Here is a 51,971-nt window from a genome sequence, read left to right on the forward strand (position 1 = left end):
GTACCGGCGCACATGCAGGGCGAACCCGGCCGGGGCGACCAGCCCGAGCGGATAGTCCCAGGCCTTGTCCCTGGCCATCGCCTCCCATTCCCACAGCATGTCTGCCGACGTAGTGTCGCGAAGTTTGTCGGCACCCATCACCAGCGCGACATCGAAAGCGCCTGACGCCACCGCAAATAACGCGTTCCGTACCGCGTCGTTGCCGGTGGCGCAGGAGTTCTCGATGCGGGTGACGGGAAGGTCGGGCAATCCGAGTGTGTCGGCAAGTATCCCGGCCGGGAACCCGTCGGCGGTGCCCATCGAGCCGTACCAGGCGGCCTGCAGGTCGAACTTGTCCAGGCCCTTGTCGATGCTGCGTACGCAGTCGGCGAAGGCCAGTGGCAGTAGATCTTTGAGCCCGAGCGCAAAATGCTCTCCGAAGGTGGTCATCCCCGCACCGACAACGGCGACACGTCTCACGACCTGCCCCCGATGACGCCGCGGACTCGCTCGAACGACACCGGACATGGGCATCGAGGTTTGCTGAAATCGCGCACACACGTCGCGCGATCGTCTGTCCGAGCCCACCTGTGACTCATGCCGCGACCTCGTCCGGCGAAAAGGCGTAGCCATAGTCCGGCACGCCGGAGCGCATCGCGACGCGGCGCAGCGCCATCCGACCGCGGGCACCGATGTCGACGGTGCCGGGCTCCACGCCGGTCACCTTGGCCAGCGCCCGCACCCCGACGCCGTCCAGTTCGACGATCACCAGCGAATAGGGCGTCCGCAGCCCAGGCACGGGCACATGCACCGTCACCTCCGTGTACACGGTTCCGGTACGCGGCAACGGCACCAAGGCGTACTCGGTGGACAACGTGCCGTCCCTGGCGACCCGGAAGCGCGGCGGGAAGTCCAGTTCGTCGCTTCCGGTGAAGGTTCCAGCTTCCCAACGCACCTTCGCCTCGAAGGCTCGCTCATAGGCGGCCAAAGAGATCGGGATGTCGCTGCCCTTCACATAGGTGTACGTCGGCACCGGGCGGGCGTGCGTTTCACGCCGGTGCACGGCGGCCGCACCACCGCTCACGGTCAGGCCCGACAGGATCGCCTGCTCGACAGCGACCAGCGCCCCGGTCCGGCCCGCCTCGGCCATCCCGGCGAGCGCGAAGAAGCAGGCGCTGGCGCCCACGGTCGGCATCTGCGGCGGGCCGGGCAGGCACAGTTCGAGGGCACGGTCGTGGCTCACCCCGGCCACTGCCACCGGCGTGTCCAACCACGCCGCCTCCAACGAGGCGATCAACCCACGCTCGTGCACCAGCCGCGGATCCCCGTAGTCCTGCACGTCACCGGCTTCGGTACGAATACGCACCGGCAGACTGCGGGCCACCCGCGCGGCGGTGCGGACCCGCAGCCCGAGTTCACCCGTCACCAGGGCGGCAGCCCCGGCCGGGTCGAGGTCCACGCCGATGATCAGCGTCCGTGGTCGCGCCGAGCTCACCGCGTCGGCGGCGGCCGGTGCGCCACCGAGCCTTTCGTCGACCTCAAGCTCGGGGTCCAGGCCGAGCCCGGCCAGCAGCACTGCGGCGTTGCTGCTCTCCACCAGCGGCAGGTTCCGGCTCACCACCACCACCCGCTCGACGGCCGCGGCCGATTCGAGCGCGGCCCGCCCCGCCTCGACCGCCATGGTGATGGCGTCCTCATCATCGCCGGCGACCCGCTGCCAGGGTGTGCCCCAGCACGGCAGGTAGGTGCCGATGGCCGAAACGTAGGGCATGGGCTGTGTGACTACCTCTCTGGGAAGCCGTCAGGTGACGGCGCCTGCGGTCTTCAGCTCGATGATGCGATCCCAGTCGAGACCCATTTCGAGCAGGATCTCCTCGGTCTGCGCCGCGAATTCGGGAGCCGGACCGCTCACCGGAGCGGTCACATCGAATTGCACCGGGTTGGCGACGAGTTCGAGATCGCCTGCCTGGACCAGGTATTCATTGGCCCGGATCTGTGCATCCTGGGCGGCTTGCAGGGTGTCCTGGACGGGGGCCCACGGCCCTGCCAGGGTCGAGAACCGCTCACTCCATTCCGGCAGCGTGCGCTTCTGCATGGCGGCGGTGAGTATCTCGTTGGCCGCTGCGGTGTTCTCGGCGATCGATTCGGCCGTGGCGAAGCGCGGGTCGTCGATCAGGTCCTTGAGGTCCATGTGCTCACAGACATCGGCCCAGAACTTCGTCGGTTGCATCATCACGAAAGAGATGTAGCGGTCGTCGGCGGTCGGGTAGAGCCCGACGAGCGGGTTGAACGGCGAACCCTGCGTCCCCGGTGGGACCGCCTCCATGCGCTCGTTGAGGTGGTTGGTCAGTGCGACGGTGTGCCCCATCGACCACAGTCCGCTTCCGAGCAGCGAGACGTCCACGACGGACGGCTCTCCGGTGCGCTCCCGCTTCACCAGGGCCGCCGCAACGCCGCCGGCCAGGTTCGTGCCGGAGATAGTGTCGCCGTATGCCGGACCGGGGGGACCGATCATGCCCGGCGTGCCCGGCGGGGTGATCGTCGCGGCGGTGCCTGCCCGGCACCAGAATGCCGTCATGTCGTACCCGCCCCTGCCTGCTTCCTCACCGCGCGGACCCAGCGCGCTGCCCCGCGCATAGATGATGGATGGGTTTACCGCACGGATGTCCTCGACATCGATACCGAACTTGGCTCGATGGCCGGGCAGGAAACTGGTCAGGAACACATCGGCTCGCTTGGCCAGTTCCAGCAGTACCTCCCGCCCCTCGGGGACCGACATATCCAGCCCGACACTGCGTTTGAGCCGATTGGCGTGCTCGATGTTCGGATTCGGATCGCCGTCGACGCGCAATCGGCCGGTCTGGCGCAACCCGCGCTGGGGGTCACCGGTGACGGCGTGCTCGACCTTGACGACGTCGGCGCCCCATTCTGCGAGCACCGCGCCGGCCGACGGCACGAAACCGTACATCGCGACTTCGAGGACCCGGATTCCATCGAGTGGCTTGGACATTATGCGGTCACCTCGCAGGCTCGGTCCCCGAATGGGACTGCATTTTTCGCTCCGCAAGCTCCGCTCATGCGCCCACCACCGGAACGGCGAAGGTCTTGGCCTCCAGGAACTCCTCGAGTCCGGCCGTGCCCATCTCGCGGCCGATACCGGACTGCTTGAACCCGCCGAAGGGGGCGTCGGGGCTGAAGTAGTTGCCGCCGTTGATCGAAAAGGTGCCGGTCCTGATCCGGCGGGCCACCGCGAGGGCGCGATCTTGGCTGCCGAACACCGCACCGGACAGGCCGTAGATGGAGTTGTTGGCGATCCGCACCGCGTCGTCGTCATCGTCGTACGCGATCACCGCAAGAACGGGACCGAAGACCTCTTCCTGAGCGATCTCGCTGTCCGGGTCCACCCCGGTCAGCAGTGTCGGGGTGTAGAAGTAGCCCGGCCCCTTCTTCTCGCCACCGGTGACCAGCGTCGCCCCGGCCGCCACGGCGCGCTGCACCATGGCGTCGACCTTGTCGCGTTGCCGCTCGCTGATGAGCGGTCCCATGTACGTGCCCGGCTCGTTGGGGTCGCCGTAGCGGACATGCCCGAAGTTGGTCTTGACCAGTTCCACGATCTCGTCATGGTGGCTGCGCGGCACCAACAGCCGGGAGGTCAGCGCGCAGCCCTGTCCGGCGTGGGTGACCATGCTGAACGCGGAGAACAGCGCCGCCGTCCCGAAGTCGGCATCATCGAGAACGATCGCCGCGGACTTGCCGCCGAGCTCAAGGAACACCTTCTTCAAGGTGCCGCTTGCCGCTGCCATGATCGCGCGTCCGGTCGGCGTCGACCCGGTGAAGGTCACCATGTCGACATCCGGGTTGGTGGTCAGTACCGCGCCGACCCGGGGTTCGGCACCGCTGATGACGTTGACGACGCCGGCCGGGATGTCCGTGTGGGCGGCGATCAACTCACCGAGGGCAAGGGTGATCAGCGGGGTGTCCGGCGCGGCCTTGAGGACGACCGTGCACCCGGCGGCCAGGGCAGGCGCCAGTTTGGCCAGTGCCAACTGATTTGGATAGTTGTAGGCGATGATTGCCGCCACCACGCCTGCGGCCTCCTTCTCGACCCAGCGATGGTGCTGCATCCCGCGACTCTCGACGTTGCCGAGGTCCTGGGTGAAGGGATAGTCGCGCAACAGGTTGAGGTAGTACTCGACGATCGCGATGGGTTGGTCGAGCTGAGCACCCTGGGTGAGCGCGGGTGTGGCCCCGACCTCGGCAATGGTCAGCGCCGCCAACTCGTCACGGTTTTCGACGAGCGCGGCGTGGAACTGTTCGAGGCAGCGGATACGCAGTGCGACATCGGTCGCCCAGCCCGACGTGTCGAAGGCCCGCCGGGCTGCAGCGACAGCCGCTTCCGCATCGGCCACGGAGGCGTCGGGGGCGTGTCCGAGCACCTGACCGGTTGCCGGGTTGACGGATGCGAACGTACTGCGGGTCTCGACCAACTCTCCGTCGATCAGCATCCGTTTGGCGGTGATCGTGGCCATCTCGGACATTCGACTCCTCACTGTGATGGAAATTTCATTCTCATCGAACGCGAATACTACATCCGAAGTATGAGAACGCAATAAAGCCTAGCCACGCTAGTCGAACGCACCCGACAGCCACCGATGCTCGATTGCGCGTGCGGACATTCGAGACTCCGAGTCTTGCTATGGGCACCCGACCGAGAGTAGCGTTCTCATAATCGGAAGGCTGATTCTTAGGAGGCTCGCAGGTGAAGAATGCTGTCGTGACCGGTGGCGGGTCGGGTATCGGGCAGGCCATCGCCGACCGACTGCGCGCCGACGGCTACCACGTCGCCATCCTGGATCTGAGCCCATCGGACACACCGAACGCGTTCGTCGCCGACGTGACCGACCGGGCTGCCGTGGATACCGCGCTGGAGGCCATCCGGGCCCAGCTCGGTCCCGTCACGATCCTGGTCAACGCCGCCGGCCTGGACAGCTTCCGCAAGTTCACCGACACCTCGTTCGAACAGTGGCAGCGTGTCATCGACGTGAACCTCAACGGCACCTTCCACTGCATCCAGGCCGTGCTGCCCGGCATGGTCGAGGCCGGCTGGGGTCGGATCGTGAACATCTCGTCGTCCAGCACGCATTCGGGCCAGCCGTTCATGGCGCCTTACGTCGCGGCCAAGTCGGCGGTCAACGGCCTGACCAAATCGCTGGCACTGGAGTACGGCCCGATGGGTATCACCGTCAACGCCGTACCCCCCGGTTTCATCGACACCCCGATGCTGCGCAAGGCCGAAGACCGGGGCTTCCTCGGCGACACCGCCAAGCAGATCGAGCAGACCCCGGTGCGCCGGATGGGCAGACCCGAGGACATCGCAGCGGCCTGTGCCTTCTTCATCTCCGAGGAGGCCGGCTACATCACCGGACAGATCCTGGGCGTCAACGGCGGCCGGAACACCTGAAAGCGAGAGGGCTATTCATGGGTACGACAGCAAGCAGCGCAGGCCGGGTTGCCGGGAAGGTCGCTTTCATCACCGGCGCTGCCCGCGGCCAGGGCCGCAGCCACGCGATCCGGCTCGCCGAAGAGGGCGCTGACATCATCGCCGTCGACATCTGCAGGAACTACGACACCGTCGGCTACCCGATGGCCACCGCCGAGGATCTCGAGGAGACCAAGAACTACGTCGAGAAGACCGGTCGCCGCATCGTCACCGCCCAAGCCGATGTGCGCAGCGAGACCGAGCTTCGGACGGCGCTGGACGCCGGGCTGGCCGAATTGGGCAAGGTCGACATCGTCGTCGCGCAGGCCGGTATCGCCGCAATGAAGGGCCAGCCGGGGATGCAGGCATGGACCGACGGCATCAACACCAACTTCGTCGGCACAATCAATGCCATCCAGGTCGCGCTACCGCACCTGAACGAGGGCGCTTCCATCATCGCGACGGCCTCGGCGGCGGCCCTGATGGACGCACACAACAAACCCAATCCGGGCAACGATCCCGGCGGCATGGGCTACATGGTCAGCAAGCGGCTGATCTCGGAGTACGTGCACTACCTGGCCACCGAGCTGGCCGTGCGGGGCATCCGCGCCAATGTGGTCCATCCGACCAACTGCAATACCGACATGCTGCAGAGCGAGCCGATGTACCGCTCGTTCCGTCCGGACCTGGAGAACCCGACCCGCGCCGACGCCGAGCCGGTGTTCAGCGTGCAACAGGCCATGAAGGTCAACTACATCGAACCCGAGGACATCAGCAACGCCGTGTTGTGGCTGGCCTCGGACGAATCCCGGTTCGTCACCGGTATGCAGCTGCGGGTCGACGCCGGTGGCTACCTCAAGTGGTACGACTACCACGTCTGATGCTTTCAGCAGAGAACCGAAAGGGGCTGATCCAGTGAAGGTTTCGGTTGACGGAAGTCGCTGCCAGGGCCACACCCTGTGCGCGATGATCGCGCCCGACGCGTTCGAACTCGACGATGTCGACGGGCATGCCTCACCCGCCTCGGATGTGGTGCCCGCCGACCAGGAGGACGCGGTCCGCGAGGCCGTCCACTCCTGTCCGGAGCAGGCCATCATCATCGAATGACGCTGCCGCCCAACCCGACAACGCCATGAAAAATGGGCCACGAAGAAAGCAAGCAATGACCATCGATGACATCTCGGCCGACGAGGACCGCAAGAAGAACACCTACCACTTCGACCGGCACACCCCGGAATATCGGCTGCAATTCGAGAAGATCACCGAGGAGATGCAGTCCAAGTGCCCGCTGGCGTGGACCGACGTCTACGACGGGCACTGGGTTGCCGCCGACAGTAAGCATGTCTTCGAGCTCGCCCGCTGCCCGGCGGTGTCGAACCATCACGACATCTCCGGTGAGACGCCGTTCAAGGGCATCACCATCCCGAAGGCCAGCCGTGCCACCGTGGTGCGCGGCGGCATCCTGGAGATGGACGAGCCCGAGCACAGCGCCTATCGGGGCGCGCTGAACCCCTACCTGTCCCCCGCCGCGATCAAACGCTGGGAACCGTTCGTCGACGAGATCACCCGCGCCGCACTCGACGAACACATCGAGTCGGGCAGCATCGACTTCGTCGACCACCTGGCCAACGTGGTGCCCGCGGTGTTCACGCTGGCCATGATGGGCCTGGATCTCAAAAAGTGGCAGGTTTACAGCGAGCCCACCCACGCTTCGGTCTATACCCCCGAGCACGCCCCGGAACGCGAGAAGATCAACGAGCAGCACCGTGAGATGGGCATCGACATCATCACCAACATGATGGAGATCCGTGAGAATCCACGACCGGGCCTGGTCAACGCCATGTTGCAGCTGCGCATCGACGGCGAGCCGGCGCCCGACATGGAGATCCTCGGCAACCTGGGCCTGGTCATCGGTGGTGGATTCGACACCACCACCGCGTTGACCGCACACGCCCTGGAGTGGCTCGGGGAACATCCCGACGAGCGCGAGCGGCTCTCCCGCGACCGCGACACGCTGCTGAACCCGGCCACCGAGGAGTTCCTGCGCTTTTTCACCCCCGCTCCGGGCGATGGCAGGACCTTTGCCGAGGATGTCGAGGTCGAGGGACAGCAGTTCAAGCAGTACGAGCGGCTGTGGCTGTCCTGGGCGATGGCCAACCGCGACCCCGCGGTCTTCGACCAGCCCAACGAGCTGATCATGGACCGGAAGGGCAACCGGCACTTCAGCTTCGGGATCGGAGTGCACCGCTGCGTCGGTTCCAACGTGGCCCGCACGGTGTTCAAGTCCATGCTGACCGCCGTGCTGGACCGGATGCCGGATTACGTGTGCGACCCCGAGGGCACCGTGCACTACGACACCATCGGGGTGATCCAGGGCATGCGCAACCTGCCCGCGACCTTCACCCCGGGCAAGCGGCAGGGCCCCGGCCTGGACGAGACGCTGGACAACCTGCAGCGCATCTGCAACGAGCAGGAGCTGGCCCGGCCGATCACCGAGCGTAAGGAAAAGGCCGTCATCGACTGGAAGTGACCCGCCGCCGCCCCCACCGACGGCGGGAATGAGCTGCCGTTTTGGCAGCGTTGCTGCCGGGTAAAGGACTTGCATGGATCAACGGCGATCCTGTTAGCCTTTTGATCACAAAGATGTGTAACAAATCAGATGCCCTCCACGACAAGGAGGATGTCGCCCGAATCAGTCGGGTGGGGAAAGGTATAAACCACATGCTCAAGGTGTCGCGCACGAAGCTGGCCGTCGTGATCGGCGGGATCGCAGTAGCGCTGCCGATGTCGGCCGGGATCGCCTCTGCCCAGCCCGACCTCAGCAATGTCGTCAACACGACCTGCACGTATGACCAGGTGATGGCCGCGATGAACGCCCAGCAGCCCGACCTGGCCGCCCAGTTCAACGCTCAGCCCATGGCTCTCGGGATGCTGCGGACCTTCCTGTCCTCCGGTCCCGCCGAGCGGCAGAACACGGTCAACCAGATCGCCGCCTACCCGGGCGCTGCGAGCTACCTGGGTGCCGTGCAGAACCTGGCGGGTACCTGCAACAACTACTGACCCGCAGAACATGAGAACGTCCCGCCCTCCGGTCCGGAGGGCGGGACGTTTTCTGTATGACGTCGTCTTGCGCGGTGACCTGGTTTCAGCCGCATCGGTGTGTGCTGCGTCTCGGCTGAAGCCGGGTAGCCCGCGACGACGAGATACCTACCTGGGTTCAGCCGACTCGGATGAACGCGCGCTTCGGCTGAACCCAGGTAGGGCCGCCGCGCGACCTCAGCCGCGCGGCAGGCCGAGCACCTGCTGGGCGATGATGTTGCGCTGGATCTCCGATGTGCCACCGGCGATGGTGCCCGAGAAGCTGCGGGCGTACCGCTCGAACCAGCTCGCGTAGTAGTGGTCCAGATTCATGTGCGCGTACGGACCGCTGAACGACGGATGGATCAACCCCTCGGCGCCGGCGGCGACGAGCGCATTGTTCGATGCCCGCAACTCGGCCTCGGCGCCGAGCAGCTTGGGCACCGACACCGACGCGACGTCGACCTCACCGCGGGCGGCCTTCGCCAGCCCGACCGATCCGAGCAGCCGTAGTGCCTGGTAGTCCATGATGGTGCTGGCAAGCTGATCGCGTTCCAGCGGAGTGGACGGGGTGAAGTCGCCGATGGAGTTGGCGATCCGGTCGGCGAAGCCCAGCCACATCATGGTGCGCTCGTGTCCGAGGGAGCCGTTGGCCACCTTCCAGCCGCCGTTGAGCGGCCCGACGAGGTTCTCGGCGGGCACCCGGACATCGGCGAAGAAGACCTCGTTGAAATCCTTGTTGCCCTCGCCGCAGATGTCGGCGAACGGTCGGCACACCACGCCCTCGATGTCGGTCGGGATGATCAGGACGCTGATTCCCTTGTGCTTGGGCGCATCCGGATCGGTGCGTACGAACGTCAGCAGCCAGTCGGCATCGTGGGCACCGGAGGTCCACACCTTCTGTCCGTTCACCACGAAATCGTCACCGTCACGAACTGCCTTGGTGCGCAACGAGGCCAGGTCCGATCCGGCACTGGGCTCACTCATGCCCAGCGATGCGGTCTTCTCACCGCGCAGCACCGGGACCGCCCACTTCTGCTTCTGCTCCTCGCTGCCGAACGAGATCAGCGACGCGGCAATGATGTTGACGCCCTGGGGGTTGAAGCTGTGGTAGATCCGGCGACGGCACAGTTCTTCCAAATGCACGTAGGTCTGCAACACCGTGGCGTTGCGGCCGCCGAATTCGGGGGGCTGAGCGGGCAGCAGCCAGCCGTTGTCGAACAGCAGTCGCTGCCAGTCGCGGGCCCACTGCGGCATGTGCGAGACCGAGCGCGGACGCTCCAACGTCTGCGCTGCGGAGGGCAGATGTTCGTCGAGGAAAGCCGAGAACTCGGCACGGAACTCCTCGACTTCGGGATCAAATTCGAGTTGCATCGAACTCCTCGGCGATGAGAGCGCGGTGTTGCGCGGCGCCGCCGAGCAGAAGCTCGCCGGCCTTGGCGCGTTTCAGCGCGAATTGAAGGTCGTTCTCCCAGGTGAAGCCCATGGCTCCGAAGGTCTGCAGCCCGTGCTGGAACACCAGGGTCTGGCACTCTCCCGCGCTGGCCTTGGCCATGGCAGCGGCGATCCGGCGGCGCGGGTCGTCGGCGGCGATGGTGAGCGCGGCGAAGTAGGACAGCGCCCGCGCCCGCTCGATCGCCACGTACATATCGGTCGCCTTGTGCTGGATCGCCTGGAACGAGCCGATCGGCACACCGAATTGATAGCGGCTCTTGGCGTGATCGAGAGCCAGATCCAACACCCGTTGGCAGGCACCGACCATCGTGATCGCCATGCCCATCAGCGCGATGTGCCGGGCATTCTCGACCAGTGCGCGGGTGTCCGACGGGTCCAGGTCCAACCGGTCGGACTCCTCGACCCGCACGGAATCGAAGCTCACTTCCGCCACGTGCAACACCGGATCGAACACGTCGCGGCGCCGGCGCGCGGCCACGCCCGCATCGATGACGAACACTCCGGCCGGGGCCACCACCGCCAGCCGCTCGGCGCGGTCACCGTCGAGGACGAATTTGGAGGTGCCGTCGAGGACCCAACCGTCGACCGACCAGTTCGCGCTGACACCGTCGTAGACCGCCGCCCCCGCGGTGTGCGGATCGAACCGATCACCGACCAGCGGCGCGAATTGGGACAGCGTGGCCAGGAACGGGGTCGGGTCGGTTGCGCGGCCCAGTTGCTCCAGCACTATCGCGAGTTCGACCGCGTTATCGGGATCGGTCAACTCGGTCCAGCCCGCCTCCAGGTAGGAGCGCCACAGTGGCTCGGCACCGTCATGTTTGCCCTCTGCAATGGAGCGCACCAAGGAAGGCGGGCACTGCTTGTCCACCGCATCGCGCACCGTCTCTTGCCAAAGCCGCTGATCAGCGTCGAACTCCAGAAGCATCCGGCACCTCCCGCCTCTCCCTTGTTCCGTCCGTGCGAGAATACCATTCTCATATTGCGATGCATCATTCTCACCAAGCATCACCGCAGACTTGGGGCCAGTGGGTCACCCCGACAGTCCTTGATCATTGCTACCAGCGGGGATGCGAATCGGACGGCCTGAGAACATTATTCTTGCTATCGAAGAACAACGATCTACACTGATGTCATGAGGGACCTGCCCGACGGTGCCGGCGGTGTTGTGCGCACACCCGTGATCGATACCAGCGTGCACATCTTCGTCGAGTCGAACAAAGACCTGCGCAAGAACTTCCTGCAGGAACCCTTCCGCAGCCGCGGATTCCCGGACTACGAAATGGACTGGTACGGCGCACCCGGTGGCGAATATGCTCCTCGCACCGAAGGTCCCGATGGTCGGTACCCGGGCTCGGACCCCGCGGTCGCCGCGCAGCATCTATTCACCGACCGTGGCGTCGACATCGCGATCCTGCACCCGATGACCCGCGGCATCATGCCCGATCGCCACCTGGGCACCGCACTGGCCGCCGCGCACAACGAGATGATGGTGAGCCGCTGGCTCGAGCATTCCGAGTTCGGCGAGCGCTTCCGCGGCACCGTCCGGGTGAACCCGGACGATATCGCCGGGGCGCTACGTGAGATAGCGAAGTACAAGGACCATCCGCGCGTGGTTCAGCTCGGAATCCCACTGCAGTCCCGTGAGCTCTACGGCAAACCACAATTCTGGCCGCTCTGGGAAGCCGCCGTCGACGCAGGCCTACCGGTGGCCGTGCATTTCGAGGTCGGCTCCGGAGTGATGCTGCCGCCGACCCCGAACGGGCTGACCCGCACCTACGAGCAGTACGTCGGCTTCACCGCATTGAATTTCCTCTATCACCTGATGAACATGATCGCCGAGGGTGTGTTCGAAAACTGGCCGGAGTTGAAGTTCGTGTGGGCCGACGGCGCCGCCGACCTGTTGACCCCGTTCATCTGGCGAATGGATTGTTTCGGTCGGCCCCATCTGGAGCAGACCCCGTGGGCGCCGAAGATGCCCAGCGATTATCTGCCCGGACATGTGTTCTTCGTCGAGGGCAGCCTCGACGGCCCCGGTGACGTCGAATTCGCCGGTGAATGGGCCGGTTTCACCGGAAAAGATGACATGGTGATGTACGGCTCCAGCTATCCACACTGGCAGCTCAACGAACTGAGCGTGCCCGGCGCCTACAGCGCCGAGCAGCGCGACAAGTTGTGCTGGCGCAATGCCGCTGCGCTGTACGGGATCGAAGTCGGGGCAATCGCGAACGAGGAGGCACGCCTATGACCACCACCGCCAATGCCCGGGTGCCCGCCGCCGAACGCATCGGGGTGCGCTGCGTCGACTCCGATGTCCATCCCGCGCCACGCTCCGGCGACCTCGGCCAGTACATCCCGGAGCCGTGGCGCAGCAAGTACTTCGGCACCCATAAGGTCGGCGACCAGATCTACTACGACGCCCCCGACTATGCGCACTCCTACGCGATGCGCCTGGATGCCTTTCCCGATGATGGCGAATTCGCTTGCAGCGATCCCGAACTCGCGTTCAAGCAGCTGATCATGGAGGCCGGTGCGGATATCGCGATCCTGGAGCCTGCCGCGTACCCGGCGCGCATCCCAGAAGCTCAGCACGCGATGTCGGTGGCGCTCAACCACTGGCAGGCCAACCACTGGCTGGACAGCGAGAACAACTGGCACGAGCGATGGCGGGGCTCGATATGCCTGGCGATCGAGGAACCGGAACGCAGCGTCGAGGAGATCGAGAACTGGGCCGATCACCCCTACATGTCCCAGATACTCATCAAGGCCGAACCGCGACCGTCGTGGGGCAACCCCAAGTACGACCCGATCTGGGCCGCCGCGACCAAGCACGACATCCCGGTCAGCTGTCACCTTTCCCGGAGCCACTTCGACGAGTTGCCGATGCCTCCGGTCGGATTGCCCAGCTACAACCACGATTTCATGGTCACCTACTCGCTGCTGGCGGCCAACCAGGTGATGAGCCTGATCTTCGATGGCACTTTCGACCGGCATCCGACGCTGAAGATCGTCTTCGTCGAACACGCCTTCACCTGGATCCTGCCGCTGATGTGGCGGATGGACGCGTTGTACCAGGCCCGCAAGTCCTGGGTGGAGATCAAGCGCAAACCCAGCGAGTACGTGAAGGACCACATCAAGTTCACCACCCAGCCACTGGATTATCCGGAGAACAAGACCGAGTTGACCCGGGCCTTCGAATGGATGGAGTGCGAGAAGATCCTGTTGTTCAGCAGCGACTACCCGCACTGGACCTTCGACGATCCACGCTGGCTGGTCAAGCACCTGCCCGAGCACGCCCGCGAACCAATCATGTTCCGCAACGCGCAGGCCACCTACCGAAATGTGCCGGACACCGTGCCGGCGCTCGAGGGCCAGGTCAGGGTCTTCTGACCGATGGAGCAAGAGAAGACAACCCACCTCGAACCGGGGCAGGCCCCGCGGTTGGCACAGGGGCGTGAACACATCGTCGCCACCGTCGACGAGATCCCGCACGGCGCACACAAACTGGTCCCGATCGGCCGCCACGGCGTCGGGGTGTACAACGTCAACGGCACGTTCTATGCGATCGCCAACTACTGCCCGCATGAGGGTGGCCCGCTGTGTGCCGGCCGTGCGCGCGGACTCAACATCGTCGACGAGAACGTGCCAGGAGATTCGGTCATGGTGCGCGACAAGGAGTTCATCTTCTGCCCTTGGCATCAGTGGGGTTTCGAGTTGGCCACCGGCACCACCGCGGTCAAGCCCGAATGGAGCATCCGCACCTACCCGGTGCGGGTGGTCGGCAACGATGTCCTGGTGCAGGCATGAGTGAAGCTTGCGAACGAATCATGACTCAGAGTGAAGCTTGCGAACGAATCATGGATCTGGAGTGCGGGAACCGAGCCTGCGAGGTAACCGCATGAGTGGGTTGACCCTGGGCCCCGGTGAACAGTCCATCGAGATCAACGGCGGCGATGTCGTCTACGAGATCCTCGGCGATACCGGGGAACTGATCGCACTGACCCCGGGTGGCCGGTTCAGCAAGGACATCCCCGGGTTGCGGCCGCTCGCCGAGGCGCTGGTGGCCGGCGGCTACCGGGTGCTGCTGTGGGACCGACCCAACTGCGGCAAGTCCGCGGTGCAGTTCTACGGCGAGAGTGAATCGCACATGCGCGCCGAGACGCTGCACAGGCTGGTCACGGCGGTACACGACGGCCCGGTCATCGTCCTTGGCGGCTCGGGCGGGGCCCGCGACTCGATGCTCACCGCGATGCTGTACCCGGAGGTCGTCCGGAAACTGGTGGTGTGGAACATCGTCGGGGGTGTCTACGGATCCTTTGTGCTTGGCGGGCATTACGTGGTCCCCAGCATCCTCGCCGTCCGCGGCCTCGGCACCGAGGGGCTGCTGAACGTGCCCGAATGGCGCGAGCGCGTCGACCAGAACCCGGACAATCGGCAGCGGTTGCTCGCCCTCGATGCCGATGCCTATCTGAAGGTCATGCGGCGCTGGCTCAACGCCTTCGTGCCCAAGCCGGGCCAGACCATTCCCGGCGTGCCCGACGAGATGTTCGACAACATCACCGTGCCCACTCTGATCATCCGGGGCGGTGAGAACGACTGGGACCACCCAAAGCGCACCTCGTTGGAGGTGAGCTGCCTGATCAAGGACTCGACGCTGATCGATCCGCCCTGGCCGGAGGACGCCTGGGAGCGAGCCGGTGAGAAGTTCGCCCGCAGTGGCGGAAAGACGTTCTGCCTCTTCGACACCTGGGTGCAGGCCGCGCCGCCGATCCTGGACTTCCTGCGTTGACGGACTCAGGTTGCCACGATGCGCACCTCGCTGTTGAGCGAGGCTTCCAGCGCGGTGTGAATCCGACTCTCCGGCACCCGGCGCAGATCGGCTCGGCTCAACGTCACCTCCACCACGTCCCAACCCTGGCCGCTGGGATGGCGGCGCACCTGACCCGTCAACCCGAAACCCGCCAGTACGCCGTGCGCGTCGTCATCGGTACCGTGGCTGACGAAGGTCAGCACCCCCACGACCGGATCGGTGCCGAAGGCGACCGCGCACATGGCCAGCGCCCGCTGCTGCAGGACTGCGGTATCCGTGCCATCCATCAGGATCTCGGCCTCCCGCGAATACTCCAGACCGTTGTCGATCACCCGGGCATCGGTCTCCGCGGCCAGCCTCACCAATTCGGCCTTACCGCTGCGCAATTGCTCGGCGGTCAGACCACCCGCCGGGTCGACCCCGATCCGCACCACCGCCGTCCGCATGCAGGGAAGGGTAGCCGGATATGAGTACGGCGATGAACACCGAACTGACGGTGACCGTCTGGCCGGGTCTGACCGCCCGCCTGCTGCGCACCACCGGGGGACGCGAAACATTGGCGCAGTATCGCGATTCGGGGGGTTACCGTCCGCTGTCGGATCCCCAGGTCCTGCTCGCCGACATCGATGCCGCGGGTGTTCTCGGGCGGGGTGGCGCGGCCTTTCCGATGGCCGTCAAACTCACCACCGTGCGCCGGGCAGCGTTGCGCGGGCAGGACACCGTACTGGTCGCCAACGGCGAGGAGGGCGAACCCGCCTCGGTGAAAGACCGCTGGTTGCTCCGCAACCGTCCGCACCTGGTGCTCGACGGCCTGCGGCTGGCCGCACAGATCGTCGGCGCCCGGCATGCCCATGTCTATGTCTCGGACCCGGCATCGAACGATGCCGTGCACGCCGCACTCGCCGAACTCGACGGTGAACTCGACGGTGTGACGGTCGGCGTGCGCACCGTGGCACCGGCCTATGTGGCCGGCGAGGAGTCGGCGGCCGTGCGCGCCATCAACGGCGGACCGGCCAAGCCGACCGACAAGCCGCCGCGCGTCTTCGAGGAGGGTGTGGGCGGCCTACCGACCGCGGTCTGCAATGTCGAGACACTGGCCAATCTGCCGTTCGTGCACCGGCACGGGGCGGCGGCCTACCGCGAGGTGGGCACCGAGGACTCCCCCGGCACATACCTGGCCACCGTCACCGGTGGCGGTCGCGCGCCCGGGCTCTACGAACTGCCCCTCGGTGTGCCCGCGGCCGACCTGTTTGTCCGGCACGGTATCGACACCGACCAGGTGCGCGGCGCACTGATGGGCGGGTACTTCGCCGGCATGCTCGATCGGCGCGTCCTCGACGCCACCTTGGACCACGCGTCGCTGCAGGCGCTCGGCAGCGGACTCGGCTGCGGCGCAATCTCGGTCATCACCGATGAATGCCCCGTCGCAATCGGCGCGGCGGTGCTGGCCTACTACGACCGGGAAAACGCCGATCAATGCGGCTCGTGCTTCAACGGCACCGCGGCGATGGCAGCGGCGGCGGCGGCATTGCGCGACGGCGTCGCCGACACCGACGATGTGGCCCGGCTGCGGCGCTGGTCGACGGTGCTGCGCGGGCGCGGCGCCTGCGCGACGCTGGATGCCGCGTGCAACATCGCCGCGAGCATGCTGACGATGTTCGACGACGACATCGCCCTCCTACTCGGCGGTGATCGCGGCGAGGCCAAGCGCTATGACGTATTGCGGCCCTTCGAAGTGGAGCCCCTGTGAGCGACCGAATGCGGATCAAACTCGACCGGACGCTGTGCGACGGGTTCGGCATCTGCGCCAGGCACGCCCCGACGTACTTCTCGCTCGACGACTGGGGGTACGCCGTGCTGGTCGGTGACGGGATCATTCCCGAGCGGGATCGCGCGGACGTGCAGCGGGCGCTGCTGGACTGTCCGGTACACGCCATCCTGGAGATCGCCGAGCGGCGCCCCGACGACCCGCCCCCACCCCTGCTGCAGGAACCCGACCTGGACAACCTGCGTACCGATACCGATGCCGCACAGTGGGATATGACACGATGAGCCGACTTCCGTTGCCGCAGATCACCTTCGACAACGAATTCTTCTGGACCTCCGGTGCCGACGGCGTGTTGCGCATTCTCGGTTGCGACGACTGCTCGTCGCTGATCCACCCGCCGCAGCCGGTGTGTCGATACTGTGGGAGCCACGATCTCAGCCCGAAGGAGGTGTCCGGGCGGGCCGTGCTGTCGGCGTTCACCGTCAACGAGCGTTTCGCCATCCGCGGCCTTCCTGCCCCGTACGTCGTCGCGCAGGTGGCGATCGAAGAAGATCCTCGGGTTCGCCTCACCACCAACATCATCGAGTCCGATCCGGGCGAGCTGGAGCTGGGCCGAGTCATGGAGGTGGCCTTCGAGCAGCATGACGACGTCTGGCTGCCGTTGTTCCGTCCGACCACTGAGCCGGAGATGGCTGCGCTGCCCGAGGACGAGATCGCTCCGCGCGACTTCGGTAGGCATGTCCGGACCCGGCTCACCACGGAGAAGTTCGAGGATGCGGCGGCCATAACCGGCATCGGCGCGTCCAAACTCGGCCGCCGACTGATGGTTTCGCCGTTGTCGTTGACCATCGAGGCGGCCGAGGCCGCCATCGCCGATGCCGGGCTGACGATGGCCGATATCGACGGTCTGTCGACCTACCCGGTCCTGGATGCGATGGGGATCGGCGAGGGCGGGTGCACGGCGCTGGAGAACGCGCTGGGGCTTCGGCCAACGTGGATCAACGGCGGTGTGGACACCTTCGGGCCCGGCGGTTCGGTGATCGCCGCGATCATGGCGGTGGCGACCGGAATGGCGCGGCATGTGCTGTGCTTTCGCACGCTGTGGGAAGCCACCTTCAATCAGCTCGTGAAAGAGGGCAGGGTCACCCCGCCCGGCGGCGCCCGGGTCAACAACTGGCTGGCACCCTTCGGAGCCACCTCCCCGGCGCACACGCTCGCACTCAATGCCCAGCGGCACTTTCACCGATACGGCACCACGAAGGAAACCCTCGGCTGGATCGCGCTCAACCAACGCGCCAACGCGGTGCTCAACCCGACGGCGATCTATCGAGATCCGATGACGATGGCGGATTATCTCAACGCCCGACCGATCACCACCCCGTTCGGGCTCTACGACTGCGACGTGCCATGCGATGGTGCTGTCGCCGTCGTCGTCTCCGCCGTCGACGCCGCCGCCGACGCCCCCAAGAAACCCGTGTACTTCGAGGCAGTCGGCACTCAGATCATCGAACGTACGGACTGGGACCAGACCACGCTCACCCACGAACCGCAGGTACTCGGCCAGGCCGCGCATCTGTGGACTCGGACTTCGTTGCGGCCCAGCGATGTCGACGTCGCCCAGCTCTATGACGGATTCACGTTCAATTGTCTGTCATGGCTGGAGGCGTTGGGATTCTGCGGGATCGGCGAGGCGAAGGACTTCCTGGACGGCGGTGGCGCGATCGCGCGGGACGGGATCATTCCGCTCAACACCCACGGCGGACAGCTGTCCCACGGCCGCACCCATGGTATGGGCCTGATACACGAGGCGGTATCGCAGTTGCGCGGTGAGGCCGGCGACCGGCAGGTCACCGACGCACGCGTCGCCGTCGTCAGCAGTGGCGGTTTGACGCCGTCCGGGGTGATCCTGCTGCGTGCCGATGGCTGACGGCATCCACCGCGAGCGGCGGCCGGGCATGACAACCAATCGGGTCGTACTCGTCGACGCGGTGCCGATGTCAGCCCGCGTCGCAGCGGTGCCGGATCCCCGTTCGGTCATCATCGCCATCCACGGTGGTGCGACCTCGTCGGCGTACTTCGATTGTCCGAACCGCCCGGATCTGTCGTTGCTGCGGGCCGGTGCCGCGGCCGGCCACACCGTTGTCGCTCTCGATCGTCCGGGTTACGGCGCATCCGGGCTCTATCAGGACCAGCTCGACGATCCGAGCCGACGGGTGGCGCTGGCCTGCGGAGCCGTGGACAAGATCCTGGCCGACAGTCCGCGCGGTGCCGGATTGTTCTTTTTCGCGCACTCGCTCGGCGGCGAACTGGCACTCAGGATGATCGTCGACCGCGATGATGTCGTCGGCCTCGAACTGGCGGGCACCGGTCTGCGCCACCAACCTGAGGCGGCCGAGATCCTGGATACTGCCACGCTGACCCACCGGCCGTCCGGCCTGCGCGAATTGTTGTGGGCACCATACGATTTGTATCCCCCCGAGGTGTTGACCGGAGCGCTTTCGGCCCCCAGCGTCGCCTACGAAGCAACGGTGATCGCGAACTGGGCCCGGCGGGGCTTCGCCGAAGTCGCTGCGCGCGTGCGGGTGCCGGTACAGTACAGCGTCGCCGAGCATGAGAGGGTCTGGGACACCTCCACCGAGGCGCTCGCCGCCATCTGCGGACTGTTCGCTGCCTCACCTCGGGTGAAGGTGAACCACGTGCCGGCCAGTGGACACAATCTGAGCGTTGGGCTGTCGGCGCAGTCCTATCACCGTCGGGTGCTGTCGTTCCTCGAAGAATCCATCGACATGAAGGAAGCGGAGGTCGGTTGATGCGTGTTGGTTTCATCGGGCTGGGTAGTCAGGGCGGGCCGATGGCCCGCCGCATCGTCGACAGTGGCTACGCGTTGACGTTGTGGGCGCGACGGCCCGCTTCGGTAGAGCCGTATGCGGACACCGCCGCCAAGGTGGTGAGCACCCCCGCCGAACTCGGCGCCAACAGCGACCTGGTGTGCCTGTGCGTCGTGGGTGACGATGATGTCCGGGAGGTGATCACCGGCAATGACGGTGTGCTGGCCGGCATGGCGGACGGTGGCATCATCGCGATCCACAGCACCATCCACCCCGAGACCTGCCGCGAAGTCTCTGAATTGGCAGCGGTGAAGGGCGTTTCGGTCATCGATGCACCCGTCAGCGGCGGTGGGCCCGCGGTGCAGGAGGGCACCCTGCTGGTCATGGTCGGCGGCGAGGAGGCCGACGTGGAGAAGGTGCGACCGGTGTTCGCCACCTACGCTGACCCGATCGTGCACCTCGGCCCACTGGGCAGCGGCCAGGTGGCCAAGATCCTCAACAACCTCTTGTTCACCGCGAATCTGGGCGCCGCGATGAGCACGCTGGAACTCGGCGAGGCACTTGGCGTACCGCGTGAGCGACTCTGTCAGGTGATCACTCGCGGTTCGGCCACCAGCAAGGCGTTGGACAGCATCGCGGCGTCCGGCGGATCACTGGACAGATTGGCCCCGATCGCCGGGGCGCTGTTGCAGAAGGACTGCCGGCATGCGGCCACGCTGGCCGGCCATGCGTCCGCACCCGAGGGTGCGGTGTTCGATGCCGCCGACGCCGCACTGCGACTGATGCAGCATCCACGGCCGTGACACGCATCGGCTTCATCGGGGCGGGGCGGATGGGGTCGCCGATGGTGGGCCGCCTCATCGAAACCGGTCATCGGGTCCTGGTGCTGGGACGGGACGACGAAAAGCGCCGTGCCATCGCGGAGCTCGGCGCGACACCGGTATCCGAACCGACCGATGCGGTCGCCTCCGCGGAGGTGGTGGTCATCTGCGCCTTCACCGATGACCAGGTGAGGGCGATCGCGACACCGCAACTGTTGGAGGCCATCCCGGCCGGAGCCACGCTCGTCATCCACACGACCGGTAGCCCGGGGACCAGTGCGGTCATCGCGGCTTCGGCGCCCCACATCGGTGTGCTGGATGCCCCGGTCAGTGGCGGGCCGCACGATATCGCCGCCGGCCGGCTGACGGTTTTTGCCGGCGGTTCGGCCGCCGATCTCACCCGCGCATACCCGGTGCTGTCGTCCTACGCCGACCCGGTTTTACACGTCGGACCGCTCGGGGCGGGCCAGCAGGTCAAACTGGTCAACAACACGATCTTCGCGGCGCAGATCGGCCTTCTGGCCGCAGCGGTGCGGTTGGCAGAGCAGCTCGGTATCGACGAATCGGCCCTGCTGACGGCGCTACCACACGGCAGCGGGGCGGGCCGCGTGCTGGAAAATGTCGTGCGCGCCGGTTCGACAGCGTCGTTCATCAGCGCGGTCGGCGAGTTCGTCGGCAAGGACGTGGCGGTCCTGCGCAGCACTGCCGCCGAGCTCGGAATCTCCCTCGGGGCACTCGATCCGGTTGTCGATTTGGCGGTTTCGCGTCCACCCGGAGAGGCTTACAGTTAGCGTTACAGTTTCACAGCCCTGCGTAACGCAGAGGAGTGCCGATATGACCACCACCGACCTCGCGTTCGACCCGTTTTCTGCGGAGTACTTCGACAACCCCTTCGAGATCTATCGGCGCATGCGTGCCGAAGCTCCCCTGTACTACAGCTCCGAACGCGACTTCTATGCCCTCACCCGGCACGAGGACGTCTCCGCAGCCCTGCGGGACCACGACTCGTTCTCGTCGTCGCGGGGATGCGATCTGGCCATGGTGCAGAGTGCGACACCGCCACAGAAATCGATCATCTTCATGGATCCACCCGATCACCGGCACATGCGCAGTCTGTTGAACAAGGCGTTCACGCCCCGCGCCGTTCAGGCGCAACGGGACACCATCGTCGAGCAGGTCGATCGCCATCTCGGCCGAATCATCTCCGCGGAGTTCGACATCGTCGAGGATTTCTCGGGTCCCTTCCCGGTGGAGGTCATCACCCGGATGGCCGGCGTCGAACCCGAGTACCGGCAGATGGTGCGGCACTGGATCGACACCAGCCTGTCGAGGGAGCCCGGCCAGTTCAGCACCTCGGCGGCCGGCGTGCAGGCCATTCTCGATACCGCGACGTACTACTACTCGCTGGTGCAGAAGCGGCGGCAGGTCCCTACCGACGATATGATCAGCCGGTTGATCGCTGCCGAGATCCCCCGCGAGGATGGTGACCTGCACAAGCTTGATGACATCGAGATCACCGGTTTTGCAACGCTACTGGGCGGGGCGGGTGCCGAGACCGTCACCAAGTTGATCGGCACCGCGATGGTGCTGTTCGCCCGCAATCCCGAACAGTGGCAGAAACTGCTCGACGATCGTGGGTTGGTACCGGCAGCCGTCGAGGAGTTGCTGCGTTTCGAGGGGCCGGTGCAGTACAACGTGCGCTACACGCTCAAAGATGCGCATGTGCCCAGCGGCACCATCCCCGCAGGAAAGCCGGTCTTCCTCATCAACGCCGCCGCCAACCGCGACACCGACGCCTTCACCGACGCCGACACGTTCGACATCGAGCGCGACCGCACCGAGGCGCAGAACCTGGGACTGGGGTACGGAATCCACAGCTGCCTGGGGGCTGCACTCGCCCGCCTTGAGAGCGTCATCGCCCTGGAGAAGCTCCTCGATTTCATGCCGCGCTACGCAGTGAAATGGGATGGCCTCAGACGGGTACACATGCAGAATGTGGCCGGGTACTCCCATGTTCCGGTACGGAGACTGCCATGATCGACCTTGATGGAGCGAATCGTCATGCGACGCCGGCCAATCGACCTTACGAAGTCATCGAATGAGTCGCGTCGAAGTCGACTTCGGCCTGTGCGAGAGCAACGGTGTCTGCATGGGCATCATCCCGGAGGTTTTCGAATTGGATGCCGAGGACCAGCTACACGTGCTCACCGACGAGGTGACAACGCACAACGAGAAGCAGATGCGCGAGTCCGTTCGACAGTGCCCCCGGCAGGCGATCACGATCGTCGAGTAGGCGGATGCGATTCCCGTTCTTTGGCAGCGGTTTTCACCGGAGGCACTCGGTACACCATCCCTTAAGCTGAAGTTGACAAGTACTTGACGTAGAGGAGCGCGTCCCCGTGGAACATCTGCACCTGGTCTCACCGCACTCCGAAGAGCATCTGGCCGATGTCCCGATTTCCACACCCGAACAGATCGACACCGCGGTCTCCGCGGCCCGGGCCGCCGTCGACACCGGAGCGTGGTCGCGGACCTCGCCGGCCGAACGCATCGACGTGCTGCGCCGGTTCGCCGCACTGTACAAGGCCCGAGGTCCAGAACTGGCCGAACTGATCACCGCCGAGATCGGCGCGCCCATCACCTTCGCCAAGCGTGCCCAGATCGGCCTGCCGACGATGATGATCGGCGCGTTCTGCGATACCGCGGCAGCCTATGACTGGCAGGAGATCCGACCCGGTTACTACGGCACCGACATCCACATCCACAGGGAGCCGGTCGGGGTGGTGGCGGCGATCGTGCCGTGGAACATGCCGCAGTTCCTCACCATCGCCAAGGTGGTACCGGCGCTGTTGGCCGGCTGCGCGGTCATCATCAAACCGGCACCGGAAACGTCCTTGGATGCCGTGCAATTGGGCTCGCTGTTCCGCGAGGCGGGCCTGCCCGACGGCGTGGTGTCCGTGCTGCCCGGCGACGCCGGCGTAGGTGAGCGACTTGTCGGTCATCCAGGGATCGACAAGGTGTCCTTCACCGGGTCCACGGCGGTGGGCAAGACGGTCGCCGCGGCGTGCGCGACCAACCTGACCAAGGTCAGCCTGGAACTCGGCGGCAAGTCGGCGGCGATCATCCTCGACGACGCCGACCCGGCGACGGTGGCCGCCGGAGTGCGGTCGGCCAGCCTGTCCAACAGCGGCCAGATCTGTAATGCGTTGACCCGGATCCTCGTTCCGGCGGACCAGCAGGCGCAGTTCGTCGACGCGCTGGCGGCCGAGCTGGACGCGATCAAGGTCGGCGATCCCACGCAGAAGGACACCCAGATGGGCCCGCTGGTGAACCGGCGGCAGCAACAGCGGGTACTGGACTACATCCGTATCGGTCAGGACGAGGGCGCCCGGGTGGTGGTCGGCGGTGACTCGCCACCGGAGGGAATCGACCGCGGCTGGTACGTGCGCCCAACGCTGTTCGCCGAGGCGCAGAACTCGATGCGGATCGCCCGGGAGGAGATCTTCGGCCCGGTGCTGACGGTCATCGCCTACACCGGTGACGACGAGGCGGTGCGGTTGTCCAACGACTCGGGGTACGGGCTGGCCGGTTCGGTGTGGACGGCGGATGTCGAACGGGGGCTGGGCATTGCGGCACGGATCGAGACCGGTACGTTCGGGGTCAACCAGGGCTACACGATGGACCCCTTTGCGCCGTTCGGTGGGGTGAAGGACAGCGGGTACGGCCGCGAACTCGGTCGCGAGGGCCTGGAAGGCTATCTGGAGACCAAATCGATCGCCGTTGCGACAGGAGCGTGAAACAGGTGTCCCCCATGGATTCGGAGATGTTGAACTTCGATGGTCGGGTCGTGGTGGTGACCGGTGCGGGCGGTGGCCTGGGTCGCTGCCACGCACTGGAATTCGGCAGGCGCGGAGCGCATGTCGTCGTCAATGATGTGGGCGCGTCCGTCGACGGGACCGGTGCATCGACCTCGGCGGCGCAGGCGGTGGTCGACGAGATCACCGCCGCGGGTGGTTCGGCGGTGGCCAACACCGATTCGGTCGCCACCGAGGACGGCGGCAAGGCCATCATCGGGTCGGCGACCGATGCGTTCGGCCGGGTGGACGTGCTGATCAACAATGCCGGGATCCTGCGGGATGCGGCGTTCAAGAACATGACCGCCGAACAGGTGGACGCGGTGCTCGATGTCCATCTGCGCGGAGCGTTCAATGTGACGCGCGCGGCGTGGCCGGTGTTCCGCGAGCAGGACTACGGCCGGATCGTGATGACGACATCGGGATCGGGGTTGTTCGGGACGTTCGGGCAGTCCAACTACGGCGCGGCCAAGACCGGGCTGGTCGGATTGATGAACGTGCTGGCAATCGAGGGACAGCGCAACAACATTCGGGTCAACGCCATCTCCCCGATCGCCAAGACCCGGATGACCGAGAACACCATGACCGAGCTGGTGAAGGATCTGGCCCCCGAGGATGTCACCCCGGTGGTGGTGTACCTGGCGCACGAGAGTTGTGAGCGCACGGCGAACATCTACCGGGTCGGCGGCAAGCACGTATCGCGGGTGTTCATCGCCGAGACCGCCGGGGCCGACCTGCAGGCCCAGACCGCCGAGGCATTCGCCGCGAACATCGACGCGATCGACGATGCCGGGTCGTTCACGATCCGGGGCGGACCGGCGCGGGCGTAGCTCGGGGCGCACCGGGCGTCCGGCAGCCCTATTGGATCGGCTCGTTCCCGAGCACGGTGGTGCGCAACATCTCTCGCGGAGAGTTCGCTTCATAGGGCGCCGCCCGGTGCAGCACACCCTGGTTGTCCCAGATGACGGTGTCCCCCACCGACCACGTGTGGCTGTAAACCTTGTCCGGCGTCGTCGAATGCTCCAGCAGTTCGGCGAGCAGGCTCCGGCCCTCGTCGAGGTCCATGCCGACGATATGATCCGCCGACGCGCCGAGCACCAGTGACTTGCGGCCGCTGCGGTGCGTCCAGATCAACGGGTTCTCCTGCGTGGGGCGCGATTTCCAGCGCGCCAGCTGTTCGGGGGTGGGGTCGGGGTACACCCGGCGCTGCGACGCCTCCAGGGAGTGCACCACCCGCAGCCCGGCGTAGCGCTCCTTGTCCCCCTCGGTCAACGTCTCGTAGGCGGCATAGGAGTTGGCGAACTCCGTCTCACCGCCGCGGGCGGCGACCTGCAGCGCCGAGAGCACCGTGGCCTTCTGTGGGCATTCGTCGGGAGCCGAGGGCGTACATCCGTCGATATGCCAGTCGAAGGTCGCCTTCAGATATTCGGCAGCCTTGTTCTTCGACTTGTCCAGTGTGATCGGGTAGATCCCCGACACCGGGTGGTGCCCGTCGGCGGACCGGTCGATCTCCCCGAGCCGCTCACAGAATGCCACCTGGGCTTCGGGATTCAGATGCATGTCGTGAAAGACCAGCACCCCGTTGTCCTCCAGCGCCTCCAGGATCGCCGTCGCCAGTCCGTCATCGGTGGCCAGCCGGTCCGGGTCGACACCGGTGACCTCGGCACCCACCGAGGAGGTGAGCTTGTTGATGGTGAGCACGCTCATGGCGTGTCCTTTCGTCAGGGTGCGGGTTCGCCGGTGCGGATCATCACCGCGTCGGCGGCGTCCACAGGCGCGGGTTGGTGCATGATCTCGATCGCCATCGCGACCATCACCAGTGAATAGATCAGGCGCAGCAGGTTCAGCGCGTCGTCGGGCACATCGTCGAGTGGGTACTTGTCGCAGTACTCGATGGCCTCTTCCAGTCGCGGGAAGAACGCGTCGTAGAACTCCTGCATCGCGGGCATCGTGCTGGACAGCCTTCGTTCCCAGCGCTCGGTCTCGGTGGCCAGACACCAGGTGTCGGCGAAGGCCTCCAGCTCGGCGAAGGCGCTCGGTAACCGCTTGGTGCTCATGGGTTCTGGTACTCCTCGACCCAGTCGACGGCCACCTTGTGAAGATGCCGCACCAGGATCTCCTGATCGTTGATCGGGAAGTCGTCGATCACGTCGTACTCCAGCGCGGCCTGGGTGCCGCCCAGCATGCCGGCATCCTGCAGGGCGAACTCCTTCAACACCACCGCGGCCACTTCGTGCTCTATGCGCTCGCGCACGGTGCGAGCCGGGTGGAAGTAGGTGTACGCCTCGAACCGGTGGGTGTTGTGCGAGGTCGGCCAGTACCGATACAGCAGGTACCAGCCGCCGTAGATCAGGATCTCCAGATTGGGGAAGATCTGAAAATTGCTGATCCCCCACGGCTCGATACCGCCCGGGTTGAGGCCGGCGGGTAGGTCTCCGATATCCGGTGTGCGCCAGGGCCCGACGAGTCCGCTTTGGGTGGCGCGCTCGATGGGGTACATGTACTCCGGCGCCAACAACCAGCGCCGGGTGCCGGCGGTGGAGACCAGCCGGTGCGGCCCATCGAGCTGGAAATGCCCACAGGTGAAGCCGGCACTGGGGTTTCGCACCTCGGCAGGCACCTGCTGGGTGTGCAGCGAGGGCACGTGGTAGTACTCCTGGAAGGCATCGGCGAAGATCTTCCAGTTGCTGTTGTTGTGCGCCACCCAGTCGTAGCGTTCGGTGAGCTTGCCGAACGGGTAGTCGTCGAGGCCGGTGATCATCGGTCCGAGGAACTCTCGCAGGGTCTGCCTCGGCCGGACGTCGAAGTTGATGAAGACGAAGCCCGCCCACACATCGCAGTGCACCTCGAGCAGACCGTAGTCGGCGATGTCGAGATCGAAGTATCGCTCGATATTCGGGACGTGGAGCAGCCTCCCGTCCAAGCTGTAGCGCCAGCCGGACTGCGCACACACCAACTCCGGCACCACGCCGGCGCCCTCGACCAGCTTGGCACCACGGTGCCGGCACACATTGTGGAACGCCCGCACCCGGTCATCATCGCCGCGCACCAGTACCAACGTGGCATTGGCGGCCTCGACCTCCTTGGTGAGATAGCTACCTACCGAGGGGATGTCCTCGACCCGGCACAGATTCAGCCAGGCGCGCTTGAACACCGCCTCGCGTTCCAACTCGTAGAATTGCGGTGAGGTCGAGTCGCGGAACGAGATCGGACCGGTTCCCAGCTCCGGGTAGTGCTCGGTCCAGGATCCCTCTTCCGGTTTGGGCCATTTGTTTGTCGCTGCACGTGTCGTCACATCACACCTCCACCGTTGACGCCGAGGGTCTGACCGGTGATGTACCCGGCCTGCTCGGAGCACAGAAACGCCACCGCCGCCGCGATATCGGCCCCGGTTCCCAGCCGACCCATCGGGATGTTCGCCGCGATCTCCTCGTTGCTCTTGAGGAATCCGGCCGCCTGGCCCTGATGCTGCATCGGCGTCTCGATGCCCGACGGCGGGATGTTGTTGACCGTGATACCGCTCGTGGCGTATTCACGGGCCAGCGATTTGGTCAATGTCAGCAGCGCGCCCTTGGAGGCCGCATAGTGGGCGGCGAACGGTGATCCGCGTTGCGCACTGGACGATGAGATCATCACGATCCGGCCCCAGCCGGAGGCCACCATGTCCGGGAGCGCCGCCTGACAGCAGTGAAAAGTCCCGGTCAGGTTCACCGCGATGATCCGGTTCCAGGATTCCAACGAGATCTCCTCGAAGGGCGCGAAGCCGAACAGTCCGGCACTGGTCACCAGAATCTCCACCGGTCCCAGCTCACTTCGAACCTTGGCGTACGCGTCGTCTACGGCCGTCCGGTCGGAAACGTCACCGGCCACCGCCAGCGCGGTCACCCCGTCGGCCCGTAACTCCTCGGCGACCCGCTGCGCCGCGGTGGCATTCACGTCGAACACGGCAACCTTGTGCCCCCGCCTGCCCAATTCGTGGCAGGTGGCCTCGCCCATACCGGACGCCCCGCCGGTCACCACCGCAACGCGACTCATCGACCCTCCCTACTCGTAGACAAACCGGATCGTGCGACTGGTCGGCAACGCCTGACAGGTGACGACGAACCCCTCGGCGATCTCGTCGTCATCGAGCGCGTCGTTGTTCAGCAGCCGCGCACTGCCCTCGGTCACCTGCGCGATACACGTTCCGCAGGAACCTGTCTCGCAGGACGACGGCGCCTTCAGCCCGGCCATCCGCGCGGTCTGCAGCAGGGTGTTACCCGCCCGGTAGCCGACGGTGACGGTCTGCCGGTCGAGTTCGATGGTGACCTCTTCGGTGACCGGCACCTCGTCGTCGACCGGCACCGGCGCCGCGCTGAACCGCTCCAGGAACAGCTGATCGGCCGGCACCCCGGCAGACAGCAAAACCTTCTCGACGGTGTCCATGAACGGCGCCGGGCCGCAGACGTAGTAGTCGGCACCGGCGACATCGTCTGTTGCGCCGAGGAATTCGGTGATGATCTCGGCGGTCACCACGCCCTGTTCGGCATCGAGGTGATGCTGCAGGACGAACCTGTCCTCGTGTCGATCGGCGAGCCCGGCCAATGCATCGGCGAAGATGACCGACTCGGCGGCACGGTTGGCGTAGAGCAGTCGCGCCCGGCCCGCCGCGGCAAGCACCGTCTGGATCAGCGAGTACACCGGCGTGATCCCGCTCCCGCCGGCGAACGCGATGAGCTCGCGATCGCTGTCGGATCGGACGAACCGGCCCGCCGGCGCAGCGACCTCGATCTGATCTCCCGGGGCCACATGGTCATTGAGCCAGTTCGACACCACACCGGCACCGTCGCGCTTGACGGTGACACGCAGATCCTGCTGCAGCGCCGGGGATGACGACATCGAATAGCAGCGCCGATATTCCTGACCCCCGACGGTGACGCGCAGGGTGAGGAACTGCCCCGCCTGATAGGTGAACCGCCGCTGCTCGGTTTCCGGGATGTCGAGCACCAGCGACAAGGCATCACGGGTCTCCCGCACCACCTCTTTGATGCGCAGCGGCGAAAATCCGTCGACGGGGTTCATCCCGCCGAACATATCAAGTACTTGTCATATATCTCAAGTACTTGGCATCAATCGATATGATCGGCATACAAGGTGTGCCCGGTGCCCTGCTCGACGACCCGGCTGAGCAGCTCCCGCAGCTGTTCCTGCTCGGCCCGGCTGAGCACGCCGAATACGGCGTCGTGCGCCTTGACGGCGTCGCTGACCACCGCGGCGGCGATGCTGCGCCCCTCATCGGTGAGAAAGGTCTGCAGGATCCGGCCGTGCTGCGGATCCTGCTTGCGCTCGACCAGCCCTCGCTTCTCCAGCGCGGTCACCGCGAGCTGCACTCCCTGCGGGCTGATAAGCAGCCGGCGGGCCAGCTCGGCGGCCGACAGGCCGGGCTGGTTCGCCAGCTGGCGCAGCACGCCTATCTGGGCGGTGCTGACACCATGCGGTTTCACCGAGTCGTTGACCGAGGTGAGGGAGAAGTAGAAGGCCTGCTTGAGCAGCCAGAGAATGTTGTCGGTCAGTTCAACAGCAATATCGTCGCCCATCCCAGCCGCCCATCCTCTAACCCTTGACGACCACGCCATCCTTCATGACGAACCGCACGTCCAGCGTGGCCGAGATATCGCGGGACACATCGCCCGGTACGGCGATGATATCGGCCAGATAGCCCTCGGCGAGGCGTCCCAGTTCGTGTTCGGCGTCGACGAGCTCGGCCGCGATCACGGTCGCGGACCGGATCGCCTGCATCGGCGTCATCCCACGACCGACCAGTGCGACCAGCTCCTTGGCGTTCTGCCCGTGCGGGATGGCCGGCGCATCGGTGCCACATGCGATGCGGACACCGGCCTCGATGGCCTTGGGCAGCATCGCCTTTGCCCGCGGGAACACCTCGAGCGCCTTCTCCCGCAGCTCCGGCGCGATCCGGTCGATCGCCATCGCGTCGGTGAGATAGGTGGTCGACACCAGGAAGGTGCCATGGTCGACCATCATCTGGATCGTCTCGTCGGTGGCCAGGAATCCGTGCTCGATACAGTCGATCCCGGCTCGGATACACGCCCGGATGGCGCTGTCGCCGACCGCGTGTGCGGCCACCTTCACCCCCGCCCGGTGCGCCTCGTCGGCGATCGCCTCGAACTCCGCGTCCGAATACTGCTGCGCGCCCGGTGCCGTGCTGTGGGACATCACACCACCGGAGGCGGACACCTTGATCAGCTTGGCGCCGTGCCGAACCTGGTACCGCACGCAGGCAATGACATCCGGCACCCCGTTGGCGATCCCCTCGGCCACCGAGAGTGGCATGACGCCCGGGGCGAGCCGTTGGAAGACAGTGGGATCCAGGTGTCCGCCGTACGGTGTGACGGCGTGCCCGGCGGGGTAGATGCGCGGGCCGGCATGCCAACCCTGGTCGATGGCGCGCTGCAGCGCGACGTCGAGCAGGTACCCGCCGGTCTTGACCATCAGACCCAGGTTGCGCACGGTGGTGAACCCGGCGTCCAGGGTGGTGCGCGCGTTCACCGCCCCGCGCAACGTCCGGTAGGCCGGATCGTCCTGTACCCCGTGCATCGGGGTGGGCAACCCCTCCGGACTGCCCGGCCCGCCGATGAGCAGGTTGAGCTCCATGTCCATCAGACCTGGCAGCAGTGTCACGTCACCGAGGTCGATCACGATGGCCGAATCCGGTAGCGGTCCCTCGGGATTCACCGCGGTGATGCGATTCTCCTCGATCACGATCACCGCGGGTGAATGGATCTCGCCGGTGTCGACGTCGGCCCACCGCGCGGCCTTCAGAATGGTCGGGGCGAGCGAAGCGACGGGAGATGAAGACGTCAAGGGACGGGCTCGTAGACGCAGTCCAGGCTGGTGGCCCCGGAATCGGGCACCCTCGGTTGCTTCCAGCATTCGACGGGGAAGGACACCGTGACCATCGAGTACAGCAGCTGCATGAGGTGCAGCACATCCTCGGGCATGTCGTCGAGGCTGAACTTGTCGCAGTAGGAGATGGCCTCCTCGGCGCGTGCGGTGACGGCCTCGTAGAAGGCCTGCATCTCGGTCATGGAACTGTCCAACCGCTTGGCGTACCGCTGCGCCTCGGTGGGCAGGATCCACTCCGAAAACTGTTCCAGATCGGCGAATTCGGCAGGCAACATGGCCCTCACACCCCCGCCGTCTTGCGCTGGTAGTCCTCGATCCAGGCCGCGGTCTCCTTGTGCAGGTGGCGCAGCAGGATCTCCTGATCGCAGTAGAGGAACTCGTCGACCACCCGGGATTCGATGCTGGTCTGGGTTGCCTCCAGGGTGTTGGCGTCCTGCAGGCCGTATTCCTTGAACGAGGCCGCCGCCAGTTCCTGGGCCAGCCGTTCCCGCGGTGTGCGTGGCTGCGGGAAGTACAGCGTGCACTCGAAGGTGTGCGTGTTGAACGATGTCGGCCAGTAATGGTAGGTCAGATACCAGCCCTGGCCCCAGAACAGGATGACGAAATTCGGGAACAACTGGAACGAATCCAGGCCCCAGGGATCGCATTTCGCCGGATTCAGACCGGCCGGCATCGCACCGAGATCAGGTTTGTCCCATGGACCGAAGAGTCCGCTCTGGCAGATGTCCTCGATGGGCTTGCGCATCTCGTCGGCCATCTCCCACGCACGCACCCCGGAGGTACTCACCAACCGGTGCGGTCCCTCGATCCAATAGTGCGGCGCTTCGAAACCGGCCTCGGCGGCGGCCTTGGAGTACCCGGTCGGCGTCTGGTTCGCGTGCAGCACGGGCGCGTGGTAGAACTCCTGGAACGCGTCCATGTAGAGCTTCCAATTCGCCTTCACCTCAGAGCGATAGGTGAACCGCGAGGTCATCTTGCCGAACGGATAGCCGGACAGGTCGGTGATCATCGGGCCGAGGAATTCGGTCAACGTCTGCTCGGGTTCGGGCGCGAAGTTGACGAAGATGAACCCCTCCCACACCTCGCAGTGCACCGGCACCAACCCGTAACGATCCTTGTCCAGGTCGAAGAACTCCTCCTCCTGCTGGACGTAGGTCAGCGTGCCTTCCAGGTCATAGCGCCAGGCGTGGTACTTGCAGATGAACTGACGACAGGTGCCGGCAGTCTCCTCCAGCGGCATATCGTTCCACACCAGCTTGTTCCCGCGATGCCTGCAGATGTTGTGGTACGCCTTCACCTCACCTTTTGTCGTGCGGCACAAGATGATCGAGGTGTTGGCGGCCTTCATCTCCTTGGTGAAGTAGCTGCCCTTGCGAGGCAGCAACTCCACCCGGCCCACGTTCAGCCAGGCCCTCTTGAAGATGGCCCGACGTTCGAGCTCGTAGATCTCCGGGTTGATCGAGTCCTCGTAGGAGACCGGTCCGGTACCCAGATCCGGATAGTGCTCGGTCCAACTACCCTCTGCCGGTTTCGGGAAGCGCGCCATGCTCTGACGGTAGCGCCCACCCAGTTGAATGACAAGTAGTTGATACTCCCGATTGCCAGGTTAGAAGCCGGCGATGATCGCTCCGTTGCAGTCGGCCGCGGCCTGACGCAGCTTGACCGCCTCCTGGTAGGCGTCGGAGTAATACCACTCCCTGGCCGCCTCGACGGATTCGAATTCCAGCAGCACCGTTTGGGTTCCGCGCCACTCACCCTCGAGCGTCTCGACGGCCGGGCCGAAACCCAGCACTGTGGCACCGGCCATCGCCTTGCTCGCCAGCTTGCCGTATTCGGCCATTCCGGCCGGGTCCTTGATGTCTTCGGTGATGATCACGTAGCCCTTGGCCATGGCGTGAAACTCCTTGTCGGTGAATGGGTGTGGTCAGAGCTTGCGGATGGCGTTCTCGGGACAGCAGGCAATGGCCTCTTCGACGGCCGCCTCGTGTTCGGTCGACACCTCCCCCGGCGCGGCGACCGCCCAGCCGTCGTCGGACAGGTCGAAGACCTCGGGACACAACGTCAGGCACATACCGTGGCCCGCGCAGCGGTCCTCGTCCACTTCGACCTTCATTTGACGTCGAACTCCAGGTGCAGATGAGTCAGCCCACGCAAGATGAACGTCGGGATGTAGTTGTAGTCCCGCTGCCCGGCCGGTCCGTGCTTGTCCTCCGAGATGCGGATGTCGGTGGTGCGGTCCAGCAGCCGTTCCAGTCCGACACGCGTCTCGGCGCGGGCCAACGGCGCCCCCGGGCAGGAATGGATGCCACGCCCGAACGCCAGATGCTGACGGGCGTTCTTGCGCGCCGGGTCGAAGGTGTCCGGATCCTCGAACCGCCGCGGATCCCGGTTGGCGGCGCCGTTGACCACCATCACTGTGCGCCCGGACGGCAACTCCTGGTCCCCCACCGTCACCGGGGTCCGCGACAACCGGAAGTCCCCCTTGACCGGACTCTCGAAGCGCAGCGCCTCTTCGATGAAGTTCGGCAGCAGGCTGCGGTCGGCACGCACCTGCTGTTGCACATCCGGACGATCGCCAAGCACCTTCACCGCAGTACCCAACAGCCGGACCGTGGTCTCCTGGCCCGCCGAGAAGACATTGGTGGCGACGCGGGCCACGTCACCCGGACTCGGGGTGGTGCCATCGGGGAACAATGCGGTGGCCATGCCGGTGAGGATGTCCTCGCGCGGATTGATGCGGCGGTCCTCGATGTAGGCCTCGAACTGACCGTAGAGGAACTCAAGCGGGCTGTGCGAGAGTGACTCGCTGCCGGTGCTACCGACGCCGCCACCGGAGTTCTGCGAGATGCCGTCGACGAACGCATTGCGGTCCTCGGGCGGGATGCCGAGCAGGTCGGCGATCACCAGCAGGGTGAAGGGACTGGCGAAGCCCTTGATGAACTCACCGTGCCCGGCAGCGAGGTACTCGTCGAGCACCTCGTCGGCGAGCTGCCACATCGCGTCCTCGTTCTCCTTGAGTCGTTTGGGCGTGATGAGCCGCATCATCAGCGAGCGATGGTTGGTGTGCACCGGTGGGTCGAGCGTGGGCAGCTGATCGCTGAACGGCAGCTCGTCCCGGTGCTTCTCGATGAGCTCGGCGACATCATCGCGGCCTTCCAGCGGCACAGGGAAACCGGGGAACGGACCCGTGACCGATGTGCACGAGGAGAAGGTCTCCTCGTCGTTGTATACCGAGACGGCTTCTTCCCAGCCCGTCACCATGGTCACGCCATAGATGTCCTCTGGCTGCACCGGGCACTTGTCCCGCAACGCATTGAAATACGGATAGGGATCGGCTACCAGCCGCGGATCCTTGAACCAGTCGATGCCGGCTGGGTCGATCGCCATGTTCACTCCGTTCCTGCGCGATGAGAATGCGCCTCTCATAGTTGAGTATCACATTTCCACAGGCGCAGGCCGCCGTCAACGAGTGCAATTGCGGCCTTGACAAGCACATGTTCGGCAATGCTGAGCATTCGCACAACATCGGGCGGCGAACCGCCTACCCTGACGACGCATGACAGCTGTTGCCGAGACCGGGAACACCGAGCCCGCCCTGGCCCAGCCCTGGGCACCGCATAGACGTCGGGCCTACATCGCACTCACCGCGATCACCGGATTCGCCTTCACCGCTGCGGTCATCGGCGTGGGTACCGGACTGCTGCCGCCGAGCTTCACCGTCGACGTCGTCGCCAACCTGGCCTTCGGGCTGCCCGTCATCGTGCTACCGCTGGTGTACTTCTGGACAGGTCACGGTGAGCAGCGCACCCGGCTTCAGCGGGCATCCGAGCTCACGCTGATCTATCTTCCCTATACCGCAGGTAGCCAGCTCGGCTACGAGACGATCTTTCTGATCGGCCATCCGCTGAACTGGTGGACGCCGACCACAGACCCCGGCTGGAGGTGGCTGTGGTGGCAGTACGGACTGGCTGACACCCGCTACACCAGCGGCAATACCTGGATCTTCGGGTTGGAGTTGATCGGCGTCCTCACCGGCGCCATGTTGTTCGGCGTGTGGCTCAAGTTGATTCGCACCGATCTGCCGACCGAGTCCCGAATCCGATACCTTTGGTTGGCGTTCGCCGGTTGCGCGATGCTGATCAGCAGCACCGGAGTGTACTTCGCATCCGAGGTACGTGCCGGCTTCGGCGATATCGGCCAGGGCGCGTTCGGCTTGTGGTTCAAATTCATCGCAGAGAACGTGCCGTTCATGATCCTTCCGTTTTTCGCCTTGATCGCGATACACCGTCAGATCGACTATCTGACAAGGAAGTCCGGCCCAAAGCCATGAGCACGCATAACCCGACCGCGCAGGCGAACACCCCGAGGACCAGGTGCCGCGGCCAATCGGTGACCGCATAGGCCCACAGCTGTATGCCGCCGGCGCCGAGAGCGATCAGTCCGAACGCCGTACCTGCGATGCGTAACCCCATGAAACCAGTCTGCCAGCATCGTCGGTTCGACTATCGTTCTCGGCGCGGGACACCGAAGGAGCCAGCCATGGCATGGGATTTCGAAACCGATCCGGAGTTCGCCGAACTCCTGGCCTGGGCGGACGCCTTCGTCCGCGATGAGGTCGAACCGCTGGATCTGATCTGGCCGCACCTGCAGTTCACCCCGCTGGACGAGGCCCGCCGCGCCGTCGTGGACCCCTTGAAGCACCGGGTGCGGGACAAGGGTCTGTGGGCCACCCACCTGGGACCCGAACTCGGTGGTCAGGGTTTCGGACAGCTGAAATTGGCTCTGCTGAACGAGATCCTGGGCCGCTCCCAGTGGGCGCCGATCGTGTTCGGCTGCCAGGCACCCGATACCGGAAATGCCGAGATCATCGCGCACTACGGCACACCCGAGCAGAAGGAGCGCTATCTGCGCCCACTGCTCGACGGCGAGGTGTTCTCGTGTTACTCCATGACCGAACCGCAGGGCGGGGCCGACCCCACCCAGTTCCGCACCGCTGCCGTGCGCGACGGTGACGACTGGATCATCAACGGCAACAAGTTCTTCTCCTCCAACGCCTCGACATCATCGTTCCTGATCGTCATGGTCGTCACCAACCCCGATGTCAGCCCGTACCAGGGCATGTCGATGTTCCTGGTGCCCACCGACACCCCCGGCGTCACCATCGTGCGCAACTCCGGCCTCTACGGCGAGGCCGACGGCGAGGGGTCACACGCGCTCATCCACTACGACAACGTCCGGGTGCCGGACTCCGCGCTGCTGGGCGGTGAGGGCCAGGCCTTCGTCATCGCCCAGACCCGGTTGGGCGGAGGTCGCATACATCACGCGATGCGCACCATCGGTCTCGCGCAGAAGGCGCTCGACATGATGTGCGAGCGCGCGCTGTCGCGGCACACCGCGGGCAGCCTGCTCTCCGAGAAGCAAGCCGTGCAGCAATACATCGCCGATTCCTACGCCCAGCTCAAGCAGTTCCGACTGTTGGTGCTCTACACCGCGTGGGAGATCGACAAGTACAACGACTACAAGAAGGTCCGTAAGGACATCGCTGCGGTGAAGGTGGTCATGCCCACCGTGCTGCACGATATCGCCTGGCGGGCAATGCAAGTGCACGGTGCGCTCGGCGTCACCAACGAGATGCCGTTCCTCGGCATGGTGACCGGGGCCGCGGTGATGGGGCTGGCCGACGGTCCGACCGAGGTGCACAAGACCACGGTGGCCAAGCAGGTGCTGCGGGACTACACCGCCACCGACGGGCCCTGGCCGACCGAGTGGATTCCCGGCAAGCGCGACGCGGCCCGCGCCAGATTCGCCGAACATCTGGAAGCCGAGGTGGGCAACCTGTGAGCACGCCGGCGATCGACGTTGGCCGCCTTGCCGATTGGATGGACCACGCCGGACTGCCCGGCACCGGCGCACCACTGAACGCCCGCTTCCTGTCCGGCGGCACCCAGAACGTCATCTATGAACTCACCCGCGGCGAGCACCGCAGCGTGCTGCGGATGCCGCCGCCGGGCGCCCCGCCCGACCGCGACAAGGGCATCCTGCGGGAATGGCGCATCATCGAGGCACTCGACGGCACCGACGTCCCGCACACCGAGGCCGTCGGCGTGTGCGCCGACCCGGACGTGCTCGGCCGGTCGTTCTACCTGATGGGTTTCGTCGACGGCTGGTCCCCGATGGACCAGCACGGTCGCTGGCCCGACCCGTTCGACGACGATCTCGACGCCCGGCCCGGTTTGAGCTACCAACTGGCCGAGGGCATCGCACTACTGTCCACGGTCGACTGGAAATCCCGTGGCCTCGGCGATCTGGGCAGGCCCGATGGCTTCCACGAGCGTCAGGTCGACCGCTGGATCGGCTTCCTGGAGCGCATCAACAAGCGGGAACTGCCCGGGTTGGAGACCGCGACGGCCTGGCTGAAGGCGCACAAGCCACTGGATTTCATCCCGGGGCTGATGCACGGTGACTATCAGTTCGCCAATGTCATGTACCGGCACGGGGCGCCCGCGCAGCTGGCGGCTATCGTCGACTGGGAGATGGGCACGGTCGGTGACCCGAAACTCGATCTGGGCTGGATGGTGCAGAGTTGGCCTGCACACGAAAACGACCACGCCGCGATGAATTACGTCGACATGCGCGGGGCGCCGACCCGCGACCAGGTGGTCGGTCACTATGCCGAGGTGTCCGGACGGCAGGTCGATGATCTGGACTACTACCTGGTGCTGGCGAAGTGGAAGCTGGCCATCGTGCTGGAGCAGGGGTATCAACGCGCCGGTGACGACGAGAAGCTGCTGGCATTCGGACCGGTGGTCACCGATCTGATGGCCTCGGCGGCCGAACTCGCCGAGTCCAGCGACTACCGGTGAGGGCCGCGGTCTGCCCGGCGCACGGTCCGCCCGAGGTGGTCGAGGTCCGGGAGCTGCCCTCCCCCGCACGTGCCGACGGACAGCTGCGTGTGCGGGTACGCGTGGCGGCGGTGAACTTTCCGGATGTGCTACTGGTGGCCGGCCGATACCAGGTTGATGTCCCACCGCCGTTCGTGCCGGGCAGCGAGTTCACCGGTGTGGTGGTCGAGACCGACGGCATGGCATCGGCTTTCGCCGTCGGTGACCGGGTGACCGGAACCGCGATGTCCGGTGCGTTCGCCGAGGAGATCTGCCTGCCGCCTGCGGCGTTGACGATGGTGCCGATCGGTACCGACGACCGGATCGCAGCCGCATCTGGCGTGGCGTTCCGTACGGCGTATCACGCGCTGCGTTCGGTAGCGCGGGTGACACCGGGTGATGACGTCGTGGTGCTGGGCGCCGGCGGCGGCGTGGGCCTGGCCGCCGTGGCGTCGGCAACCGCTCTGGGCGCGCGGGTGACAGCCGTGGCGTCGAGCGTCGAGAAGCTCGCGATCGCGTCCCGGTACGGTGCCGTGCACGGTATCGACCACCGCGGCGGGGATCTGCGCCAGGCACTGCGCGCGGCCCTGCCCGGCGGGGCCGCCGCGGTGCTCGACCCGGTGGGTGGCGCACTGGCCGAGCCCGCGCTGCGTTCCCTGCACAGGGGCGGGCGTTTCGTGACGGTCGGATACGCCTCGGGCGACATCCCGCGAATTCCGTTGAACCTGGTTCTGGTCAAGGGCATCACCGTCGCGGGCTTCCAATTCCGGGATGTGTCCGCCGACGAGTTCGCGCGCAACGAATCGGAGTTGCGCCGGCTGCTGGCAACGGGTGCCATCACCCCGCACATCGGTGCCGAGTTCCCGCTCGCCGAGTCAGCGGCCGCCTTGAGGCATGTCGCAGACGGACACGCTATTGGCAAAGTCCTGGTGCGCATTTCGCACTCTTGACCCCGCCGGCAGAACTCTGTTAGGCAGATGCTCAGCAGCCCACCATTTCGTCAGGAGACGCATGAGCGCACCGACCGAGGCCGACCTCTATTACGACCCATACAACATCGACCTCAACATGAACCCCTTCCCGGTGTTCGCCCGGATCCGGGAGGAGGCCCCGCTCTATTACAACGAGCAGCACGACTTCTATGCATTGAGCCGTTATGACGATGTCAACAGGGGCGTCGTCGACCACGAGACATTCATATCCGGGCGCGGTGCGCTGCTGGAGCTCATCAAGTCCGGTATCGAAATACCCCCCGGCACTCTCATTTTCGAGGATCCGCCGATTCACAATATTCACCGCAATCTGCTGTCTCGGATGTTCACCCCGCGCAAGGTCTTGGGTTTGGAACCGCAGATCCGGGAGTTCACCACCAAGTGCCTGGACAAGATCGCCGGCGCGAGCCGGTTCGATTTCGTCAACGATCTCGGTGAGCAGATGCCCATGCGCGTCATCGGTATGTTGCTCGGTATCCCGGAGGACCGGCAGCGAGCCATCACCGATCACGGCGAGGAGACGCTGCAAGGGACGACAGTGGACGCCCTGGCCACCGGTGAGGTGTTTGCCGAGTTCATCGACTGGCGTTCCGAACACCCATCCGACGACATCATGACCGACTTGCTGAACGCCGAGTTCCAGGACGAAACCGGCACCGTGCGCAAACTACGCCGTGACGAGCTGCTGTTGTATCTGACGGTGATCGCCACGGCCGGGTCGGAGACCACCACCCGGATGTTGGGTTGGGCGGGTAAGACATTGGCAGACCATCCCGATCAACGCCGCGACCTCGTTGAGAATCCGGCACTGATACCGCAGGCCATCGAAGAGATCCTGCGTTGGGAGCCGCCCGCACTGCAGATCGCCCGCTACGTCACCCGCGACGTCGAGTATTACGGCACGACCGTGCCGGAGGGTTCGGCGATGCTCATGCTCGTCGGCGCCGCCAATCGCGACCATCGCCGGTTCGCACCCGACGGGGACGTCTTCGATATCCACCGGGAACAGAAGTCGCACATGACGTTCGGCGCCGGAACGCACTTCTGCATGGGCAACGCGCTTGCCCGGCTCGAGGGTCGGGTCGCGCTGGAAGAGATACTCAAGCGATTCCCGGAGTGGGAAGTGGACTGGACCGGGGCCATCCCTTCGGAGACGGCGGCGGTCCGCGGCTGGTCGGCGATGCCGACACTGGTCTAACTGGCCGGCACCAGGTCATCTGCTACGGACGGACAAGACATCACACCGCAGCGGAAGACCTCGGTGCGGTCCACCGGCGCACTCTCACCGGCGGCGGCCAGCGCCTGAGCCTTGAAGGCGCGCGCCGCCGCACTGAGCTCGTGCTGGACGAAATCCACTGTGCTGTCGAGTTCCTGGGGCCAGCTCTCACCCCACAGCGTGACCTCTGTCATGCCCTGGTCCAGCGCCCCGAGTACTCCTTCGCGCACCCGGGCGTCGCTGACGAACAGATCGGCCGCCACCGCCACGGTCTGCGGGTGGGGACGGCCCTCCCACATCTGCACCGCCGTCTCCAGATCACCGATGGCAACCCCGAGGATCTGCAGTGGGCGGACATCTACATCCGCACCGGCGATCAGCACGGTCACATCCCAACCGGCCATCACACGGTCGACGAGCCAACCGCCGGCATTGCGGACCACCTCGGTCACACCGGGAGACACCACATCGAGCCGGTATCTCATGGCGAACTCCTGTCCGTTGTCACCCCCGGATCGAAATCGCGAGCCAGCGCCTCGGTGTACCCCTTGAACACCTCGGCGAGCGGAATCGAAGGATCGAGTAGCCATGCTGTCTCCATTCCATTGATGAAAGCGAGGATCTCCACGGCCTTCACGGCCGGGTCGAGGTCTGGGCGGTACCGCCCGTCCGCCTGTGCGCGCCGGATGGCGTCGGCGACGATGGCGACGGCGGCCTGCTGGCGAGCGACCAATCGGTCGTGCAGTGGGGCGTCGGGCTGAATGTTCTCCACCAGCAGCACGGTGAAGGTGCCGACCAAGGCCGGAGCCCGGTGGAACCGCTCGGCCACCCGTCCGATATTCGCGACGAGATCGCCGTTGCGGTCGGCGTGAGCGTCATCATCGAAATCCCGCGCATCGAGCACGGCGTGCAGGAGTTGCTCCTTGGATTCGAAGTGGTGCAACAGACCGGCAGCACTCACCCCGGCTTCTCGGGCGATCTGTGCCAGCGACGTGTTCCGCCAGCCATTGCGCGCCAGCAGGGTCTCCGCGGCGGCGAGAATGCGCTGCTTACGGTCCTCACCCTTGGCCAGCAGCGACTCATACGGCCGAGGGCCGGATGCGGCAGATGTCGTCGTCACCGCTCTCCTCGTCACGTTCGCAACCAACCAACTGAACACACAGTAGGTTGGTTTGCCGACCTGTGACAAGGGTCTCACCGAACAATTTTTTGGAGCTCTCTCACGACGTCCGGCGTTACACCCGAGCCGTGAAGTGTCTACAGGCCGAGATCCTTGGCGATGATCACCTTCATGACCTCGCTGGTGCCGGCGTAGATCCGCGCAACCCGGGCATCGGTATACAGCCGGGCGATCGGATACTCCATCATGTAGCCGTAACCGCCGAACAATTGCAGACAGCGGTCGATCACCCGGGCCTGCATTTCGGTGCAGAACAGTTTCACCCTGGCCGCGTCGGCCGCCGACAACTCGCCATCCACGTGCAGTGCCACCGCCCGGTCCAGCATGGCCTGCGCGGCCTCCACCTCCGCCGAGCAGGCGGCCAACTCGAACTTGGTGTTCTGAAAGGACGCAACCGGCGTGCCGAACGCCTTGCGATCCTTGGTATAGCCGATGGCCGCTGCGATGGCCGATCGCGCCTGCGCCACCGAACCCACCGCGACCGTCAGGCGTTCCTGGGGCAGGTTGTGCCCGAGGTAGCCGAACGCCTCACCTTCCTCGCCGAGCACATTGGCCGCGGGCACCCGGACGTCGACGAACGACAACTCGGCGGTGTCCTGCACTTTGCAACCCATCTTCTCCAGTTCCCGGCCACGCGTGAAGCCGGGCATGCCGTCTTCGACCACCAGCAGCGTGAGCCCCTTGCGCCGGTTGTCAGGATCGGTAGCGGTGCGCGCGACCACGACGACCAGATCGGCCTGCATACCACCGGTGATGAAAGTCTTGGCCCCGTTGAGAACCCAATCATCCCCGTCACGCACCGCGGTGGTCCGCATACCAGCCAGGTCGGACCCGGTACCTGGTTCGGTCATTGCCACCGCGGTGAGCAACGTTCCGTCGGCAAGGCCAGGAAACCAGCGTTTGCGCTGCTCCTCATTCGCGTAGTGCAGGAAGTACGGCAGGATCACCTCTAGCTGGGTACGCACCGTGGACAACGTCACCAGCGCACGCGCGGCCTCCTCCTGCAATACCACGTTGTAGCGATAATCCGGGGCGTCACCGCCGCCGTACTCCGCAGGGATGGCCATGCCCAACATCCCTAGGGCGCCCATCTTCTCGAACACTGCACGCGGCATGCGCCCACCCTTCTCCCAGGCGGGATAGGCCGGCACGACTTCCTTCTCGACGAAGTCACGGGCCAGTTCGCGGAATGCCTCATGGTCCTCGGTGAAGAGATTGCGTTGCATCCAAAGTTCCTTTCGCTCAGGCTACGAGCTCGACCAGCGTGGCGTTGGCGGTGCCGTCGCCCTCACACATGGTCTGCAGTCCGTACCGAATTCCGTTGTCCCGCATGTAATGGATCATCCTGGTCATCAGTACCGCGCCGGATGCACCGAGCGGATGCCCCAGTGATATCGCTCCACCGAGCGGGTTGAGTTTTTCCTCGTCCACCCCGGTCTCAGCCAGCCACGCCAACGGCACCGGCGCGAATGCCTCATTGACCTCGAACACCCCGACCTCGTCGATGCCGACGCCGGCCTTGCGCAACACCTTCGACGTGGCCGGGATGGGACCGGTAAGCATCAGCACCGGATCGGCACCGGTGACCGCGCCCGCGCGGTATCGAACAAGCGGGGTAAGGCCGAGGTTCAAGGCCTGGTCGGCCGTCATCACCAGCAGTGCGGCTGCACCATCGGAGATCTGCGATGAATTTCCGGCGTGGATGACACCGTCGTCGGTGAAAGCCGGTTTGAGACCAGCCAGCTTTTCGACCGTGGTGCCGCGACGGACGCCCTCGTCATCGGTGATGACGTCGGTTTCGGTGAATATGGGCACGATCTGGTCGATGAACGCGCCGGCATCCTGGGCGGCGGCCGCGCGCTCGTGTGACCGCACCGAGTACTCGTCGCAGCGGGTGCGCGAGAGGTCCCACTTCTGGCATATCAGCTCGGCCGAGATGCCCTGGTTGAACGAGAAGTCGTCGTACCGGACGAACACCTTCGGTCCGTACGGCTGACCGGTGGTTCGTGCCGCCCCCAGCGGAACCCGGCTCATCACCTCGACCCCACCGGCGACGACGATATCCTGCTGGCCCGACATCACCGCCTGCACAGCGAAATCCAGCGCCTGTTGGCTCGATCCGCAGGCCCGGTTGACCGTGGTCCCCGGTATGGACTCTGGCCAACCTGCGGCCAACACGGCGTAACGACCGATATTGCTCGACTGGTCACCCACCTGTGACACACAGCCCCACACCACATCGTCGACCAGTCCCGGGTCGACGCCGGTGCGCTCGGCGAGCTCGTTGAGCACGACGGCGGAAAGATCGGCGGCATGCTGGTCGGACAGACCGCCGTTTCGCTTCCCGACCGGGGTTCGCACGGCTCCGACGATGACGGTCTCGCGCATCTCTACGACTCCTTCGTACTGTGTTTTCCCCCGGGTCGCTCCACTCCTGCCCCAGAGGAAGGGGGCGGTACAGCCCAGGTTCCGGTGAATGACGGATCTCGTTTGGCGCCGAAGGCCGCGTATGCCTCCGCCGAGTCGGCGGTGGCGAAATTGCCTGGCTGAGCCCGCGACTCGTTGGCCAGCGCTTCGGCGAAGGTAGCTGAGGCACCATCGTTGAGCAGCGCCTTGCTCTGTGCAAGTGCATATGGCGGGCCGTCGGCCAGACGGCGCGCGAGGGTGTCGACGAACCCATCGATCTCATCGGCCTCGCGCACCCAGGTGACCAGGCCGAGCCGGTGCGCCTCGTCGGCCTCGAACATATCGGCCAACAACACAAGGCGTTTGGCCTGTTGCAAGCCGACGAGCTTGGGCAGCAACCAGGATCCCCCGAGATCAACCGAAAGACCCCGCCTGGTGAAGATCTGACTGAACCTCGATTCCGGTGTCGCCACCACCAGATCGCATCCCAGCGCCAGATTCCAGCCTGCGCCGACCGCGACGCCCTTCACCTTGGCGATCGTAGGTACCGTCAGATTGTGCAGTGCCAGCGCGACATCGGTGAGGCGCTGCAGCTTGCGCCGCGGGTGCACCGCCTCGCCGGTGCCGATGTCGGCTCCCGAGCAGAACGCACCACCGGCCCCGGTGAGCACCACCGCGCGCACGGCGTCGTCGGCGTCGACGGCACGCAGAGCGGCAGCCAGTGCATTCCAGAGTTCTCCATCGATGGCGTTCTTGCGGTGCGGTCGGTTAAGCGTCAGGGTGCGTACCCCGCCACGGTCATCGATCAGCAGCGCGTCGCTCATTCGTACTCCGGTCCGATCGCTCCACCGGCCCGCAGATCGGCGAGTTCCATGGCGCTGTACCCGATTTCAGCCAATACGGCCTCGGTGTGCTCACCCAGTCCGGGCACCGGCCCCATGGCCAACTCATGGCCGCTGATCACCGGCGGCGGCAACAGCGCGTCGATGTCCCCGTTGGGCGTGCTGACCCGGCGCCAGCGGTCACGTGCCTGTAGGTGCGGATGGGCGATGACCTCGCTCGGTTTGTTGTAACGCGAATTACCGATGCCGGCAGCATCGGCGGTCTCCTGGATGGCATCGAGATCATGATTCAGACACCAGGATTCGATGGCAGCGTTGAGTTCGTCGCGATGCGAGCAGCGCTGCGCATTGGTGGCGAAGCGGGGATCATCAGCCAGGTCGGGACGCTCGATGATCTCACGGGCCAGCCGTTGCCACTCCCGGTCGTTGGTGGTACCCAACACCACGGTCTGCCCATCTCGGGTGCCGAATGACCCGTACGGCGCGACGGCGGGAGAGCTCATACCCAGCGGTTCCTGGTCGATGCCCGAATGCTGGGTGTAGGTCAACTGGTATCCCATGATGTCGGTCATGGTGTCGAACAGGCTGACCGCCACGGACGGTGCGGCATCGGTGGCGCCGGATCGAGCCCGACCCAACAACAACGCCATGATCGACAAGGCCGAGTACAGGCCGGTGGTGATATCGGCGACCGGCGCGCCGGGCTTGGCGGGCATCCCGGGATATCCGGTGGCCGCACACGATCCGGACTCCGCCTGGACCAGCAGGTCATAGGCGCGCTTCTGCGACAGCGGACCGCCAGGGCCGTAACCGTCGATCTCCAGCGGGATCACCTGTGGGTGGCGCCGGCGCAGGTCGTCGGGTCCAAGACCCAGACGGGCGGTTGCTCCTGGCGCGAGGTTGGAGACGAAGGCATCCGCGCCGTCGAGCAACCGATGCAACACATCCATACCGGCCGGCGACTTGAGGTTGAGTGTGACGGATTGCTTGCCCCGATTGGCCCAGACGAAGTGCGCGGCCATCCCGTTGACGACGTCATCGTAGTCACGGGCGAAGTCGCCGCCCGTGGGATTCTCTATCTTGATGACTCGAGCACCGAAGTCCGCCAGCACCCTGGTGCACATCGGCGCCGATACCGCCTGCTCCATGGCGATGACGGTGATCCCGTTAAGCGGTGCGCTCACAGCCCTCACATAACCATGCCGCGTTCGGCCCGACGAAGGGGCCCCATCAGTAGCTCTTGGGCAGGCCGAGGACGTTGGCGCCCAGGAAGTTCAGGATCATCTCCTGGCTCACGGGGGCGATCTTCATCAGGCGCGACTCTCGGAAGAACCGGGAGATGTTGTACTCCTCGGAGTAGCCCATCCCCCCGTGTGTCTGCAGGGCGCGGTCCGCTGCCGAAAATCCGGCATCCGCGCACAGATACTTCGCCATATTGGCCTCGCGCCCACAAGGTTTGCCGTTGTCGTACAGCCAGGTTGCCTTGCGCAGGATCAGCTCGGCCGCGTCCAGGCGGGCCAGCGAGTCGGCCAGCGGGAACTGGATGCCCTGGTTCATCCCGATGGGCCGGTCGAAGACCACCCGCTCGTTGGCATACTTCACCGCCCGGTCCAGTGCCACTCGTCCGATACCCAGTGCCTCGGCGGCGATCAGCATCCGCTCCGGATTGAGTCCGTGCAGGATGTAGGAGAACCCCTTGCCCTCTTCCCCGATGCGGTGGTCCGCCGGGATTCGCAGGTCGTCGATGAACACCTCGTTGGAGGACACCGCGTTGCGGCCCATCTTCTTGATCGGGCGGATGTCGACATGATCGCGGTCGATGTCGGTGAGGAACAACGTGAGCCCGTCGGTGGGCTTGGCCACCTCGTCGCGCGGCGTGGTGCGTGTCAGCAGCAGAATCTTCTCGGACTCCAGCGCCTTGGAGATCCACACCTTACGTCCGTTCACCACATAGGTGTCCCGGTCGCGTCGGGCGAATGTCGTGATACGCGAGGTGTCCAGGCCCGCACCCGGTTCGGTGACACCGAAGCAGACGTGCAGATCGCCGTTGGCGATGCGCGGCAGCGTCTCTGCCTTCATCTGATCGGACCCGAAGACGACGACCGGTTGCATACCGAATATCGACATATGGATGGCGCTGGCGGCATTCATGCCACCCCCGGAGCGGGCCACCTCCTCGGCCATGATGGTGGCCTCGGTGATACCGAGACCGTGGCCGCCGTACTCCTCGGGAATGGTCATTCCCAGCCAGCCGCCGGCGGCGATGGCCTCGTAGAACTCGGTGGGGAACTCGTGGGCCTGGTCTTTCTCCATCCAGTAGTGGTCGTCGAACCTGGCCGACAGCGCGGCCACCGACTTTCGGATCAGCTGCTGATCTTCTGTCAGTTCGAAGTTCATTCCGGACACTGTTCTCTCCTCAAAAGTGACGCCACCTGCTCGGGCACCGGCACGCCGCACTGAGAGCCGGTGTCATCGTCCAGATCGCTCTAGTCCTCGGCGCCCGCGATGGCCCGTGCGCTGGCGGCGAAGTCCGCGACGCTGGACCCACCGCGGCTGTCGTGATTGCTCAGTGCCCGGATCGAGACATCATGCCCCTCAGCCTGTTTGCGTAACGAACCGACGGTCGCGTCCTCGCGAGGGACGTGCGTGAAAGGTTCGAAGTGGTACAGCCGCATCGCGTTCTCGTGGGTGATCTTGTTGATCTCGTCATCGGGCACCTCATAGGTCTCGAAGACATCGTGCAGTTCCTCTGGCGCACCCGGCCACATCGAGTCCGAGTGCGGATAGTCCATCTCCCAGCAGATGTTGTCCACCCCGATCAGGTGCCGGTTCTTCACACCGACCGGGTCGGAGATGAAGCAGGTCATGAAGTGTTCGCGGAACACCTCCGAGGGCAGCTTGTCACCGAAGTCCTGATGCGTCCACGTCGAATGCATCTCATAGGTGCGGTCCACCCGGTCCAGAAAGTACGGAATCCACCCCGTTCCACCCTCACTGAGGGCGATCTTGAGGTCCGGGTATGCCTTGATCGGCGCCGACCACAACAGGTCGGCGGCGGCCTGAACGATGTTCATCGGCTGCAGCGTGATCATCACGTCCATCGGTGCGTCCGGGGCAGTGATCGCCAGCCGTCCCGAGGATCCGATGTGCACATTCATCACCGTGTCGGTGTCGACCAGTGCATCCCACAGCGGCTTCCAGTACTCCATGTCGTGGAAGCTCGGATATCCCAAAGCCGAAGGGTTCTCCGTGAAGGTCAGCGAATGCACACCCTTCTTCGACACCCGGCGGACCTCGTCGGCGCACAGTTGCGGATCCCAGATCGCCGGGACGGCCATCGGGATGAACCGCCCGGGATGCGAACCACACCACTCGTCGATGTGCCAATCGTTGTAGGCCCGCACCAGCGCCAGCGAGAAGTCGGCATCCTCGGTGGCAAACAGTCTCGCGGCAAAGCCCGGGAAGGACGGGAAGTTCATGGTGGCGAGCACGCCACCAGCATTCATGTCCTTGACCCGCTCGGCCGCGTCGTAGCAGCCTTTGCGGATCTCATCGAGCCCCTGGGGCTCCAGGCCGTACTCCTCCTTGGGACGGCCGGCCACCGCGTTGAGCGCCACATTCGGGATCACGGTGTCACGGAACTGCCAGGTGTCCGAGCCGTCGGGATTGTGCACCAGCCGCGGCGCCTCGTCCCGGTACTTCGCCGGCAGATGGTTGGCGAACATGTCCGGCGGTTCGATGATGTGGTCGTCGACGCTGACCAAGATCATGTCGTCGATACGCACAGCTGCACCCCTCCGACCGATCCCGGTTGTCGATTCTCCATCAATGCAAACTAACTTCTCTGTCTGTGAGAATCAACGTCCAACAAGCTGACAATGGTGCCTGACCGCGATATTTGGCCGCCTGCGGCGGCGGTGCCGACATGTTGACCAGGCCCGACTATTGACCCCCAGGCGGGAAGGTGGAAATCTATTAGTCAGATATGAGAATATGATTCTCATAGTGGAGAGGGCAGCCTCGGTCCCCGGCCGAGTTCGTCGTCACCTCATCGCATATCGGACGCACACAGGAGAGGTACACCGTGGCATTTTTCCCGAAGCCGGCCGCCGGCAGCTGGACCGAGAACTGGCCCGAACTCGGGACCGCCCCGGTCAACTACGAGGACTCGATCGATCCCGAGCACTGGAAGCTCGAACAGCAGGCCATCTTCCGCAAGACGTGGCTGCACATGGGCCGGGTCGAGCTCATCCCCAAGAAGGGCCGATACGTCACCCGCGAGTTGCCGTCCGTGGGGCCAGGGGTATCGATCATCATCGTCAACGACGGTGATGAGATTCGTGCCTTCTACAACATGTGCCGCCATCGCGGTAACAAGCTGGTATGGAACGACTATCCCGGCGAGGAGGTGTCCGGCAGCTGCCGCCAGTTCGTGTGCAAGTACCACGCGTGGCGCTACGACCTCAAGGGAGACCTGACGTTCGTACAGCAGGAGAGCGAGTTCTTCGACCTCGACAAGGCCGATTATCCGCTCAAGCCGGTGCGTTGCGAGGTCTGGGAAGGGTTCATCTTCGTCAACTTCGATGACGAAGCGGTGTCATTGGAAGAGTATCTCGGCGATTTCGGGAAGGGCCTGAAGGGCTATCCGTTCCACGAGATGACCGAGCACTACAGCTACCGCTCGGAGATCAAGGCCAACTGGAAACTGTTCATCGACGCGTTCACCGAGTTCTATCACGCGCCGATCCTGCACATGAAGCAGGCGGAGAAGGAGGAGGCCGAGAAACTGGCCAACTTCGGCTTCGAGGCGCTGGCCTACGACATCAAGGGTGACCACTCGATGGTGTCGTCGTGGGGCGGCATGTCCCCGCCCAAGGACCTCAACATGGTCAAACCGATCGAACGCATCCTGCACAGTGGCCTGTTCGGCCCATGGGACCGGCCCGATATCAAGGGCATCTTGCCCGACGAATTGCCACCGGCCATCAACCCGGGGCGACACAAGACTTGGGGCACAGACTCTTTCGAGTTCTTCCCGAACTGGACGCTGCTGTTCTGGGTGCCCGGTTGGTACCTCACGTACAACTATTGGCCCACCGGGGTGGACAGTCACATCTTCGAAGCCGACCTGTACTTCGTGCCGCCGAAGAACTTGCGCGAACGGCTGTCACAGGAGCTGGCCGCGGTGACGTTCAAGGAGTACGCGTTCCAGGACGCCAACACCCTGGAGGCCACCCAGACCCAGATCGGCACCAGGGCCGTGCTCGACTTCCCGCTGTGCGACCAGGAAATCCTGCTTCGCCATCTGCACATGACGGCACACCAGTACGTCGACCGGCACAAGGCCGAACAGGCAGCCAAAACCAACGGTGCGAGCAACGGTGCCGCCAGCGGTGCGAAGGCACCGGAAAAGGAGCAGGTGAATGTCTAAGTTGCCGGAGGAGTTCGCCGACCTGGAGCGCTTTGCCGACTGGTGCCTGCCCACCGAGGAGGAGCGCTACCAGAAGCGGCTGAACTCCACGATGGCCGAGATGCAGCAGCTCTACGACGCCGGCATGGCCCGGCTCGAGGACATCATGGTCTACGTGGATGCCCGCTTCCCCCTCAAGGGCATGCCCGATGACGCGAAAGCACTGGTGCACCTGGGCCAGTCGATCGTGATGGTGAGCTTCCCTATCGAGGTGTGGAAGCAGCCGCGCGTGCTCGACAGCGGCGCAGCCTATATCAACCTCATCAAGGAGCCGGTGGTCTAGTCGTGTTGACCCTCAAAGCTGCGGGTCTGGTCGACGTCGATGCCGGGGCGATTGTTCGCCCCGGCATCGTTCGTGTCGATGGGGACCGGATTGTCGGAATCGGCGGGGAGCCCGAGGGCGAGGTGATCGACCTTGGTGACGCGATCCTGTTACCCGGCCTGATGGACATGGAGGTCAACCTGCTGATGGGCGGGCGGGGCGAGAACCCCGGTCTGTCCCAGGTGCAGGACGATCCCCCGACGCGGGTGTTGCGCGCTGTCGGCAATGCCCGCCGCACCCTGCGCGCCGGGTTCACCACCGTGCGAAACCTCGGCCTTTTCGTCAAGACCGGCGGTTACCTACTCGACGTAGCCCTGGGCAAGGCAATCGACGCCGGCTGGGTCGAAGGACCACGTGTGGTCCCCGCCGGCCATGCCATAACGCCGACCGGAGGCCACCTCGACCCGACCATGTTCGCGGCGTTCATGCCCGGTGCGCTCGAACTCACCGTCGAGGAGGGCATCGCCAACGGTGTCGACGAGATCCGCAAGGCGGTGCGCTATCAGATCAAGCACGGCGCCCAGCTCATCAAGGTGTGCGTGTCCGGTGGCGTCATGTCACTGACCGGCGAGGCCGGAGCCCAGCACTATTCGGATGAGGAACTGCGCGCGATCGTCGACGAGGCGCACCGGCGGGGCCTGCGCGTGGCTGCACACACCCATGGTGCCGAAGCGGTCAAGCACGCGGTGGCCTGCGGAATCGATTGCATCGAACATGGCTTCCTGATGGATGACGAGGCCATCCAGATGTTGGTCGACAACGATCGGTTTCTGGTGACCACTCGCCGGCTGGCACAGGCCATGGATGTTTCCAAGGCGCCGAAGGTACTGCAGGACAAGGCCGCAGAGATGTTTCCCAAGGCGGAGACGTCGATCAAGGCGGCGTACGAGGCGGGCGTCAAGATCGCCGTCGGTACCGACGCCCCGGCGATCCCCCACGGCAAGAACGCCGACGAACTGGTCACCCTCGTCGAATGGGGTATGCCGCCGGCGGCGGTGTTGCGCTCGGCGACCACCATCGCCGCCGATCTGATCAATGCCAAGGACCTCGGGCGGCTGGCGGAGGGATATTTGGCCGACATCATTGCCGTGCCCGGGGACCCCCTGCAAGACATCACCGTTACACGAACGGTTACATTTGTAATGAAGGGTGGGAAGGTCTACAAGAATGAGTACGCCGATGACTCCACGTCACACTGACGACCTGATCGAGATTCAGCAGGTGCTGGCCAAGTACGCCGTCACCATCACTCAAGGTGACATCGACGGCCTTGTGAGCGTCTTCACCCCGGATGGCACTTACAGCGCATTCGGCGAAACCTATGCGTTGGAACGATTTCCGGTGCTTGTCGACGCCGCTCCCAAGGGCCTGTTCATGACCGGTACCGCGCTGATCGATCTGGTCGAGGGTGCGGATGAGGCGACCGGCACCCAACCGCTGTGCTTCATCGAGCACTCCGCGCACGATATGCGCATCGGTTACTACCGTGACACCTACGCGCGTACTGAGGACGGTTGGCGGTTGCGGACAAGAGCCATGACGTTCATCCGCCGGAGCGGTGCACACGATCACGGCAAGCCCCATGCGATCGGAAGGCCATCGGCATGAGCGAGCGAATCATGAGTCTGCAATGCGAGAGCCGAGCATGCGAGGCAATCGCATGAGTGAGCGAAGCGAGCGAATCATGAGT

General features: G+C 65.1%; 55 protein-coding genes (1 of these 55 running past the window's edge). 28 read left to right on the top strand and 27 right to left on the bottom strand.

What is annotated here, in order from left to right:
- The 4 genes from IC40_RS0105925 to IC40_RS0105940 all read right to left on the bottom strand — a co-directional run.
- On the bottom strand, positions 1 to 459 hold the 5' portion of the coding sequence (locus IC40_RS0105925; protein ID WP_030133822.1) for a thiolase C-terminal domain-containing protein. 711 nt of this gene lie to the left of the window's left edge; only the first 459 of its 1,170 coding nucleotides appear in the window; its start codon is at positions 457 to 459; its stop codon lies off the left edge, out of view.
- 115 nt (positions 460 to 574) lie between these two features.
- Positions 575 to 1,750, bottom strand: a complete 1,176-nt coding sequence (locus IC40_RS0105930) for a Zn-ribbon domain-containing OB-fold protein (RefSeq protein ID WP_030133823.1) — start codon at positions 1,748 to 1,750, stop codon at positions 575 to 577.
- Positions 1,751 to 1,780: 30 nt separating this feature from the next.
- Complete coding sequence (locus tag IC40_RS0105935) at positions 1,781 to 2,989, bottom strand: CaiB/BaiF CoA transferase family protein (protein ID WP_030133824.1); 1,209 nt, start codon at positions 2,987 to 2,989, stop codon at positions 1,781 to 1,783.
- Positions 2,990 to 3,053: 64 nt separating this feature from the next.
- Positions 3,054 to 4,517, bottom strand: a complete 1,464-nt coding sequence (locus tag IC40_RS0105940; RefSeq protein ID WP_042510019.1) for an aldehyde dehydrogenase family protein — start codon at positions 4,515 to 4,517, stop codon at positions 3,054 to 3,056.
- Between the two features lie 221 nt (positions 4,518 to 4,738).
- Here IC40_RS0105940 and IC40_RS0105945 point away from each other — a divergent pair, with 221 nt between their 5' ends.
- The 5 genes from IC40_RS0105945 (at position 4,739) to IC40_RS0105965 (ending at position 8,518) form a co-directional block, all read left to right on the top strand.
- Positions 4,739 to 5,440, top strand: a complete 702-nt coding sequence (locus tag IC40_RS0105945) for an SDR family NAD(P)-dependent oxidoreductase (protein WP_030133826.1) — start codon at positions 4,739 to 4,741, stop codon at positions 5,438 to 5,440.
- Between the two features lie 17 nt (positions 5,441 to 5,457).
- Complete coding sequence (locus tag IC40_RS0105950) at positions 5,458 to 6,339, top strand: mycofactocin-coupled SDR family oxidoreductase (RefSeq protein WP_030133827.1); 882 nt, start codon at positions 5,458 to 5,460, stop codon at positions 6,337 to 6,339.
- A gap of 34 nt (positions 6,340 to 6,373) precedes the next feature.
- Positions 6,374 to 6,565 carry a ferredoxin gene (locus tag IC40_RS0105955; RefSeq protein WP_030133828.1) on the top strand — a complete coding sequence of 64 codons (192 nt, stop codon included), beginning with the start codon at positions 6,374 to 6,376 and terminating at the stop codon, positions 6,563 to 6,565.
- A 55-nt stretch (positions 6,566 to 6,620) separates the two neighbouring features.
- Positions 6,621 to 7,988 (top strand): cytochrome P450, encoded by a 1,368-nt coding sequence (locus IC40_RS0105960; protein WP_030133829.1) that lies wholly within the window; start codon positions 6,621 to 6,623, stop codon positions 7,986 to 7,988.
- Between the two features lie 191 nt (positions 7,989 to 8,179).
- Positions 8,180 to 8,518, top strand: coding sequence for a hemophore-related protein (locus IC40_RS0105965; RefSeq protein WP_030133830.1), 339 nt, complete (start codon positions 8,180 to 8,182; stop codon positions 8,516 to 8,518).
- A gap of 216 nt (positions 8,519 to 8,734) precedes the next feature.
- Here the strand turns inward: IC40_RS0105965 and IC40_RS0105970 are convergent, their stop codons facing one another.
- Entirely contained in the window at positions 8,735 to 9,910 is a 1,176-nt protein-coding gene (locus IC40_RS0105970) for an acyl-CoA dehydrogenase family protein (protein ID WP_030133831.1), read from the bottom strand.
- Positions 9,894 to 10,916, bottom strand: a complete 1,023-nt coding sequence (locus tag IC40_RS0105975; RefSeq protein WP_030133832.1) for an acyl-CoA dehydrogenase family protein — start codon at positions 10,914 to 10,916, stop codon at positions 9,894 to 9,896. The genes IC40_RS0105970 and IC40_RS0105975 overlap by 17 nt, the downstream gene beginning before the upstream one ends.
- A gap of 207 nt (positions 10,917 to 11,123) precedes the next feature.
- Between IC40_RS0105975 and IC40_RS0105980 the strand changes: the two genes are divergently transcribed.
- The 4 genes from IC40_RS0105980 (at position 11,124) to IC40_RS0105995 (ending at position 14,777) form a co-directional block, all read left to right on the top strand.
- Positions 11,124 to 12,236, top strand: a complete 1,113-nt coding sequence (locus IC40_RS0105980; protein ID WP_030133833.1) for an amidohydrolase family protein — start codon at positions 11,124 to 11,126, stop codon at positions 12,234 to 12,236.
- Positions 12,233 to 13,378, top strand: a complete 1,146-nt coding sequence (locus IC40_RS0105985; protein WP_030133834.1) for an amidohydrolase family protein — start codon at positions 12,233 to 12,235, stop codon at positions 13,376 to 13,378. Before IC40_RS0105980 ends, IC40_RS0105985 begins: the two co-directional genes overlap by 4 nt.
- Positions 13,379 to 13,381: 3 nt before the next feature.
- Complete coding sequence (locus IC40_RS0105990; protein ID WP_030133835.1) at positions 13,382 to 13,795, top strand: Rieske (2Fe-2S) protein; 414 nt, start codon at positions 13,382 to 13,384, stop codon at positions 13,793 to 13,795.
- Between the two features lie 91 nt (positions 13,796 to 13,886).
- Complete coding sequence (locus IC40_RS0105995; protein ID WP_030133836.1) at positions 13,887 to 14,777, top strand: alpha/beta fold hydrolase; 891 nt, start codon at positions 13,887 to 13,889, stop codon at positions 14,775 to 14,777.
- Positions 14,778 to 14,782: 5 nt separating this feature from the next.
- Here the strand turns inward: IC40_RS0105995 and IC40_RS0106000 are convergent, their stop codons facing one another.
- On the bottom strand, positions 14,783 to 15,244 hold the full coding sequence (locus tag IC40_RS0106000; RefSeq protein ID WP_030133837.1) for a hypothetical protein: 462 nt from the start codon (positions 15,242 to 15,244) through the stop codon (positions 14,783 to 14,785).
- A 20-nt stretch (positions 15,245 to 15,264) separates the two neighbouring features.
- On the opposite strand from IC40_RS0106000, the gene IC40_RS0106005 reads away from it, so the two are divergent.
- From IC40_RS0106005 to IC40_RS0106050, 10 genes are all read left to right on the top strand, one after another.
- The gene (locus tag IC40_RS0106005) at positions 15,265 to 16,548 is read left to right on the top strand and encodes an NADH-ubiquinone oxidoreductase-F iron-sulfur binding region domain-containing protein (RefSeq protein ID WP_030133838.1); all 1,284 of its coding nucleotides are present in this window, start codon (positions 15,265 to 15,267) and stop codon (positions 16,546 to 16,548) included.
- 8 nt (positions 16,549 to 16,556) lie between these two features.
- The gene (locus IC40_RS0106010) at positions 16,557 to 16,850 is read left to right on the top strand and encodes a ferredoxin (RefSeq protein WP_030133839.1); all 294 of its coding nucleotides are present in this window, start codon (positions 16,557 to 16,559) and stop codon (positions 16,848 to 16,850) included.
- Positions 16,847 to 18,493: a thiolase C-terminal domain-containing protein gene (locus IC40_RS0106015; RefSeq protein ID WP_030133840.1), complete on the top strand. Its 1,647-nt coding sequence runs from the start codon at positions 16,847 to 16,849 to the stop codon at positions 18,491 to 18,493. The genes IC40_RS0106010 and IC40_RS0106015 overlap by 4 nt, the downstream gene beginning before the upstream one ends.
- A 28-nt stretch (positions 18,494 to 18,521) precedes the next feature.
- Positions 18,522 to 19,376, top strand: coding sequence for an alpha/beta hydrolase (locus IC40_RS0106020; RefSeq protein ID WP_030133841.1), 855 nt, complete (start codon positions 18,522 to 18,524; stop codon positions 19,374 to 19,376).
- Complete coding sequence (locus IC40_RS0106025; RefSeq protein ID WP_030133842.1) at positions 19,376 to 20,197, top strand: NAD(P)-dependent oxidoreductase; 822 nt, start codon at positions 19,376 to 19,378, stop codon at positions 20,195 to 20,197. The genes IC40_RS0106020 and IC40_RS0106025 overlap by 1 nt, the downstream gene beginning before the upstream one ends.
- A complete protein-coding gene (locus IC40_RS0106030; RefSeq protein ID WP_030133843.1) occupies positions 20,194 to 21,006 on the top strand; it encodes an NAD(P)-dependent oxidoreductase in 813 nt (270 codons plus the stop codon). The genes IC40_RS0106025 and IC40_RS0106030 overlap by 4 nt, the downstream gene beginning before the upstream one ends.
- A gap of 43 nt (positions 21,007 to 21,049) precedes the next feature.
- The gene (locus tag IC40_RS0106035) at positions 21,050 to 22,252 is read left to right on the top strand and encodes a cytochrome P450 (protein ID WP_030133844.1); all 1,203 of its coding nucleotides are present in this window, start codon (positions 21,050 to 21,052) and stop codon (positions 22,250 to 22,252) included.
- 61 nt (positions 22,253 to 22,313) lie between these two features.
- Positions 22,314 to 22,508 carry a ferredoxin gene (locus IC40_RS0106040; RefSeq protein ID WP_030133845.1) on the top strand — a complete coding sequence of 65 codons (195 nt, stop codon included), beginning with the start codon at positions 22,314 to 22,316 and terminating at the stop codon, positions 22,506 to 22,508.
- 106 nt (positions 22,509 to 22,614) lie between these two features.
- A complete protein-coding gene (locus tag IC40_RS0106045) occupies positions 22,615 to 24,012 on the top strand; it encodes an aldehyde dehydrogenase (RefSeq protein ID WP_030133846.1) in 1,398 nt (465 codons plus the stop codon).
- Between the two features lie 14 nt (positions 24,013 to 24,026).
- Complete coding sequence (locus IC40_RS0106050; RefSeq protein WP_234411685.1) at positions 24,027 to 24,899, top strand: SDR family NAD(P)-dependent oxidoreductase; 873 nt, start codon at positions 24,027 to 24,029, stop codon at positions 24,897 to 24,899.
- A gap of 28 nt (positions 24,900 to 24,927) precedes the next feature.
- On the opposite strand, the gene IC40_RS0106055 is transcribed toward IC40_RS0106050, so the two are convergent.
- Genes IC40_RS0106055 through IC40_RS0106110 form a run of 12 tightly spaced genes read right to left on the bottom strand, consistent with a single transcriptional unit; the run spans position 24,928 to position 34,359 of the window.
- Positions 24,928 to 25,776, bottom strand: a complete 849-nt coding sequence (locus IC40_RS0106055; protein WP_030133848.1) for a TauD/TfdA dioxygenase family protein — start codon at positions 25,774 to 25,776, stop codon at positions 24,928 to 24,930.
- Positions 25,777 to 25,790: 14 nt separating this feature from the next.
- Positions 25,791 to 26,126 carry a hypothetical protein gene (locus IC40_RS0106060; protein WP_030133849.1) on the bottom strand — a complete coding sequence of 112 codons (336 nt, stop codon included), beginning with the start codon at positions 26,124 to 26,126 and terminating at the stop codon, positions 25,791 to 25,793.
- The gene (locus IC40_RS0106065; protein ID WP_030133850.1) at positions 26,123 to 27,364 is read right to left on the bottom strand and encodes an aromatic ring-hydroxylating oxygenase subunit alpha; all 1,242 of its coding nucleotides are present in this window, start codon (positions 27,362 to 27,364) and stop codon (positions 26,123 to 26,125) included. Before IC40_RS0106065 ends, IC40_RS0106060 begins: the two co-directional genes overlap by 4 nt.
- Positions 27,361 to 28,104 (bottom strand): SDR family NAD(P)-dependent oxidoreductase, encoded by a 744-nt coding sequence (locus IC40_RS0106070; RefSeq protein WP_030133851.1) that lies wholly within the window; start codon positions 28,102 to 28,104, stop codon positions 27,361 to 27,363. Before IC40_RS0106070 ends, IC40_RS0106065 begins: the two co-directional genes overlap by 4 nt.
- A gap of 9 nt (positions 28,105 to 28,113) precedes the next feature.
- Complete coding sequence (locus tag IC40_RS0106075) at positions 28,114 to 29,130, bottom strand: ferredoxin--NADP reductase (protein WP_042510039.1); 1,017 nt, start codon at positions 29,128 to 29,130, stop codon at positions 28,114 to 28,116.
- A gap of 47 nt (positions 29,131 to 29,177) precedes the next feature.
- Positions 29,178 to 29,645, bottom strand: coding sequence for a MarR family winged helix-turn-helix transcriptional regulator (locus IC40_RS0106080; protein WP_030133853.1), 468 nt, complete (start codon positions 29,643 to 29,645; stop codon positions 29,178 to 29,180).
- 16 nt (positions 29,646 to 29,661) lie between these two features.
- Entirely contained in the window at positions 29,662 to 30,951 is a 1,290-nt protein-coding gene (locus tag IC40_RS0106085) for a metal-dependent hydrolase family protein (RefSeq protein ID WP_372494044.1), read from the bottom strand.
- The gene (locus IC40_RS0106090; RefSeq protein WP_030133855.1) at positions 30,927 to 31,247 is read right to left on the bottom strand and encodes a hypothetical protein; all 321 of its coding nucleotides are present in this window, start codon (positions 31,245 to 31,247) and stop codon (positions 30,927 to 30,929) included. The genes IC40_RS0106085 and IC40_RS0106090 overlap by 25 nt, the downstream gene beginning before the upstream one ends.
- A gap of 5 nt (positions 31,248 to 31,252) precedes the next feature.
- Positions 31,253 to 32,518 carry an aromatic ring-hydroxylating oxygenase subunit alpha gene (locus IC40_RS0106095; RefSeq protein WP_030133856.1) on the bottom strand — a complete coding sequence of 422 codons (1,266 nt, stop codon included), beginning with the start codon at positions 32,516 to 32,518 and terminating at the stop codon, positions 31,253 to 31,255.
- A gap of 60 nt (positions 32,519 to 32,578) precedes the next feature.
- Complete coding sequence (locus IC40_RS0106100; RefSeq protein WP_030133857.1) at positions 32,579 to 32,863, bottom strand: DUF1330 domain-containing protein; 285 nt, start codon at positions 32,861 to 32,863, stop codon at positions 32,579 to 32,581.
- Between the two features lie 33 nt (positions 32,864 to 32,896).
- Complete coding sequence (locus tag IC40_RS0106105; protein ID WP_030133858.1) at positions 32,897 to 33,085, bottom strand: ferredoxin; 189 nt, start codon at positions 33,083 to 33,085, stop codon at positions 32,897 to 32,899.
- On the bottom strand, positions 33,082 to 34,359 hold the full coding sequence (locus IC40_RS0106110) for a cytochrome P450 (RefSeq protein ID WP_030133859.1): 1,278 nt from the start codon (positions 34,357 to 34,359) through the stop codon (positions 33,082 to 33,084). The genes IC40_RS0106105 and IC40_RS0106110 overlap by 4 nt, the downstream gene beginning before the upstream one ends.
- A gap of 169 nt (positions 34,360 to 34,528) precedes the next feature.
- Here IC40_RS0106110 and IC40_RS0106115 point away from each other — a divergent pair, with 169 nt between their 5' ends.
- The 5 genes from IC40_RS0106115 (at position 34,529) to IC40_RS0106135 (ending at position 40,043) form a co-directional block, all read left to right on the top strand.
- The gene (locus IC40_RS0106115) at positions 34,529 to 35,302 is read left to right on the top strand and encodes a hypothetical protein (RefSeq protein ID WP_030133860.1); all 774 of its coding nucleotides are present in this window, start codon (positions 34,529 to 34,531) and stop codon (positions 35,300 to 35,302) included.
- A 209-nt stretch (positions 35,303 to 35,511) separates the two neighbouring features.
- Positions 35,512 to 36,813, top strand: coding sequence for an acyl-CoA dehydrogenase family protein (locus IC40_RS0106120; RefSeq protein ID WP_030133861.1), 1,302 nt, complete (start codon positions 35,512 to 35,514; stop codon positions 36,811 to 36,813).
- Positions 36,814 to 36,851: 38 nt separating this feature from the next.
- Complete coding sequence (locus IC40_RS0106125) at positions 36,852 to 37,835, top strand: phosphotransferase family protein (RefSeq protein ID WP_042510016.1); 984 nt, start codon at positions 36,852 to 36,854, stop codon at positions 37,833 to 37,835.
- A complete protein-coding gene (locus IC40_RS0106130) occupies positions 37,832 to 38,803 on the top strand; it encodes an NADPH:quinone oxidoreductase family protein (protein ID WP_030133863.1) in 972 nt (323 codons plus the stop codon). Before IC40_RS0106125 ends, IC40_RS0106130 begins: the two co-directional genes overlap by 4 nt.
- A gap of 61 nt (positions 38,804 to 38,864) precedes the next feature.
- A complete protein-coding gene (locus IC40_RS0106135; RefSeq protein WP_030133864.1) occupies positions 38,865 to 40,043 on the top strand; it encodes a cytochrome P450 in 1,179 nt (392 codons plus the stop codon).
- Here IC40_RS0106135 and IC40_RS0106140 read toward each other — a convergent pair.
- The 8 genes from IC40_RS0106140 to IC40_RS0106175 form a co-directional block, all read right to left on the bottom strand.
- Complete coding sequence (locus tag IC40_RS0106140) at positions 40,040 to 40,546, bottom strand: hypothetical protein (RefSeq protein ID WP_030133865.1); 507 nt, start codon at positions 40,544 to 40,546, stop codon at positions 40,040 to 40,042. The genes IC40_RS0106135 and IC40_RS0106140 overlap by 4 nt on opposite strands.
- The gene (locus IC40_RS0106145) at positions 40,543 to 41,181 is read right to left on the bottom strand and encodes a TetR/AcrR family transcriptional regulator (RefSeq protein ID WP_030133866.1); all 639 of its coding nucleotides are present in this window, start codon (positions 41,179 to 41,181) and stop codon (positions 40,543 to 40,545) included. Before IC40_RS0106145 ends, IC40_RS0106140 begins: the two co-directional genes overlap by 4 nt.
- 137 nt (positions 41,182 to 41,318) lie before the next feature.
- The gene (locus IC40_RS0106150) at positions 41,319 to 42,467 is read right to left on the bottom strand and encodes an acyl-CoA dehydrogenase family protein (protein ID WP_030133867.1); all 1,149 of its coding nucleotides are present in this window, start codon (positions 42,465 to 42,467) and stop codon (positions 41,319 to 41,321) included.
- 16 nt (positions 42,468 to 42,483) lie between these two features.
- A complete protein-coding gene (locus IC40_RS0106155; protein ID WP_030133868.1) occupies positions 42,484 to 43,629 on the bottom strand; it encodes a thiolase family protein in 1,146 nt (381 codons plus the stop codon).
- A gap of 2 nt (positions 43,630 to 43,631) precedes the next feature.
- Positions 43,632 to 44,471, bottom strand: coding sequence for an enoyl-CoA hydratase/isomerase family protein (locus tag IC40_RS0106160; protein WP_042510015.1), 840 nt, complete (start codon positions 44,469 to 44,471; stop codon positions 43,632 to 43,634).
- Positions 44,468 to 45,673, bottom strand: coding sequence for a CaiB/BaiF CoA transferase family protein (locus tag IC40_RS0106165; protein WP_267880956.1), 1,206 nt, complete (start codon positions 45,671 to 45,673; stop codon positions 44,468 to 44,470). Before IC40_RS0106165 ends, IC40_RS0106160 begins: the two co-directional genes overlap by 4 nt.
- A 46-nt stretch (positions 45,674 to 45,719) precedes the next feature.
- Complete coding sequence (locus tag IC40_RS0106170) at positions 45,720 to 46,886, bottom strand: acyl-CoA dehydrogenase family protein (protein ID WP_030133871.1); 1,167 nt, start codon at positions 46,884 to 46,886, stop codon at positions 45,720 to 45,722.
- Positions 46,887 to 46,975: 89 nt separating this feature from the next.
- A complete protein-coding gene (locus IC40_RS0106175) occupies positions 46,976 to 48,274 on the bottom strand; it encodes an amidohydrolase family protein (RefSeq protein ID WP_110783525.1) in 1,299 nt (432 codons plus the stop codon).
- Positions 48,275 to 48,573: 299 nt separating this feature from the next.
- Between IC40_RS0106175 and IC40_RS0106180 the strand changes: the two genes are divergently transcribed.
- From IC40_RS0106180 to IC40_RS0106195, 4 genes are read left to right on the top strand one after another with little or no spacing between them, the layout of a single operon-like run.
- Positions 48,574 to 49,920, top strand: coding sequence for an aromatic ring-hydroxylating oxygenase subunit alpha (locus IC40_RS0106180; RefSeq protein WP_030133873.1), 1,347 nt, complete (start codon positions 48,574 to 48,576; stop codon positions 49,918 to 49,920).
- Entirely contained in the window at positions 49,913 to 50,242 is a 330-nt protein-coding gene (locus IC40_RS0106185) for a hypothetical protein (RefSeq protein WP_030133874.1), read from the top strand. Before IC40_RS0106180 ends, IC40_RS0106185 begins: the two co-directional genes overlap by 8 nt.
- A gap of 2 nt (positions 50,243 to 50,244) precedes the next feature.
- A complete protein-coding gene (locus IC40_RS0106190; protein ID WP_030133875.1) occupies positions 50,245 to 51,480 on the top strand; it encodes a metal-dependent hydrolase family protein in 1,236 nt (411 codons plus the stop codon).
- Positions 51,461 to 51,889, top strand: a complete 429-nt coding sequence (locus tag IC40_RS0106195; RefSeq protein ID WP_162179257.1) for a nuclear transport factor 2 family protein — start codon at positions 51,461 to 51,463, stop codon at positions 51,887 to 51,889. Before IC40_RS0106190 ends, IC40_RS0106195 begins: the two co-directional genes overlap by 20 nt.
- Positions 51,890 to 51,971: the final 82 nt, after the last annotated feature.

It is taken from the genome of Mycolicibacterium neoaurum ATCC 25795, from assembly GCF_000691525.1.
Taxonomy (GTDB): domain Bacteria; phylum Actinomycetota; class Actinomycetes; order Mycobacteriales; family Mycobacteriaceae; genus Mycobacterium; species Mycobacterium neoaurum.

What these genes read in the sequence shown, in the direction of transcription:
- IC40_RS0105990 (WP_030133835.1), top strand. Translation starts at nt 13,382, where the DNA reads ATGGAGCAAGAGAAGACAACCCACCTCGAACCGGGGCAGGCCCCGCGG.
- IC40_RS0106120 (WP_030133861.1), top strand. Translation starts at nt 35,512, where the DNA reads ATGGCATGGGATTTCGAAACCGATCCGGAGTTCGCCGAACTCCTGGCC.
- IC40_RS0106140 (WP_030133865.1), bottom strand. Translation starts at nt 40,546, where the DNA reads ATGAGATACCGGCTCGATGTGGTGTCTCCCGGTGTGACCGAGGTGGTC.
- IC40_RS0106005 (WP_030133838.1), top strand. Translation starts at nt 15,265, where the DNA reads ATGAGTACGGCGATGAACACCGAACTGACGGTGACCGTCTGGCCGGGT.
- IC40_RS0106195 (WP_162179257.1), top strand. Translation starts at nt 51,461, where the DNA reads ATGACTCCACGTCACACTGACGACCTGATCGAGATTCAGCAGGTGCTG.
- IC40_RS0106115 (WP_030133860.1), top strand. Translation starts at nt 34,529, where the DNA reads ATGACAGCTGTTGCCGAGACCGGGAACACCGAGCCCGCCCTGGCCCAG.
- IC40_RS0106010 (WP_030133839.1), top strand. Translation starts at nt 16,557, where the DNA reads ATGCGGATCAAACTCGACCGGACGCTGTGCGACGGGTTCGGCATCTGC.
- IC40_RS0106160 (WP_042510015.1), bottom strand. Translation starts at nt 44,471, where the DNA reads ATGAGCGACGCGCTGCTGATCGATGACCGTGGCGGGGTACGCACCCTG.
- IC40_RS0106125 (WP_042510016.1), top strand. Translation starts at nt 36,852, where the DNA reads ATGGACCACGCCGGACTGCCCGGCACCGGCGCACCACTGAACGCCCGC.
- IC40_RS0106095 (WP_030133856.1), bottom strand. Translation starts at nt 32,518, where the DNA reads ATGGCGCGCTTCCCGAAACCGGCAGAGGGTAGTTGGACCGAGCACTAT.
- IC40_RS0105995 (WP_030133836.1), top strand. Translation starts at nt 13,887, where the DNA reads ATGAGTGGGTTGACCCTGGGCCCCGGTGAACAGTCCATCGAGATCAAC.
- IC40_RS0105930 (WP_030133823.1), bottom strand. Translation starts at nt 1,750, where the DNA reads ATGCCCTACGTTTCGGCCATCGGCACCTACCTGCCGTGCTGGGGCACA.
- IC40_RS0106040 (WP_030133845.1), top strand. Translation starts at nt 22,314, where the DNA reads ATGAGTCGCGTCGAAGTCGACTTCGGCCTGTGCGAGAGCAACGGTGTC.
- IC40_RS0105935 (WP_030133824.1), bottom strand. Translation starts at nt 2,989, where the DNA reads ATGTCCAAGCCACTCGATGGAATCCGGGTCCTCGAAGTCGCGATGTAC.
- IC40_RS0106155 (WP_030133868.1), bottom strand. Translation starts at nt 43,629, where the DNA reads ATGCGCGAGACCGTCATCGTCGGAGCCGTGCGAACCCCGGTCGGGAAG.
- IC40_RS0105960 (WP_030133829.1), top strand. Translation starts at nt 6,621, where the DNA reads ATGACCATCGATGACATCTCGGCCGACGAGGACCGCAAGAAGAACACC.
- IC40_RS0105985 (WP_030133834.1), top strand. Translation starts at nt 12,233, where the DNA reads ATGACCACCACCGCCAATGCCCGGGTGCCCGCCGCCGAACGCATCGGG.
- IC40_RS0106150 (WP_030133867.1), bottom strand. Translation starts at nt 42,467, where the DNA reads ATGCAACGCAATCTCTTCACCGAGGACCATGAGGCATTCCGCGAACTG.
- IC40_RS0106100 (WP_030133857.1), bottom strand. Translation starts at nt 32,863, where the DNA reads ATGGCCAAGGGCTACGTGATCATCACCGAAGACATCAAGGACCCGGCC.
- IC40_RS0106050 (WP_234411685.1), top strand. Translation starts at nt 24,027, where the DNA reads ATGGATTCGGAGATGTTGAACTTCGATGGTCGGGTCGTGGTGGTGACC.
- IC40_RS0106105 (WP_030133858.1), bottom strand. Translation starts at nt 33,085, where the DNA reads ATGAAGGTCGAAGTGGACGAGGACCGCTGCGCGGGCCACGGTATGTGC.
- IC40_RS0105965 (WP_030133830.1), top strand. Translation starts at nt 8,180, where the DNA reads ATGCTCAAGGTGTCGCGCACGAAGCTGGCCGTCGTGATCGGCGGGATC.
- IC40_RS0106110 (WP_030133859.1), bottom strand. Translation starts at nt 34,359, where the DNA reads ATGGCGATCGACCCAGCCGGCATCGACTGGTTCAAGGATCCGCGGCTG.
- IC40_RS0105970 (WP_030133831.1), bottom strand. Translation starts at nt 9,910, where the DNA reads ATGCAACTCGAATTTGATCCCGAAGTCGAGGAGTTCCGTGCCGAGTTC.
- IC40_RS0105940 (WP_042510019.1), bottom strand. Translation starts at nt 4,517, where the DNA reads ATGTCCGAGATGGCCACGATCACCGCCAAACGGATGCTGATCGACGGA.
- IC40_RS0105980 (WP_030133833.1), top strand. Translation starts at nt 11,124, where the DNA reads ATGAGGGACCTGCCCGACGGTGCCGGCGGTGTTGTGCGCACACCCGTG.
- IC40_RS0106090 (WP_030133855.1), bottom strand. Translation starts at nt 31,247, where the DNA reads ATGTTGCCTGCCGAATTCGCCGATCTGGAACAGTTTTCGGAGTGGATC.
- IC40_RS0106015 (WP_030133840.1), top strand. Translation starts at nt 16,847, where the DNA reads ATGAGCCGACTTCCGTTGCCGCAGATCACCTTCGACAACGAATTCTTC.
- IC40_RS0106080 (WP_030133853.1), bottom strand. Translation starts at nt 29,645, where the DNA reads ATGGGCGACGATATTGCTGTTGAACTGACCGACAACATTCTCTGGCTG.
- IC40_RS0106070 (WP_030133851.1), bottom strand. Translation starts at nt 28,104, where the DNA reads ATGAGTCGCGTTGCGGTGGTGACCGGCGGGGCGTCCGGTATGGGCGAG.
- IC40_RS0106075 (WP_042510039.1), bottom strand. Translation starts at nt 29,130, where the DNA reads ATGAACCCCGTCGACGGATTTTCGCCGCTGCGCATCAAAGAGGTGGTG.
- IC40_RS0106135 (WP_030133864.1), top strand. Translation starts at nt 38,865, where the DNA reads ATGAGCGCACCGACCGAGGCCGACCTCTATTACGACCCATACAACATC.
- IC40_RS0106060 (WP_030133849.1), bottom strand. Translation starts at nt 26,126, where the DNA reads ATGAGCACCAAGCGGTTACCGAGCGCCTTCGCCGAGCTGGAGGCCTTC.
- IC40_RS0106185 (WP_030133874.1), top strand. Translation starts at nt 49,913, where the DNA reads ATGTCTAAGTTGCCGGAGGAGTTCGCCGACCTGGAGCGCTTTGCCGAC.
- IC40_RS0106000 (WP_030133837.1), bottom strand. Translation starts at nt 15,244, where the DNA reads ATGCGGACGGCGGTGGTGCGGATCGGGGTCGACCCGGCGGGTGGTCTG.
- IC40_RS0106170 (WP_030133871.1), bottom strand. Translation starts at nt 46,886, where the DNA reads ATGAACTTCGAACTGACAGAAGATCAGCAGCTGATCCGAAAGTCGGTG.
- IC40_RS0105950 (WP_030133827.1), top strand. Translation starts at nt 5,458, where the DNA reads ATGGGTACGACAGCAAGCAGCGCAGGCCGGGTTGCCGGGAAGGTCGCT.
- IC40_RS0106055 (WP_030133848.1), bottom strand. Translation starts at nt 25,776, where the DNA reads ATGAGCGTGCTCACCATCAACAAGCTCACCTCCTCGGTGGGTGCCGAG.
- IC40_RS0106020 (WP_030133841.1), top strand. Translation starts at nt 18,522, where the DNA reads ATGACAACCAATCGGGTCGTACTCGTCGACGCGGTGCCGATGTCAGCC.
- IC40_RS0106025 (WP_030133842.1), top strand. Translation starts at nt 19,376, where the DNA reads ATGCGTGTTGGTTTCATCGGGCTGGGTAGTCAGGGCGGGCCGATGGCC.
- IC40_RS0105975 (WP_030133832.1), bottom strand. Translation starts at nt 10,916, where the DNA reads ATGCTTCTGGAGTTCGACGCTGATCAGCGGCTTTGGCAAGAGACGGTG.
- IC40_RS0106035 (WP_030133844.1), top strand. Translation starts at nt 21,050, where the DNA reads ATGACCACCACCGACCTCGCGTTCGACCCGTTTTCTGCGGAGTACTTC.